The 57,671-nt window shown below is 59.3% G+C and carries 53 protein-coding genes and 1 pseudogene; 13 read left to right on the plus strand and 41 right to left on the minus strand.

Annotated features, from left to right (window positions below; translation table 11 throughout):
- From M3P88_RS09250 to M3P88_RS09265, 4 genes and pseudogenes are all read right to left on the minus strand, one after another.
- Window positions 1–138: pseudogene (locus M3P88_RS09250) on the minus strand (ornithine carbamoyltransferase); the annotation flags it as partial.
- Between the two features lie 126 nt (window positions 139–264).
- Window positions 265–1,497 carry an arginine deiminase gene (locus M3P88_RS09255; protein ID WP_283773162.1) on the minus strand — a complete coding sequence of 411 codons (1,233 nt, stop codon included), beginning with the start codon at window positions 1,495–1,497 and terminating at the stop codon, window positions 265–267.
- A 122-nt stretch (window positions 1,498–1,619) separates the two neighbouring features.
- Window positions 1,620–3,050 carry an arginine-ornithine antiporter gene (gene arcD / locus M3P88_RS09260; protein ID WP_249615768.1) on the minus strand — a complete coding sequence of 477 codons (1,431 nt, stop codon included), beginning with the start codon at window positions 3,048–3,050 and terminating at the stop codon, window positions 1,620–1,622.
- Window positions 3,051–3,767: 717 nt separating this feature from the next.
- Window positions 3,768–4,793 (minus strand): CDP-6-deoxy-delta-3,4-glucoseen reductase, encoded by a 1,026-nt coding sequence (locus tag M3P88_RS09265; protein WP_249615769.1) that lies wholly within the window; start codon window positions 4,791–4,793, stop codon window positions 3,768–3,770.
- A 37-nt stretch (window positions 4,794–4,830) separates the two neighbouring features.
- Here M3P88_RS09265 and M3P88_RS09270 point away from each other — a divergent pair, with 37 nt between their 5' ends.
- Window positions 4,831–5,724, plus strand: a complete 894-nt coding sequence (locus M3P88_RS09270) for an NAD(P)H-binding protein (protein ID WP_249615770.1) — start codon at window positions 4,831–4,833, stop codon at window positions 5,722–5,724.
- 69 nt (window positions 5,725–5,793) lie between these two features.
- Window positions 5,794–6,483: a tRNA (guanosine(46)-N7)-methyltransferase TrmB gene (gene trmB / locus M3P88_RS09275; protein WP_249615771.1), complete on the plus strand. Its 690-nt coding sequence runs from the start codon at window positions 5,794–5,796 to the stop codon at window positions 6,481–6,483.
- A gap of 71 nt (window positions 6,484–6,554) precedes the next feature.
- Here trmB and M3P88_RS09280 read toward each other — a convergent pair whose 3' ends face one another.
- Entirely contained in the window at window positions 6,555–7,052 is a 498-nt protein-coding gene (locus M3P88_RS09280) for a glutathione peroxidase (RefSeq protein WP_249615772.1), read from the minus strand.
- A gap of 51 nt (window positions 7,053–7,103) precedes the next feature.
- Here M3P88_RS09280 and M3P88_RS09285 point away from each other — a divergent pair, with 51 nt between their 5' ends.
- Window positions 7,104–7,580, plus strand: coding sequence for a DUF1841 family protein (locus M3P88_RS09285; protein WP_249615773.1), 477 nt, complete (start codon window positions 7,104–7,106; stop codon window positions 7,578–7,580).
- Between the two features lie 82 nt (window positions 7,581–7,662).
- Here M3P88_RS09285 and M3P88_RS09290 read toward each other — a convergent pair whose 3' ends face one another.
- Together M3P88_RS09290 and M3P88_RS09295 are read right to left on the minus strand one after the other, a co-directional pair.
- Entirely contained in the window at window positions 7,663–8,613 is a 951-nt protein-coding gene (locus tag M3P88_RS09290; RefSeq protein WP_249615774.1) for a D-2-hydroxyacid dehydrogenase, read from the minus strand.
- A complete protein-coding gene (locus M3P88_RS09295; RefSeq protein ID WP_249615775.1) occupies window positions 8,614–9,393 on the minus strand; it encodes a DUF2189 domain-containing protein in 780 nt (259 codons plus the stop codon).
- Between the two features lie 152 nt (window positions 9,394–9,545).
- Between M3P88_RS09295 and M3P88_RS09300 the strand changes: the two genes are divergently transcribed.
- Window positions 9,546–9,875: an FKBP-type peptidyl-prolyl cis-trans isomerase gene (locus M3P88_RS09300; RefSeq protein WP_124735157.1), complete on the plus strand. Its 330-nt coding sequence runs from the start codon at window positions 9,546–9,548 to the stop codon at window positions 9,873–9,875.
- Window positions 9,876–9,943: 68 nt separating this feature from the next.
- Here M3P88_RS09300 and M3P88_RS09305 read toward each other — a convergent pair whose 3' ends face one another.
- Window positions 9,944–10,549 carry a DedA family protein gene (locus tag M3P88_RS09305; RefSeq protein ID WP_249615776.1) on the minus strand — a complete coding sequence of 202 codons (606 nt, stop codon included), beginning with the start codon at window positions 10,547–10,549 and terminating at the stop codon, window positions 9,944–9,946.
- A gap of 116 nt (window positions 10,550–10,665) precedes the next feature.
- Between M3P88_RS09305 and alr the strand changes: the two genes are divergently transcribed.
- Window positions 10,666–11,742 (plus strand): alanine racemase, encoded by a 1,077-nt coding sequence (gene alr, locus M3P88_RS09310; protein WP_249615777.1) that lies wholly within the window; start codon window positions 10,666–10,668, stop codon window positions 11,740–11,742.
- 69 nt (window positions 11,743–11,811) lie between these two features.
- Here alr and glmM read toward each other — a convergent pair whose 3' ends face one another.
- The 4 genes from glmM to M3P88_RS09330 form a co-directional block, all read right to left on the minus strand.
- The gene (glmM, locus tag M3P88_RS09315) at window positions 11,812–13,146 is read right to left on the minus strand and encodes a phosphoglucosamine mutase (RefSeq protein WP_249615778.1); all 1,335 of its coding nucleotides are present in this window, start codon (window positions 13,144–13,146) and stop codon (window positions 11,812–11,814) included.
- Window positions 13,147–13,208: 62 nt separating this feature from the next.
- Entirely contained in the window at window positions 13,209–14,063 is an 855-nt protein-coding gene (gene folP / locus M3P88_RS09320) for a dihydropteroate synthase (protein WP_249615779.1), read from the minus strand.
- Window positions 14,064–14,145: 82 nt separating this feature from the next.
- Window positions 14,146–16,056, minus strand: a complete 1,911-nt coding sequence (gene ftsH / locus M3P88_RS09325) for an ATP-dependent zinc metalloprotease FtsH (RefSeq protein ID WP_349629052.1) — start codon at window positions 16,054–16,056, stop codon at window positions 14,146–14,148.
- A 75-nt stretch (window positions 16,057–16,131) separates the two neighbouring features.
- Window positions 16,132–16,749 carry an RlmE family RNA methyltransferase gene (locus M3P88_RS09330; protein ID WP_249615780.1) on the minus strand — a complete coding sequence of 206 codons (618 nt, stop codon included), beginning with the start codon at window positions 16,747–16,749 and terminating at the stop codon, window positions 16,132–16,134.
- A 147-nt stretch (window positions 16,750–16,896) separates the two neighbouring features.
- Between M3P88_RS09330 and M3P88_RS09335 the strand changes: the two genes are divergently transcribed.
- Complete coding sequence (locus M3P88_RS09335; protein ID WP_124735164.1) at window positions 16,897–17,223, plus strand: YhbY family RNA-binding protein; 327 nt, start codon at window positions 16,897–16,899, stop codon at window positions 17,221–17,223.
- Window positions 17,224–17,296: 73 nt separating this feature from the next.
- On the opposite strand, the gene M3P88_RS09340 is transcribed toward M3P88_RS09335, so the two are convergent.
- From M3P88_RS09340 to M3P88_RS09420, 17 genes are all read right to left on the minus strand, one after another.
- Window positions 17,297–17,728, minus strand: coding sequence for a DUF4149 domain-containing protein (locus M3P88_RS09340; RefSeq protein WP_249615781.1), 432 nt, complete (start codon window positions 17,726–17,728; stop codon window positions 17,297–17,299).
- A 59-nt stretch (window positions 17,729–17,787) separates the two neighbouring features.
- Entirely contained in the window at window positions 17,788–18,264 is a 477-nt protein-coding gene (gene greA, locus M3P88_RS09345) for a transcription elongation factor GreA (RefSeq protein ID WP_124735165.1), read from the minus strand.
- A 146-nt stretch (window positions 18,265–18,410) separates the two neighbouring features.
- Window positions 18,411–21,617 carry a carbamoyl-phosphate synthase large subunit gene (gene carB / locus M3P88_RS09350; protein WP_249615782.1) on the minus strand — a complete coding sequence of 1,069 codons (3,207 nt, stop codon included), beginning with the start codon at window positions 21,615–21,617 and terminating at the stop codon, window positions 18,411–18,413.
- Window positions 21,618–21,641: 24 nt separating this feature from the next.
- Entirely contained in the window at window positions 21,642–22,295 is a 654-nt protein-coding gene (gene leuE, locus M3P88_RS09355; RefSeq protein ID WP_249615783.1) for a leucine efflux protein LeuE, read from the minus strand.
- A 22-nt stretch (window positions 22,296–22,317) separates the two neighbouring features.
- Window positions 22,318–23,445: a glutamine-hydrolyzing carbamoyl-phosphate synthase small subunit gene (carA, locus tag M3P88_RS09360; RefSeq protein ID WP_249615784.1), complete on the minus strand. Its 1,128-nt coding sequence runs from the start codon at window positions 23,443–23,445 to the stop codon at window positions 22,318–22,320.
- 129 nt (window positions 23,446–23,574) lie between these two features.
- A complete protein-coding gene (locus tag M3P88_RS09365) occupies window positions 23,575–24,321 on the minus strand; it encodes a type II secretion system protein N (RefSeq protein WP_249615785.1) in 747 nt (248 codons plus the stop codon).
- Window positions 24,318–24,821, minus strand: coding sequence for a type II secretion system protein M (locus tag M3P88_RS09370; protein WP_249615786.1), 504 nt, complete (start codon window positions 24,819–24,821; stop codon window positions 24,318–24,320). The genes M3P88_RS09365 and M3P88_RS09370 overlap by 4 nt, the downstream gene beginning before the upstream one ends.
- 1 nt (window position 24,822) lies before the next feature.
- On the minus strand, window positions 24,823–25,980 hold the full coding sequence (gene gspL / locus M3P88_RS09375; RefSeq protein ID WP_249615787.1) for a type II secretion system protein GspL: 1,158 nt from the start codon (window positions 25,978–25,980) through the stop codon (window positions 24,823–24,825).
- Window positions 25,977–26,954, minus strand: coding sequence for a type II secretion system minor pseudopilin GspK (gene gspK / locus M3P88_RS09380; protein WP_249615788.1), 978 nt, complete (start codon window positions 26,952–26,954; stop codon window positions 25,977–25,979). The genes gspL and gspK overlap by 4 nt, the downstream gene beginning before the upstream one ends.
- Window positions 26,951–27,514, minus strand: a complete 564-nt coding sequence (locus tag M3P88_RS09385; RefSeq protein ID WP_249615789.1) for a PulJ/GspJ family protein — start codon at window positions 27,512–27,514, stop codon at window positions 26,951–26,953. Before M3P88_RS09385 ends, gspK begins: the two co-directional genes overlap by 4 nt.
- Window positions 27,514–27,888, minus strand: a complete 375-nt coding sequence (gspI, locus tag M3P88_RS09390) for a type II secretion system minor pseudopilin GspI (protein WP_249615790.1) — start codon at window positions 27,886–27,888, stop codon at window positions 27,514–27,516. The genes M3P88_RS09385 and gspI overlap by 1 nt, the downstream gene beginning before the upstream one ends.
- Entirely contained in the window at window positions 27,885–28,367 is a 483-nt protein-coding gene (locus M3P88_RS09395; protein WP_249615791.1) for a prepilin-type N-terminal cleavage/methylation domain-containing protein, read from the minus strand. Before M3P88_RS09395 ends, gspI begins: the two co-directional genes overlap by 4 nt.
- A 9-nt stretch (window positions 28,368–28,376) precedes the next feature.
- Entirely contained in the window at window positions 28,377–28,805 is a 429-nt protein-coding gene (gene gspG / locus M3P88_RS09400) for a type II secretion system major pseudopilin GspG (RefSeq protein WP_249615792.1), read from the minus strand.
- A 43-nt stretch (window positions 28,806–28,848) separates the two neighbouring features.
- Window positions 28,849–30,045, minus strand: coding sequence for a type II secretion system inner membrane protein GspF (gene gspF, locus M3P88_RS09405; protein WP_249615793.1), 1,197 nt, complete (start codon window positions 30,043–30,045; stop codon window positions 28,849–28,851).
- A 10-nt stretch (window positions 30,046–30,055) separates the two neighbouring features.
- Window positions 30,056–31,510, minus strand: coding sequence for a type II secretion system ATPase GspE (gene gspE / locus M3P88_RS09410; protein ID WP_249615794.1), 1,455 nt, complete (start codon window positions 31,508–31,510; stop codon window positions 30,056–30,058).
- Complete coding sequence (gspD, locus tag M3P88_RS09415) at window positions 31,507–33,603, minus strand: type II secretion system secretin GspD (protein ID WP_249615795.1); 2,097 nt, start codon at window positions 33,601–33,603, stop codon at window positions 31,507–31,509. Before gspD ends, gspE begins: the two co-directional genes overlap by 4 nt.
- A 9-nt stretch (window positions 33,604–33,612) precedes the next feature.
- The gene (locus M3P88_RS09420; protein ID WP_249615796.1) at window positions 33,613–34,281 is read right to left on the minus strand and encodes a type II secretion system protein N; all 669 of its coding nucleotides are present in this window, start codon (window positions 34,279–34,281) and stop codon (window positions 33,613–33,615) included.
- A gap of 235 nt (window positions 34,282–34,516) precedes the next feature.
- Here M3P88_RS09420 and M3P88_RS09425 point away from each other — a divergent pair, with 235 nt between their 5' ends.
- The 4 genes from M3P88_RS09425 (at window position 34,517) to M3P88_RS09440 (ending at window position 42,239) form a co-directional block, all read left to right on the plus strand.
- Window positions 34,517–36,328: a hypothetical protein gene (locus M3P88_RS09425; protein ID WP_249615797.1), complete on the plus strand. Its 1,812-nt coding sequence runs from the start codon at window positions 34,517–34,519 to the stop codon at window positions 36,326–36,328.
- Window positions 36,329–36,736: 408 nt separating this feature from the next.
- Window positions 36,737–38,725 carry a PhoX family protein gene (locus tag M3P88_RS09430; RefSeq protein WP_249615798.1) on the plus strand — a complete coding sequence of 663 codons (1,989 nt, stop codon included), beginning with the start codon at window positions 36,737–36,739 and terminating at the stop codon, window positions 38,723–38,725.
- A 272-nt stretch (window positions 38,726–38,997) separates the two neighbouring features.
- On the plus strand, window positions 38,998–41,049 hold the full coding sequence (locus tag M3P88_RS09435; RefSeq protein WP_249615799.1) for a hypothetical protein: 2,052 nt from the start codon (window positions 38,998–39,000) through the stop codon (window positions 41,047–41,049).
- 68 nt (window positions 41,050–41,117) lie between these two features.
- Window positions 41,118–42,239, plus strand: a complete 1,122-nt coding sequence (locus tag M3P88_RS09440) for a DUF5723 family protein (RefSeq protein WP_249615800.1) — start codon at window positions 41,118–41,120, stop codon at window positions 42,237–42,239.
- Window positions 42,240–42,303: 64 nt separating this feature from the next.
- Here M3P88_RS09440 and M3P88_RS09445 read toward each other — a convergent pair whose 3' ends face one another.
- The 3 genes from M3P88_RS09445 to M3P88_RS09455 form a co-directional block, all read right to left on the minus strand.
- On the minus strand, window positions 42,304–44,085 hold the full coding sequence (locus M3P88_RS09445) for an acyl-CoA dehydrogenase C-terminal domain-containing protein (protein ID WP_249615801.1): 1,782 nt from the start codon (window positions 44,083–44,085) through the stop codon (window positions 42,304–42,306).
- Between the two features lie 166 nt (window positions 44,086–44,251).
- Window positions 44,252–45,187: an electron transfer flavoprotein subunit alpha/FixB family protein gene (locus tag M3P88_RS09450; protein ID WP_249615802.1), complete on the minus strand. Its 936-nt coding sequence runs from the start codon at window positions 45,185–45,187 to the stop codon at window positions 44,252–44,254.
- Between the two features lie 3 nt (window positions 45,188–45,190).
- Entirely contained in the window at window positions 45,191–45,940 is a 750-nt protein-coding gene (locus M3P88_RS09455; RefSeq protein ID WP_124735185.1) for an electron transfer flavoprotein subunit beta/FixA family protein, read from the minus strand.
- 236 nt (window positions 45,941–46,176) lie between these two features.
- On the opposite strand from M3P88_RS09455, the gene M3P88_RS09460 reads away from it, so the two are divergent.
- A complete protein-coding gene (locus M3P88_RS09460) occupies window positions 46,177–46,596 on the plus strand; it encodes a MaoC family dehydratase (RefSeq protein ID WP_249615803.1) in 420 nt (139 codons plus the stop codon).
- An 89-nt stretch (window positions 46,597–46,685) separates the two neighbouring features.
- Here M3P88_RS09460 and queG read toward each other — a convergent pair whose 3' ends face one another.
- Window positions 46,686–47,750, minus strand: coding sequence for a tRNA epoxyqueuosine(34) reductase QueG (gene queG / locus M3P88_RS09465; RefSeq protein WP_249615804.1), 1,065 nt, complete (start codon window positions 47,748–47,750; stop codon window positions 46,686–46,688).
- Between the two features lie 19 nt (window positions 47,751–47,769).
- On the opposite strand from queG, the gene tsaE reads away from it, so the two are divergent.
- Both tsaE and M3P88_RS09475 read left to right on the plus strand, forming a co-directional pair.
- Complete coding sequence (gene tsaE / locus M3P88_RS09470) at window positions 47,770–48,240, plus strand: tRNA (adenosine(37)-N6)-threonylcarbamoyltransferase complex ATPase subunit type 1 TsaE (RefSeq protein ID WP_249615805.1); 471 nt, start codon at window positions 47,770–47,772, stop codon at window positions 48,238–48,240.
- A complete protein-coding gene (locus M3P88_RS09475) occupies window positions 48,216–49,454 on the plus strand; it encodes an N-acetylmuramoyl-L-alanine amidase (protein WP_249615806.1) in 1,239 nt (412 codons plus the stop codon). The genes tsaE and M3P88_RS09475 overlap by 25 nt, the downstream gene beginning before the upstream one ends.
- A gap of 39 nt (window positions 49,455–49,493) precedes the next feature.
- Here the strand turns inward: M3P88_RS09475 and yacG are convergent, their stop codons facing one another.
- From yacG to M3P88_RS09515, 8 genes are all read right to left on the minus strand, one after another.
- Window positions 49,494–49,682, minus strand: coding sequence for a DNA gyrase inhibitor YacG (gene yacG / locus M3P88_RS09480; RefSeq protein ID WP_249615807.1), 189 nt, complete (start codon window positions 49,680–49,682; stop codon window positions 49,494–49,496).
- 2 nt (window positions 49,683–49,684) lie between these two features.
- Entirely contained in the window at window positions 49,685–50,443 is a 759-nt protein-coding gene (gene zapD, locus M3P88_RS09485) for a cell division protein ZapD (protein ID WP_249615808.1), read from the minus strand.
- Window positions 50,436–51,098: a dephospho-CoA kinase gene (gene coaE, locus M3P88_RS09490; protein ID WP_249615809.1), complete on the minus strand. Its 663-nt coding sequence runs from the start codon at window positions 51,096–51,098 to the stop codon at window positions 50,436–50,438. Before coaE ends, zapD begins: the two co-directional genes overlap by 8 nt.
- The gene (locus M3P88_RS09495) at window positions 51,085–51,948 is read right to left on the minus strand and encodes a prepilin peptidase (protein WP_249615810.1); all 864 of its coding nucleotides are present in this window, start codon (window positions 51,946–51,948) and stop codon (window positions 51,085–51,087) included. The genes coaE and M3P88_RS09495 overlap by 14 nt, the downstream gene beginning before the upstream one ends.
- Entirely contained in the window at window positions 51,948–53,171 is a 1,224-nt protein-coding gene (locus M3P88_RS09500; RefSeq protein ID WP_249615811.1) for a type II secretion system F family protein, read from the minus strand. Before M3P88_RS09500 ends, M3P88_RS09495 begins: the two co-directional genes overlap by 1 nt.
- 55 nt (window positions 53,172–53,226) lie before the next feature.
- Window positions 53,227–54,933 carry a type IV-A pilus assembly ATPase PilB gene (gene pilB / locus M3P88_RS09505; RefSeq protein WP_249615812.1) on the minus strand — a complete coding sequence of 569 codons (1,707 nt, stop codon included), beginning with the start codon at window positions 54,931–54,933 and terminating at the stop codon, window positions 53,227–53,229.
- 60 nt (window positions 54,934–54,993) lie between these two features.
- A complete protein-coding gene (locus M3P88_RS09510) occupies window positions 54,994–56,247 on the minus strand; it encodes an HlyC/CorC family transporter (RefSeq protein WP_249615813.1) in 1,254 nt (417 codons plus the stop codon).
- Between the two features lie 142 nt (window positions 56,248–56,389).
- Window positions 56,390–57,424, minus strand: coding sequence for a porin (locus M3P88_RS09515; protein WP_249615814.1), 1,035 nt, complete (start codon window positions 57,422–57,424; stop codon window positions 56,390–56,392).
- Window positions 57,425–57,671 lie beyond the last annotated feature (247 nt).

The following is a 57,671-nucleotide window of genomic DNA, read 5'->3' on the forward strand; positions in this document are numbered from 1 at the left end:
GCCAACCAGACGCTGCTCTTCGTTACCGGCGTACTTAGCACGCTTCAGGTCACGGGACAGGTCCAGCAGGTAACGGATTTCACGTGGGGTGAAGTCCAGCAGACGCAGGTAATTACGGTTCTTCAGGTTGAAAGCCATGATGATTCCCTTATCAATTATTTAGCAGATAACCGTTTTATTATATTCAACGGCTAAACTGAAATACTTATTGGGCAGGCCGATCGAAAAACGATCAGCCTGCAACTTGCTTAAGCGATCAGCCGATTAGATTTTAACTTCGTCACGGATGATTGGGCAGGTCATGCAGTGACCACCGCCACGGCCGCGGCCGAGTTCGGATGCAGGGATCTCGATCACTTCAACACCCGCGTCGCGCATCAGCTTGTTGGTGTAGGTGTTGCGGTCGTAAGCAACAACAACACGACGGTCCAGGGCAACGACGTTATTACCATCATCCCACTGCTCACGCTCACGCTGGAATGCATCACCACCGGTGGTGATAACCTGGATGTCTTTCAGACCCAGTGCTTCTTTAACCACGTCAACCAGATGTACGCCATCGTGACGTTCGAAGCGAACTTCACCTTCTTTGTCGCCAGCGTAGATGCTGGTGCAAACGATTTCGTCTACAACATCCGGGAAGGACGACAGCAGGTCGATATCAAGGAAGGAGAATACGGTATCCAGGTGCATCGCAGCGCGCGACTTAGGCATCTGGCAAGCGATAACGCGAGTAGCGCCACCTTCTTTGCCCAGCACAGCCTTGGCAGTCTGAACAACAGCTTGTGGGCTGGTGCGCTCGCCCATACCGATCAGCACAACGCCGTTACCGATTGGCATTACGTCGCCACCTTCCAGCGTTGCTGGGCCGTGGTCTTTGTCGCTATCACCCCACCATACATTCACTTTACCAGCGAAGTATGGGTGGAACTGATAGATCGATTGCAGAATCAGGGTTTCCTGACGACGTGCTGGCCAGTACATTGGGTTCAGCGTTACGCCTTCATAGATCCAGCAAGATGGATCGCGCTGGAACAGGCTGTTCGGGATCGGTGGCAGGACGAAATCGGAGTTGTCCAGGTAGCCGCCAAACAGGCCTTTAGGGTCGAATGGCAGATCCAGCTTGGCGATACCGCCAATCAGGTGGTCAGCCAGTTGAGCCGATGGCATTTCATCCAGCCAGCTGCGCAGATCGCCCAGCATGCCGATGCCGACGTTGTCAGCCTTAACTTTACGGTCCAGGATCCAGCTACGGGCAGCCTTGTCATCCAGTACGGTACCCAGCGCTTCGTGCGTTTCGAGTACGTGGATGTTGCGGGCGCGCATTTGCTCAACCATGTAGTCGTGGTCTTTTTGAGCACGCTCAACCCAGATTACATCATCAAACAGCAGGCCGTGGCAGTTGTCCGGCGTCAGGCGCTTGTGCGCGAGACCAGGACGGCAAACCATAACACTGTGCAGCTTACCGCACTCGGAATGAACACCAAACTTCGACATCTTGAACTCCTTAAGATTAAGAGCAATCAGTAGGTTTGTTGCGACCCCCACCCGGAGGCCACATAGGTAAAACGGTGTACTCACGGTGGCTGCTGCACAGCAGCCACCTCAGGAAAATCTTGTTACAGCGACAGCGTACCAACGGACAGACCGTAGGCGGCGTAGATGCCCAGTACAACGATCAGAGCAGCCAGGATGGCTTCGCCACCATTGAAAGGCTTCTGACCCTGCTCTTTACGAGCCCATACATAGAACAGCATGCCTGGTGCGTACAGAACCATGGACAGCAGCAGGTATTGCAGGCCTGCCGCGTACAGCAGCCATACGCCGTACAGCGAAGCAATCACCGCAACCAGTACATCCTTGGCAGCCGATTCGCCGGCTTTGTAGCCTTCACCGCGCTGAGCAACCATCAGCGAATACAGTGCGCAGAACAGGTAAGGCAGCAGGATCATGGACGTGGCCAGGTAAACCAGGCTCAGGTACACGGAACCGTTAAAGTAGGTAATGATCAGGAACAACTGGATCAGTGCGTTGGTCAGCCACAGCGAAGCTGCTGGCGAGCCGTTGGCATTGGTCTTGCCGAACACCTTAGGCATCATGCCGTCTTGGGCAGCCAGATACGGGGTTTCACCGGACAACAGGGTCCAAGCCAGCAATGCACCACCTACCGAGATCACCAGACCGGCGTTCATGATGTTGGCGCCCATGGTACCGATCGCGGCTTCCAGCACATAAGCGGTAGACGGGTTCTTCAGTGCAGCCAGTTCAGGCTGAGTCAGCACGCCCAGCGACAGTACCGATACAGCAATCAGCAGCGCGATGGTCAGCAGGAAGCCGATCACGGTTGCCTTGCCCACATCGGACATATTCTGTGCACGGCCGGAGAACATCGACGCACCTTCAATACCGATAAACACCCAAACCGTCACCAGCATGGTGCTCTTAACCTGATCAACCACGCTGCCCAGATCGGCCGAACCCCAGAAGTCGAGATTGAAGGTATCGATCTTGAACGAGAACAGTACGATCGCGATAAACAGCGCCAGCGGCACCAGTTTAGCGATGGTGGTGATGGTGTTGATCATGGCAGCGCCATGCACGCCACGCAGTACCAGGAAGTGCAGTGCCCACAGCAGGGCGGAAGCGCAGATAATCGCGGCACCGGTATTGCCTTCGCCGAAAGCAGGGAACCAGAAAGACAGCGCGGAGAACATCACCACGAAGTAGGCAACGTTACCGATCCAGGCCGAGATCCAGTAGCCCCAGGCCGAGTTGAAGCCGACAAAGTCGCCGAAAGCAGCACGGGCGTAACCATATACGCCGCCGGTCACTTCAGGCTTACGGTTAGCCAGTTGCTGGAAAGCAAAAGCCAGCGCCAGCATACCGACAAAGGTAATCGCCCAGCCAATAATGATGGCACCGGCACCCGCGCCGGAAGCCATATTCTGTGGCAGCGAGAAAATACCGCCACCAATCATGGAACCTACAACCAGAGCAGTCAGGGCACCAAGCTTGAGCTTGGGTGTGCTGCTTTCAGTTTCCGCAGACATGTTTGTTCTCCGTGATTTTGTTAAATAGTAAAGAAACTAAAACTGTTGTTATATTATTAAATTCTGATGCCGCACATCATAACGCCGTCCTGATCACAGCGTCCAGACTAGACAAACCGTTTGTTTGACCTAGATCATTCCCCGCCAAAATCGAATTTTTTTGCGTGCACGTGACTAATTTTTAATCACTGCACTCATTTAAAAAATAAACTCTCTCTTCACGCCGGCCCCACCTGAAAAGACAAATTCCCATTAATAATCAGCCATCTACACAACCCAAAACCATTACCTCAAGTGCATCTATATGCGTACGGAAAACGTCTCGCCCCGGCATAAATGCATACAAGACAAGCATGTGCGTGATAAAAAAATTGACACTACAACACGCAAATCAACGTAAAAATATAAATAAACGTCTCATAAACATAATAAAAATGTCAGCTATCCAAGCCGAACGCCCGCAAAAAATAGGAATTTATTAGCCCTGTCCACCATCGAGCATGACTGCATGCCATGCTGCATAGCCAAACCATGTCGCCCCCACACATGCCAAGGCGATGAACTAATAAAATAAGCACCAATGAGCTTAAACAGAACCCTGCGATGACTGACGCCTCATATCGGCTAATAGCATGGCTAGTCGGCACATAAAAAATGCCATGTCCCCTCATTAGGGCGCACGGCATCTTAAGTAGGTAAATATATCTGACGTAATTACTAAGGCTTGGCACTATCCTTGGACAGGAAAAACGCATCCGAGAAAAAAGCGTCTTCTGGCAAGCTGCGCATATGGGTAAAGCCGGTATGGGCTGCCTCGACCATCACCGGTGCGCCACAGGCGTAGACTTGGTAACCAGAGAGATTGGCAAAATCGTCCAACACCGCCTGATGCACCAAACCCGTCCTCCCCTGCCAGTTGTCGCTGGCCAAAGGCTCGGACAAAACCGGTATAAAGGTGAAATTGGGGTGACGCGCCTGCCAGGAGCCGGCCAACTCGGCCATATACAGATCGGCCAGCGTGCGCGCCCCCCAGTAAAACACCATCGGGCGCAGACTGCCGTGATGCAGGGCGTGCTCGACCATGCCCTTGATCGGGGCAAAGCCGGTACCGCTGGCAAGCAGGATGATGGGTTTGTCCGAGTCTTCGCGCAGAAAGAATGAACCCAGCGGCCCCTTGAAGCGCATGATTTCGCGCGCCTTCATCTGCTTGAATACATAATCGGAAAAACTGCCACCGGCCTGATGGCGCACATGCAGTTCGATAAAGGCATCATCGTGCGGCGCATTGGCAATCGAGAAACTGCGCCTCTTGCCATCCTTCATCAGGATATCGATATACTGCCCGGCCTTGAACTGCAGACGCTCGGCGGCCGGCAACTTCAACTTCAATACCGCCACATCGTGGATTTTCTCTATGCTGTCCACGCGGCAAGGCAGCGTCTTGATCTGGACATCCCCAGCCCCGGCAACCTCGCGCACCTCGATACAGACATCTCCCTTGGGGCGGGCACAACAAAACAGCGCCATCCCCTGCTCGCGCTCGCTCGCAGGCAGAGCCTTTTCCTGATAACCGCCCTGCTCTACTTCGCCAGCGACGACCTTACCCTTGCAGGCACCACAAGCACCATCGCGGCAGCCGTAAGGCAGGGCCACACCCTCGCGCAAAGCGCCTTCGAGTATGGTTTCATGTGCTTCAACATTAAAGGTGTGTCCGGACGACATCACCTTGACCCGATTTGTCATTGCTTTCCTCGACTTCAATCCAGCTACAATATGCGCTATGCAAACACTGCTTATCATCGGCTTTGGCGACATCGCCCGCCGCGCAAGCCTCACCCTCCTCAAACACTGGCGCGTACTGGCCATGGTCAGAAGCCAGGAGGGTGTCGATGCGGCACACCACTTGGGGATCACGCCAGTGATGGCGGATCTGGATGATCGCGACTCGCTGACACGGCTTGCTTCACTGGCAGACAAGGTGCTTTATTGTGCACCGCCCGCCAACGAAGGGCATACCGATCAGCGCATGCGCCGCTTTTTATCTGCACTAGCTCAACCCAAAAGCATAACACAGCACCTGGTCTACATCAGCACCAGCGGCGTCTACGGGGATGCAGGGGGTGATTGGCTGGATGAAACTCATACGCCGGCACCCGGCTCTGATCGCAGCCGGCGGCGACTGAATGCCGAGCAACAATTACGCCGCTTTGCCATCCGCCAAGGCGCCAGCCTCACCATTTTGCGCACACCGGGCATTTACGCGGCAGATCGCCTGCCGCTGGCGCGCATTCTTAATGCCACGCCCGCCATAAGCCATGAGCAAGACAGCTGGAGCAATCACATCCATGCAGATGATCTGGCTCTGCTGTGTGCCGCAGCACTCAAGCGCCCACACGGAATACGCGTCTACAATGCCTGTGATACGCAGCCGACACGCATGGGAGACTGGTTTGATCTGCTGGCCGATGCACATGGTTTGGCACGCGTACCGCGCCTGCCACGCGCAGAAGTCAGGCAGCGTGTGTCGCCCCTGATGTGGTCATTTCTGGCCGAGTCACGCCGCCTGAGCAACCTGCGCATCCAGCGTGAACTGGGGGTTACCTTGCAATGGCCGGATGTCCAGCACTGGCTGACACACTACCGCGCGGCGCAGGACGGGGCCGATAAGCACTAAAGCGGCCTCGCCATCCTAGGCCGCTTTCGGTAACATCGCGTTTTTTCGCAGTTTTTGGCTCTGAGAATCATGGAAAATCCGGCTTACCAGCGACACATCCGCAGCTTTGTCCTGCGTCAGGGGCATTTGACCCAAGCGCAACAACGCGCCATGGACGAAGGCATGCCCAAGTGGGGCATCAACTACCAGAACGCTGTCCTCGATCTGGATCAAGCATTCGGTCGCAGCGCCCCGAAAATTCTGGAAATCGGTTTCGGCATGGGTACGGCTACGGCAGAAATTGCTGCCGGCAACCCTGACAAAGACTATCTGGCCGTGGAGGTTCACTCGCCCGGCGTGGGCAATCTGCTCAAACTGATCGATGAACAAGGCCTTGGCAACCTGCGCATCATCCGCCACGATGCCGTCGAAGTGATCGACCATATGCTGGCTGACGCCAGCCTTGACGGCATCCATATTTTCTTCCCCGACCCATGGCACAAGAAGCGCCATAACAAGCGCCGCCTGATCCAGAGCCCGCTGATTGCCAAGCTGGTCAAAAAACTCAAGCCGGGCGGCTATCTGCACGCCGCCACCGACTGGGAAGACTACGCGCTTCAAATCATGGAAGTATTCAGTGCGGACGGCGAGCTGGAAAATACGGCAGAGGCCTACGCGCCACGCCCCGACTACCGCCCACTGACCAAATTCGAAGCGCGCGGCATCCGTCTGGGTCATGGCGTGTGGGATGTGATCTTCCGTCGTCAAGCCACAAGCTAAACACACAGGCGACAGGCATGAAATAAAAGGCTGCCCCGGGCATTGGGTGCAGCCTTTTTTCGTCGAGCCGATCAGTTGGCCGATAAAGGGCGCGCAGCCAGCAAAGCCTCGATATCCGGCAACAACTCGTGCGGCGCCACTGCCGGCTCAAAACGCATCACCACCCTCCCCTGCCTGTCCAGCAGGAATTTGGTGAAATTCCACTTCACCGGATGCGGGTGCGACGTATCGGCTTGGGTGAGCCAGCGCCACAAAGGATGCGCATCCGGCCCGTTGACATCGACCTTGGCAAACAGCGGAAAACTGACGCCATAGCGGCTCTGGCAAAATGCCGCAATCACCGCCTCGGCATCCGGCTCCTGAGCGCCGAACTGATTGCAGGGAAAGCCCAGCACCACCAGACCCTGTTCGCCGAAATGGCGATAGAGCTCTTCCAGTCCTTCGTATTGACGGGTATAGCCGCACTCGCTGGCGGTATTAACGACCAGCACCACCTTGCCGGCCAGATCAGACAGGCAAAGCTCACGCCCATCAATCAGCCGTGCAGAGAAGTCTTTCAAGCTATGCATGGCGCTCACTCCTTCACGTATAATTTTCCGTCTACCACAGTGGACGACACCATGTTCAATCCTAGCCGTCAGGACGCCCGCCGCTTTTTCTTCGACACCTGGGCCAAGCATCAAACCGCTCTTGCGCTCTCCGATCTGGAGAAAATCGCCCTCGCCACCTTGCTGGCCCATCCCGAATACCATCACATCGTAGACAATCCGCAAGACTATCTGGAGCAGGAATGGACACCCGAAATGGGGGAAAGCAATCCTTTCATGCATCTGGGCCTGCATATGGCGATAGAAGAGCAGCGTACGATAGACCAGCCCTTCGGCATCCGCGCACTCTATGCCCAGCTCGCCCTGCGCCATGGCGATGAACACCGCGCTCAGCATGACATGATGGAATGCCTGGGTGAAATGGTCTGGCATGCCCAGCGCTATGGCGGCGGCCCTGATGTCAACCGCTACATCAGCTGCGTGCGCGGCAAGCTGGGCTTGGGAGAAGAAGAGGCGCCACGACTCAACCCCAACGAGATCACGCCCTAGCCCTCAAATCAGAACCGCCCTTTACCCAAGGCGGCGGCAAATCGATTAAAGCCGGCACCGGCACGTAGTGCCGGCAGCCCGATCAAACCACCCGGTTCTGCCTCCCCCCTGCCACGAATGAAGCCATATTGGCGACCAATTGGCTCGCCAGACGGCTCATCGCCTCTTGACTGGCCCAGCCCACATGCGGCGTGACAATCAGGTTGGGCAAGCGTGCGCGCAATAGCGGATTATCGCTGCGCCCGGGCTCCTCGCTTAACACATCAAAACCCGCCCCGCCTAATTGGCCGTACTTGAGCGCAGCCACCACCGAAGCTTCATCCACCAGACCGCCACGCGCGGTATTGATCAAAATGGCGCCCGGCTTGACCCGCATCAGCTCAGCCTCGCCCAGCATGCCGCGCGTATCATCCGTCAAGGGGCAATGCAGCGACAAGACATCCGATGTCGTCAGCACCGTATCGAAATCGGTATAACCATCACGCACGCTAGCCGCGCCACGACGCTCGGTGAAGACCACCTCCATACCGAAAGCACGGGCGCGCATGGCCATCGCCTGCCCGATACCACCATGACCGAATAATCCCAACCTTGCGCCGGCCACATCACGAACTGGCGAACCGAACAGGCAAAAGCTGGCGGACTTTTCCCACAAGCCGGCCGCCACATCACGCTGATAGGCAGGCAGATTGCGCCGCAGTGCCAGCATCAGCATAAAGGCGTGCTCGGCCACCGCATCATCGCCATAGTGCCGGATATTGGCGACCGCCACGCCTTGCGCCTGGCAGGCGGCAAGGTCGATATGATTAACCCCGGTCGCCGCCACGGCCACCATCTTGAGCCGGGGCAAAGACTGCAGAGCCGCCGCATCAAGGGGAACCTTGTTGCTAATCACGATATCGGCAGCAGAGGCGGCAGACAACAACTCGGAAGGAGAACAGGAAGGAAATTCTTGCCAAGTATGCGGGAAGTCAGGCTTAGGCACCGGGACAGGCAGGCTGCCCCGGTCAAGAAAAACAATGTGAGGAATCATTCAGCGCTCATAGGTAATGATGGAGCGATAGGCATGCCAGGTAGACAGGCCGATCAGCGGAATCAATACCATCAGGCCGATGAAGTAGGTGGCAAAACCTATCGCAGTCAGAATCACGATAATAGCGGCCCAGCACACCATCGTCATCAGGTTCTTGTGTACGGCTTGCACACTGACGGCCATGGCGGAGATCGTGTCGATTTCCTTGTCCAGCATCATCGGAATGGCAATCACGCTGACGGCAAACACCACCACGGCAAAGATCAGCCCGGCACCAAAGTAGGCAATCAGGAAGGCCAGATGTTCCGGCGACCATGCCTCAGCCACCAGCAACGCCAGCGTCGGTGCCGAGGTGTCGTAAAACAGGGCGAACATCAAAAGCGATACGCGAAACCAGCCGAACACCAGCACCGCCAGCAAGGCGGCATACAGGGTAAAACTGGGAATATTGGCTCGCCAGGCCAGCATGCTGTGAGCCAGATTGACACGCGTTCCCTTGAAGATCTCCAATTGGCGGGCGATATCATAAAGGCCGATCGCCAAAAACGGCCCGGCCAGCAAAAACAGCGCCGCCAGCGTAATCACGACTTCGGGGGCATCCTTGAAATAGAACACCAGCAAATAGCCCATGATGACAAAAACGGCACCGTAAAAAACGGCATCGGCCGGCGCTTTTTTCAGATCGCGCCAGCCGAGTTTGAGCCAGTTGAAAGTATCGGCAGGCGATACATGGTGCACGACCGGATGGTCGCGCGACGGCAGGTGGGTGATGTCCATCATGAGTCCCCTTTTTCAAGGCGTGGGTGAAGCGTCTAGCTTCGTTATATGCAAGGAAACTCAGACTGTCGGCATTTTTCTTTCCCTGACCCGACAGGCCTTCAGGCTTATGTGTAAAATCCTGTTTTTGAGCGATGCAAAAGGAAGAAAAGATCATGAGCCAGGAACTGATCATTGAAGACGTGGTATTGGGTGAAGGCGCAGAAGCCGTTGCCGGCCAGGATGTGACCGTACACTACAGCGGCTATCTGACCGACGGCAGCAAATTCGACTCCAGCCGCGACCGCTACCAGCCTTTTTCCTTCCCGCTGGGCGCAGGCCATGTGATCAAGGGCTGGGATCTGGGGGTACAGGGCATGAAGGTTGGCGGCCAGCGCAAGCTGACCATCCCGGCTGAACTTGGCTATGGCGCACGTGGTGCCGGCGGTGTGATTCCGCCCAACGCAACCCTGGTGTTTGACGTAGAACTGCTGTCGGTAGGCTGATACATTAGGCCTGACAAACAAAAAGCCACCACGCAAGCGTGATGGCTTTTTTACATTTTAAAAACAGCTCAGGCCTTGCGCTTGCGCCAATACCAAAGACCGCCAAGCACCAGACCCAGCAGTGCCAGCACCGCCAGAATGCCGTACTGGCCACGATGTACCCACACCATCAGCTGATCGATATTGGAAGCGCCAAAGTGTCCCAGATACACCCATACCGGCACCGAAATCAATGCGGCAAAACCATCCAGTAGCAAGAAGCGCCAATACGGAATACGCCGGGTCATGCCGGCGGTCAGAAAGATGGGAGAGCGCAAGCCCGGCAAAAAGCGCGCGACAAACAACACCCAGTTGCCGTATTTGGAAAACTTCTCCTGCACCGCCTCAAAGCGTTCCTTGGTCAGGATACGGGCAATAGGCCTAAATTGCAGTACGCGGTCACCGAACACCCGCCCTATGGTGAACATGATGCCATCCCCGATCAGCACCCCCGCCATACCAACGGCAAACATGGTATGCACATCGGTATAGCCAAGGCCGGAAATGATGCCGCCCGCGACCAGCGTCACATCCTCGGGGATGGGCAGGCCGAAACCGCACAATAACAGCACCAGAAAAACGGCCAGATAGCCATACGATGCAAATAGATCGAGTAAGACCTGAAGGATGTCCATGTCAGTAAAGTGCGCTCATGCCGTTAGCCGGAAGCATAAATGGGGTGCACAGCCAGCTTGCCCCCATCCATAAACAGCGGCTTATAATATCACACCTCCTCCGATGAAAAACCGACATGACACGCCCGATCCGGCTAGAGATCGATCTCGCAGCGATCCGCCACAACTATCAGCACTCCAGACAACAAGCACCTGGCGCACGCGCCTACGCCGTCATCAAGGCAGACGCCTATGGTCATGGTGCACTCGAGGTCGCGCAAGCACTGGCCGGCATCGCTGACGGTTTTGCCCTGTTAAACCTTGAGGACGCACTGCGCCTGCGCCGCGCCGGCATCCAGCAGCCAATGACGCTGCTGGAGGGGGCTTTCGATCTGGAAGACACGGTACGCATGGCGGAAAACCGCATCGCCGGTGCCGTACATAGCCCGCATCAGATCGCCTGGCTGGAACAACTGGAGTCCGATTTGCCATTCGAGGCCTGGCTCAAGGTCAATAGCGGCATGAACCGTCTGGGTTTCCAGCCGGAGGCCGCATCTGCCGCCATGGACAGGCTGCGCGCCCACCCTGCCATCAAACTCAGCACCATCATGACCCACTTCGCCACGGCAGACGATGCGCGCGGCGTGGCCGAGCAATGGGAAAAATTTGAGCCGCTCGCCCGCGCCTCAGGCCTGGCCATCAGCGCCGCCAACTCGGCCGCGACCTTCCGCCATGCACACACGCACGGCGATGCGGTCCGCCCCGGCATCACGCTTTATGGCTGCTCGCCGTTTGACGACGTTAACGGGCCAGAACTGGGACTCAAACCCGGCATGACGCTCTCGGCCGACATCATTGCCGTCCAGCACATCCAGCCTGGCGAAATCGTTGGCTATGGCGCGACATTCCAGGCTGAACGCCCCATGCGCATCGGCATCGTGGCCTGCGGCTATGCTGATGGCTATCCGCGCATCGTCCCCAGCGGTACGCCGGTACGAGTCGATGGCCAGCCCTCCGGCACGGTCGGCCGCGTATCCATGGACATGCTGGTCGTCGACCTAAGCGCCCTGCCCGAAGCGGACATAGGCAGCCGCGTCACATTGTGGGGCCAGGGTTTACCGATAGAAAACATCGCCCGTGCGGCAGGCACGCTAGGGTATGAGCTGATGTGCGCAATCTCGACCCGCGTACCACGCCACTATCTGCCGGCCTGAGCCCTCAGGCCGCAGCCAAGAAAAATCCCGCGATAATATCGCGGGATTTTTTGTGTAAAACCCTTAGCCTTAAGCCGCCGCTTCTATCGCCCCGGCAATCTGTTTGGCACAGCGTTCGGCCAGGCCCAGTTCATCCGCCTCCACCATCACCCGGACCACCGGCTCGGTGCCGGACGGGCGCAAGACCACGCGCCCGCGACCGGACAGCTCGCTCTCGGCTTCGGCCAGTGCTGCGGCCGAAGCCTGCTGCCAGTCCTGACCTTTCAAACGCACATTAATCATTTTTTGCGGGAAAGGCTGCCAGTCGCGGCAAATATCCAACAAATCCTTGTCCAGCTGCATCAGGCTGGCAAACACTTGCAGACAGGAAATAATGCCGTCGCCGGTTGTATGCTTGTCCAGACACAGAACATGGCCGGAAGCTTCGCCACCCAGCTGCCAGCCATTGGCGTGCAGCAGCTCCAGCACATAGCGGTCACCGACCTTGGCACGGGCAAACTCGATGCCGCGCTCTTTCAGCGCCAGCTCCATGCCCATATTGGTCATCACGGTGCCGACCACGCCACCCTTCAGTTCGCCGCGCGCGGCACGTGCCCGGGCAATCACATAGATCAGCTGGTCGCCGTCATACACCTGACCATGGCGATCGACCATGATCAGGCGGTCGCCGTCACCATCCAGCGCCACGCCATAATCGGCCTCATGCTGCAGCACCGCAGCCTGCAAGGTTTTGGGGTAAGTGGCCCCGACCTTGTCGTTGATGTTCATCCCGTCCGGATCACAGCCTATCGTAATGACTTCGGCACCCAGTTCATGAAAGACATTCGGCGCAATATGGTAGGTCGCGCCATGGGCGCAATCCACCACCAGCTTCATGCCCTTAAGATCCAGCTCGTTGGGGAAGCTGCTCTTGCAAAATTCGATATAACGCTCGGCTGCACCATCAATACGGCGTGCACGCCCCAGTTCGCGCGAAGGCTTGGTTTCCAGCGGCTGATCCAGCATGGCCTCGATTTCCAGCTCAAGCGCGTCATCCAGCTTATTGCCGCCTTCGGCAAAGAACTTGATTCCGTTATCCTGGAACGGATTATGCGAAGCCGAAATCACCACCCCGGCTTCCAGACGCAGGGCGCGGGTGAGGTAGGCAATACCCGGTGTCGGCAAAGGGCCGGTCAACAGTACATTGACGCCAGCGGCGGTAAAGCCGGCCTGCAGCGCCGCTTCCAGCATATAGCCCGAGATGCGCGTATCTTTGCCTATCAGCACCGAAGGGCGATGGCTGCCATCATGGTTTACCAAAACACGGCCGGCAGCATAGCCCAGCTTCATCACAAATTCAGGTGTAATCGGCGCCTTGCCGACTTCTCCGCGTACACCATCCGTCCCAAAATATTTGCGGCTCATTCTCTTGCCCTTCGCTTGCTAAGCCGGCATCAGCCCGGCTGGATAAATGACGGTCTATTTTCTCACGACACGGTAGATGACGTCATGCTATCTAGTGCCGCCCATACCTGCAAAGCCTGCTGTGTGGCCTTCACATCGTGTACGCGAATAATCTTGGCGCCGCGCCGCGCCGCCTCCATCGCGGCGGCCACACTGGCTCCAAGGCGCTGGGCAGGCTCGGCTTCGCCGGTAATGGCACCCAACATGGACTTGCGCGACAGACCCACCAATAAAGGCACGCCGGCACGCTGCTCGACCTGGGGCAGCTTGGCCAGCAAAGTCAGGTTATGCGCCAGCGTCTTGCCAAAGCCAAAACCCGGATCGGCCAGAATGCGCTCGCGCACCACGCCGGCCTGCAAACACAGCGCCACGCGACTGGCCAGATAGGCGCCCACTTCGGCCACCACATCTTCGTATTCAGGCTTTTGCTGCATGGTGCCGGGGTTGCCCTGCTTGTGCATCAAGCAAATGCCCACCGGTGCCTTGGCGACCAGAGGCAGCGCGCCCTCGTCTTCCAGCGCAGAGACGTCGTTGATCAGATCGACTAGGCCCGCATCCAGTGCCGCCTGCATCACCGATGCGCGCCGGGTGTCGAGCGAAACAGGCACGCCCAGTTCGCGCACCGCCTCCAGCACCGGAGCCACCCTCGCCCACTCATCCTCAGGCGACACATAAGGCGCGCCCGGACGGGTCGATTCGCCGCCGATATCGAGAATGCCGGCACCGTCGGCCAGCAGTTGCCGCGCATGCAGCAAGGCGGCATCGCTGCGATCAAAACGGCCGCCATCGGAAAACGAGTCCGGCGTGACATTCAAAATGCCCATGATCAAGGGGCGGGAAAGATCCAGGGCAAAGCGCCCGCACTGGAAAGTCGTCATTAGAGGATTCAAGCGGAAAACTTACATAAGAAAAGGCGGCAGTTTTCACTGCCGCCTTGATCAGAAACGGAACCTGCGTAGCTTACAGTCCCTGTGCCGGCATCACGCTAGGCGCAGGCGTCGGGTCACTGGGCTTGTCATCTTGCTTAGGCGTAAAGCTGGAGCCCGGCTTGGGTGGACGCGGCGAATTGCCATCCATGATGTCGTTGATCTGGTTGGCATCGATGGTTTCCCATTCCAAGAGCGCAGCCGTCATCGCCTCGACCTTGTCGCGATTGTCTTCCAGCAGCTTGCGCGCCAGCGCGTACTGCTCGTCGATGATGCGGCGAATCTCGGCATCCACCTGACGCATGGTCTCTTCCGACATATTCTTGTGCGTGGTCACCGAACGGCCGAGGAAAACCTCGCCCTCGTTTTCGCCATAGACCATAGGCCCCAGACGGTCCGACATGCCGTAGCGCGTCACCATATCACGCGCCATTTGCGTGGCACGCTCGAAGTCGTTGGAGGCACCGGTCGTCATCTGGTTCATGAACAGCTCTTCCGCGATGCGACCACCAAACAGAATGGCGATCCTGTCCATCAGATAACCGCGGTCATAGGAGAAGCGATCCTGTTCCGGCAGCTGCATGGTCACACCCAGCGCACGACCGCGCGGGATAATGGTGACCTTGTGCACAGGGTCAGACTTGGGCAGCAGCTTGGCCACCACCGCATGACCCGACTCGTGGTAGGCCGTGTTCTTCTTCTCTTCCTCGGTCATCACCATGGAGCGGCGCTCGGCGCCCATCATGATTTTGTCCTTGGCCGATTCGAGGTCTTCCATATCCACCAGACGCTTGTTGCGGCGCGCGGCAAATAGGGCAGCTTCGTTGATCAGGTTGGCAAGGTCGGCACCGGAGAAGCCCGGCGTACCACGCGCAATCACCTCGGCATTCACATCGGCAGCGATCGGTACTTTGCGCATATGCACGCTCAGAATCTGCTCGCGGCCACGAATATCCGGCAACGGCACCACTACCTGGCGGTCAAAACGCCCCGGACGCAATAGCGCAGGGTCAAGCACGTCCGGACGGTTGGTCGCGGCGACCACAATCACGGTGGAGTTGGTTTCAAAACCATCCATCTCGACCAGCAACTGGTTCAGCGTCTGTTCGCGTTCATCGTTACCGCCACCCACACCGGCGCCACGCTGGCGACCCACGGCATCGATTTCATCGATAAAGATGATGCATGGCGAGTTCTTCTTGGCCTGCTCGAACATGTCGCGCACACGCGCCGCACCCACGCCGACAAACATTTCGACAAAATCGGAACCGGAAATGCTGAAAAACGGCACTTTGGCTTCACCGGCGATGGCCTTGGCCAGCAAGGTCTTACCGGTACCCGGCGAGCCAGCCAGCAGGATGCCGCGTGGAATGCGGCCACCCAGGCTCTGGTAGCGGGTCGGATCCTTCAGGTAATCGACAACCTCTTTCACCTCTTCCTTGGCTTCGTCGCAACCGGCCACGTCCACGAAAGTGATGGTATTGGTTTCCTGATCCAGCATGCGCGCCTTGCTCTTGCCGAACGAGAAGGCACCACCCTTGCCACCGCCGCCCTGCATCTGGCGCATAAAGAAGATCCATACACCGATCAGCAGCAACATAGGGAACCAGCTGACAAAGATGCTCATCAGCATCGATGGCTGCTCTTCCGGCTTGGCACCGAAGCGCACATTGTTTTTGACCAGATCATCGACCAGGCGATAGTCAAATGGCGCAAAAGTACTGAAGGCCGTACCGTCGGTACGCTTACCCTTGAGCCATTGTCCGCGCAGCGGATCGCCTTCTATCGTCAGTGATTGCACCTTGCCCGACTCGACATCGCTGACGAACTGCGAATACTCGATCTGGTTCTGGGTTTCCTGACGCTTATTGAACTGGTTGAACACAGTCATCAGCACCAAACCGATGATGACCCAGATGGCGATATTCTTGCCTATGTTGTTCACGCGAGCCGACTCCTTTGTGCCCTGACGGTTATGCCTGAATAGCTGTTTTGATTGTAATCTGACCAGACGCCAATGTCAGCGCCGGCCTTTACCTAAAAGGTAAATTTCGGTAGATCTGTCACGCGATGCCTTGGGCTTGCGCGATACCACTTCGCTGAAAACCTCCCGCATCGCCTTGAGATAGGGCTGGAATTCGCTGCCCTGAAACACTTTGACCAAAAAATTACCGCCGGGACGCAATTGCTCGCGGGCAAATTCCAAGGCCAGTTCGCACAGATGGAAGCTTCTGGCCTGATCCATGACGCTCATGCCGGAGATATTGGGGGCCATATCCGAAATTACAAGATCCAATGCACGCCCATCCAGCAAGTCGACGAATTGATCCAGTACCTCGTCCTCGCGAAAATCACCCTGAATGAATGATACGTCAGCAATGGCATCCATAGGCAGGATATCCAGCGCGAACACCTTGCCCTTGTCGCCGACAATGCGCGAGGCTACCTGCGACCAGCTGCCCGGCGCCGACCCCAGATCGGCCAAGACGGTGCCGGGACGGATCAATTTGTCCTTGTCGTTGATCTCGATCAGCTTGTAGGCCGCGCGGGCGCGATAGCCATCCTGCTTGGCCTGATGTACCCAGTGATCATTGACATGTTCGGACAGCCATTGGTTACTACTCGTACTTCTCTTCATTTTTCAAACCTGTCATTACAAGCGGCGGTCACGGTAAAAAGCGGTCTGAAACGGCCAAGTGACTGTTTATCTGCCATTTTCAGCGTATTGTTCGGGCAAAAAGTGGAAGTTTTTAGTAGAATCCCGTTTTGCTTCGGAAGCACTACCATGAAAATCGAACTTTCCACCTTCGAGCGCACCTACCTTAAGGGTCTGGCGCACCAAATTTCTCCTGTTGTCATGATAGGCAACAGCGGGCTGACCGAATCGGTCATGCGCGAAATCGCTATCAGTCTGGACGCCCACGAGCTGATCAAGATCCGGGTACAAGGCGATGACCGCAATGCGCGCGTTGCACTGTACGAACAGATCTGCAATGACCTAGATGCCGCACCGGTACAACATATCGGCAAGCTGCTGGTTCTGTGGCGCCCGTCGGACAAAGAGCGCATTGTCTTGCCCAAGAGCAAAAAAGCACTCAAGGCCATGCCTTGATTGTTGCCCTGGCTCAAGGCTAAAGAAAAAAGCGGTGGCTTGCCACCGCTTTTTTCATAAGTACTGAAGCGGTCTAGCTGTCGCGCCTGAGCACATAAACCAAGGCTAACAGGCTTTGCACCAGATAGATCAGGCTGGAAATAGCGTGCCAAGTGGCGAAACCGCCACCAAACACCCCTTCGGCCGCCTGATTCACCGAAAGTTTCAAATCGGCAATAATAGGCGATACGGCAAAATGGTTGATCACGGTACACAAGAGCATGCCGAACAGCAGCCAGAATGTGCCCGCCTTCACGCCGCGCGCACCGATGCGCCACACATAATCGGCCAGCAGAAAGACGCCGCACACCAAGCCCACCCAGGCAAGATGGCTAAACAGCTTGCCCGCCACCATGCCGGCCGTCACCTTGTCCAGCATGGAAAACAGTACCGGCGTGACCAACAGGCCCAGTATCCATATCCCGCCAACCCAGAACGTCTTTGTTACCGCGCGCAAACCATCCATGCCCACCCCTTTATCCAGAATCGACAGCAAAACGCGCCCCAAAGAGCGCGCCGGTTTTTTTAGATATATTTGACGTCGAGTATCTCGTACTCGCGTATGCCGCCAGGCGCCATTACCTCGGCCACATCACCGGCTTCCTTGCCGATCAGTGCGCGGGCAATAGGCGAGTTGACCGAAACCTTGCCCACCTTGATATCCGCCTCGTCGTCACCCACGATCTGGTAGGTCACTTCGTCTTCGCTCTCAAGATCCATCAGCTCGACGGTCGCGGCAAACACCACACGGCCTTCGGCATCCAGCTCCTGCGGATTGATAATCTGGGCATTGGAGAGCTTCCCTTCCAGCTCGGCGATACGGCCTTCAACAAAAGCCTGACGCTCTTTGGCTGCATCGTATTCGGCGTTTTCCGACAGGTCACCGTGCGAACGTGCTTCGGCGATGGCCGCAATCACATCCGGACGCTCCACGCTTTTCAGGCGCTGCAGCTCTTCTTTCAGCAGCTCCGCACCGTACACAGTCAACGGGACTTTAATCATTCTTTTCTCCACTGGCGGCCCTGCCGCCCTCAACAAAAACACAAGCCGCCGTCCTCAGGACGGCGGCTTTGCGGATAGATTTTTCCGGATTGTACCGGCAAAACGCATACACAACCAAGCATTGCACGCGTTTTGCCGGCGGAAAATCAGCGTTTGATGCGGGCGTGCAATTCCTGCAGGCTGTAAATACCGAAATCATCCAGCTGCAGACCAACACACAAGGCCTGGGCACCGGCCAGTGTGGTCGACTGCGGGATACGCGCCTGCAAGGCCGAACGGCGGATGGAGTGGCTATCCTGAATCGCCTGACGCTTTTCGTCCACCGTATTGATCACCAGCGCGATCTCGCCGTTCTTGATCAAGTCAACGATGTGCGGACGCCCTTCGGCCACCTTGTTCACCACCTGCACGATCAGGCCGGCATCCGACAATACCTTGGCCGTGCCGCGTGTGGCGCAAACACCAAAACCCAGTCTTTGCAGCTCGCGCGCCACTTCGACACAGCCGTTTTTGTCACCGGCACGCACCGACATAAACACCTTGCCGGTACGCGGCAGCTTGTCGCCGGCCGCCAGCTGACTCTTGACGAAAGCTTCGGCAAAGCTGTTACCCACGCCCATCACTTCGCCGGTCGACTTCATTTCCGGCCCGAGAATGGTATCCACCCCCGGGAACTTGATAAACGGGAACACCGCCTCTTTGACCGCGTAGTAAGGCGGAATCACCTCGGCGGTAAAGCCCTGCTCCACCAGCGAGATGCCGGCCATGGCGCGTGCGGCAATCTTGGCCAGCGGCGCGCTGGTCACCTTGGAGACGAAAGGCACGGTACGACTGGCGCGCGGGTTCACTTCCAGCACATAAATGGTATCGCCCTGAATCGCGAACTGTACATTCATCAGGCCGACCACATTCAAGGCCCGCGCCATGGCGATGGTCTGGCGGCGAATCTCGTCCTGTACCGCTGGGAACAGGCTGTAAGGCGGCAAGGAGCACGCCGAGTCGCCCGAGTGAACACCAGCCTGCTCGATATGCTGCATGATGCCGCCGATGACTACATTCACGCCGTCGGACACACAGTCCACATCGACTTCGATCGCGTCGTTCAGGAAGCGGTCAAGCAAGACCGGGCTGTCGTTGGAAACCTTGACCGCCTCGCGCATATAGCGCTCGAGATCGGCCGGCTCGTGCACGATTTCCATCGCACGGCCACCCAGCACATAAGACGGGCGCACCACCAGCGGATAGCCGATCTCTTCGGCCAGACGCATGGCATCAGCCGGCGTACGCGCCGTGCGGTTCGGCGGCTGCTTAAGCGCCAACTCCTGCAACAGTTTCTGGAAACGCTCGCGGTCTTCGGCCGCATCAATCATGTCGGGGCTGGTGCCGATAATCGGCACACCGGCGGCTTCCAGCGCACGCGCCAGTTTCAGCGGCGTCTGGCCGCCATACTGCACAATCACGCCGAACGGCTTTTCGACATGGCAGACTTCCAGCACATCTTCCAGCGTCAAGGGTTCGAAATACAGGCGGTCCGAAGTGTCGTAATCGGTGGACACGGTTTCCGGGTTGCAGTTGACCATAATGGTCTCGAAACCGGATTCGCGCAGCGCCAGTGCCGCATGCACGCAGCAGTAGTCGAACTCGATGCCCTGACCGATGCGGTTAGGTCCGCCACCCAGCACCATCACCTTTTTATTATTGGTCGGGCGCGACTCGCACTCTTCCTCATAGGTCGAGTACATATACGCGGTATTGGTGGCGAATTCGGCCGCGCAGGTATCCACACGCTTATACACCGGACGGATGCCCAGCGCCCAGCGCTTGGCGCGTACCCCCGCCTGATCGGTGTCCAGCAGCAACGCCAGGCGCCGGTCGGAGAAGCCCTTGCGCTTGAGGCGGAACATCTCGCCATGCGCCAGATCCTCGATACGGCGGCCACGCAAGGCCTGCTCTTCGCCTACCAGATCTTCGATCTGGGCAAGGAACCACGGGTCGATCTTGCTGATGGCAAACACATCATCACGGCTCAGGCCGACACGGAAGGCGTCAGCCACATAGAGGATGCGGTCCGGCCCCGGCGTGCCCAGTTCGTGGCGTATGGTTTCTTCGCTGCTCGTTTGCTCGTCAAAACCGGACAGACCGGTCTCCAGACCGCGCAGCGCCTTTTGCAGCGATTCCTGCAAGGAGCGGCCCATCGCCATCACCTCGCCCACCGACTTCATCTGCGTGGTCAGCCTGTCGTCGGCCAGCGGAAACTTCTCGAAGGTAAAGCGCGGGATCTTGGTCACGACGTAGTCGATAGACGGCTCGAACGAGGCCGGAGTCGCGCCGCCGGTAATGTCGTTTTTCAACTCGTCCAGCGTGTAACCGACTGCCAGCTTGGCGGCGATCTTGGCGATCGGGAAACCGGTCGCCTTGGAGGCCAGCGCCGACGAACGCGACACACGCGGGTTCATCTCGATCACGATCATTTCACCGTTGTCCGGATTGATCGCGAACTGCACATTGGAGCCGCCGGTATCCACCCCGATCTCGCGCAATACCGCGATCGAGGCATTACGCATGATCTGGTATTCCTTGTCGGTCAGCGTCTGCGCCGGCGCGACGGTGATGGAGTCGCCGGTATGCACGCCCATCGGGTCGAAGTTCTCGATCGAGCAGATAATGATGCAGTTGTCGGCACGGTCACGCACCACCTCCATCTCGTACTCTTTCCAGCCCAGCACCGATTGCTCGATCAGCAACTCATTGGTCGGGGACGCCTCGAAACCGCGCTCGCAGATGGCGAGGAACTCTTCGCGGTTGTAGGCAATACCGCCACCAGAGCCACCCATGGTAAAGGATGGACGAATCAGCGTCGGGTAGCCGACCTTGGCTTGCGCCTCCAGCGACTCTTCCAGCGTATGGCAAATAAAGGACAACGGGCAGGACAGGCCAATCTTGGCCATCGCCTCTTTAAAGCGGCCGCGGTCTTCGGCCTTGTCGATCGCGTCTTCCGATGCGCCGATCAGTTCGACCTGGTATTTCTCCAGCACGCCGTGGCGCGACAGATCCAGCGCGCAATTCAGCGCAGTCTGCCCGCCCATGGTCGGCAGGATGGCATCAGGGCGCTCGCGCGCAATGATTTTTTCCACCACCTGCCACGAGATCGGCTCGACATAGGTGACGTCAGCCATCTCCGGGTCGGTCATGATGGTGGCCGGGTTGGAGTTGACCAGAATGACTTTGTAACCTTCTTCGCGCAGCGCCTTGCAAGCCTGTGCGCCGGAATAGTCGAATTCACACGCCTGCCCGATGACGATGGGGCCTGCGCCTATGATAAGAATGCTTTTAATGTCGTTACGCTTGGGCATAATGCTCTCTAATTATTCAGGTATTCAGTTGAGTCCCGCGCTTGCCAGCTTGGCGCCAAAGCCTAAGAACATGAGCCCCACGCCGCCACTGGCGGCACTGGCCAGCCGGCGCCGGGCCCGGAATGCTGCGGCCAGATGGTTACCGGCCATAATCAGTACGGCCAGATAGCTCATGCTGCACACTTGCAGGATCGCGCCCAGTGCGGCAAAGGTCAGCACCGGATAGGCATAGCCCGGGTCGACGAACTGCACAAAAAACGACAGAAAAAACAGGATGGCCTTGGGGTTCATCAGGCTAATGCTCAGCGCGCGCTTGAACGGATTTTTTGCGTCCGCGACCGCGGGGGCCAATTCGGCCTCGGGTGCAGGCGTGGGCTTGCGCCAGCCTTGCCACGCACCTTTGAGCATATTGAGCCCTATCCACGCCAGATAGGCGCCGCCGCTGTACTTGAGCAGCACAAACAGCATGGGGTTGGCCTTAAGCAGACTGGCCGCCCCGGTCGCTGCCGCCAGCATCAGGATCGCATCACCGACAAAGACCCCCAGCGCGCCCTGAAAGCCGGCACGCACCCCGCGCTGACCAGCGACCGACAACACATATAGCGAGTTGGGCCCCGGCAACAGGATGATGAAAATCGTCCCGATAAGGTAGGTCAGCGGATCGGTAATGCCCAGCATCTCGGCCTCCTGTCTCTGTCGCTTAGTCTTGTGCGTCCATCGCCGCGGTAAAGCGGTCGAACAGATAAGCCACGTCGTTCGGTCCCGGGCTCGCTTCCGGGTGCCCCTGGAAAGAGAAGGCCGGACGGTCGGTCAAGGCAATACCCTGTACCGTGCCATCGAACAGCGAACGGTGGGTCACGCGCACATTGGCCGGCAAGCTGGTTTCATCCACCTGGAAGCCGTGGTTCTGGCTGGTAATCATCACGCGGCCGGAGTCGAGATCCTGCACCGGATGGTTGGCGCCATGGTGACCGAACTTCATCTTGCTGGTCTTGCCGCCGGCAGCCAGCCCGAGGAGCTGATGGCCCAGACAAATGCCGAACACCGGTGTGCGCGTGGCCAGAATGTCGCGGATGGCGGCAATGGCATAATCGCAAGGCTCAGGGTCGCCCGGGCCATTCGAGAGGAACACGCCATGCGGGTTCAGTGCCAAGACTTCGGCAGCCGGCGTTTTGGCCGGCACCACGGTCAGGCGGCAGCCGCGCTCGGCCAGCATGCGCAGGATGTTGTGCTTGACGCCAAAATCGTAGGCCACCACGTGATAGCGCGCTTCGCCCTGCTCGCTATAGCCCTCGCCCAGACGCCATTCGCGTGTGCTCCATTTATACGGTGCGTCGCAGCTGACCACTTGCGCCAGATCCTGTCCGGCCATGGAGCCGAAACCGCGCGCCAGTTCGATGGCGCGTGCCTCATCGATTTCACCAGCCATGATACAGCCGGCCTGTGCACCGCCTTCGCGCAGGATACGGGTCAGGCGGCGGGTGTCGATGTCGGCGATGGCCACCGTCTGATTGGCCTTGAGGTAGTCCGACAACGAAGACTCGGCGCGGAAATTGCTGTGCAGCAAGGGCAGATCGCGGATGATCAGGCCGGATGCAAAAACGGCGCCGGATTCGGTATCTTCCGAATTGGCGCCGACATTGCCGATATGCGGGTAAGTCAGAGTGACAATTTGTTTGGTGTAGGACGGGTCGGTCAGAATTTCCTGATAACCGGTCATGGCGGTATTGAATACCACTTCGCCGACGGTATGACCGACAGCACCGATAGCTATACCCTTGAAGACGGTGCCGTCAGCGAGGGCAAGAATGGCGGGTACGGTAGACACAGGCTAGCTCCTGAATGATTGTTGCAGATTCTTTATCGTTTTTATGTAGTGAACGGGACGCAGCCTTAAGCTTGTCCCGTTTGGTTAAACCTGCCCATCATACCTATATTGCATTGCAATATGCAAGCATCAAACACCTGTTTGAACATTCCAGCTGACGCGATCCGGCCCGGAAGGCCGGCCCAGCATCAACATCAGCGGACGCAAAGCCAGATAAGCATCAGCGCTGCTACTGGCTGATCCGCCAAAATCAGGCAGTTTGCCCGGCTGCCATTGCCCTTGACCATCAATCTGCAAGGGTCCGGATAAAGTCTGCAGCTTCAGGCCCAAAGCCGGCCCTTGCCCATTCACCTGCAACTGGTAACTGCCAAAGGGGCGGATACGTGTCAAAGGCGATGCTGCGCCCAGCCAGCTAACGCGCGCACTACCGCTAAAACCATCACGGCCATGCGCCAGGCTTTGCAATTCCAGCTTAAGCAAGCCGCCCAGACGCGCGGCGCGCCAAGTGTCGGACAAACCGGCAATGGCGGCCACCGGCAGCGAGAGGCTGATATTGTCCAGCTGCCAGCTGCTTGGCGTCAGCCGTAGCGACCCTGTGCCGGCATCCGTGTGCAAGCGCCAGCCCAAAGCGCCTTTGAACAAGGCAAGCGGGTCGAACTGCCAGGCAAGGCGGCTCATTGCCAGCACCGAACCATCCTCGGCGACAAACACCGGCCGCCCCTGCCCCGACCATAGCGTGCCCTGCACCTCGCTCAACTGCCAGCGCGACTGGGTCAGATCACTTAGCGGCACGGATAGCCAAGAGGCCGGCAGTGCGGCCAGCGCGCCAAGCAGCAAGACCGGCACAGCCAGCAGCCAGCTCCAGCACCGCTTCATGCGCGCCCACCGCCATGCACCAGCACCGCATCCAGCTTAACCATGCCCGGCGCCGTCGATGCCGCCGTTTTCATGCGCAGCACGCGCACCTGCTGCAAAGCCAGTTGTCCGGCAAAGCCCAGCCAGGCATCAAAGGGCAACTCCCCGCTGATACGCACGCCCTGCTCGCCCTCGGCCGCCAGCGTCCAAGATCCGGGCAAGGGCTGCGCTTTGGCACTGCGCTCGATCAGCGTCTGCAAATCGGCGGCATTCAGTGTCGCGACCAGAGGCTGGCGTTTTAACGCATTAGCTTCGGCCATCAGCTTGCGGTCAAATACGAGCTCAGCCTCCAGACGCGCAACCTGACTACGGGTTTTTACGACATAACGGCTGGCCGGCTCCCATAACAGCAGATAAGCCATGGCCAATAGCAGCACAGCGCTCATCACCCCCAGCATGCGCTGCTCGCGCAATGTCAGCTGTCGCCAGCGGGCAAGCAGCGTTTTTTTCCACGCGTGCATTTTATGGCTCCCTCGTCAAAATCCACTCGCGCACCCCGCCTTCGCTGCGCCGGACATTCAGCAGCACGCCGCTGCCGGCCAACTGCTGGCGATAGCGCTCGAATGCCTCGTCCGGTAAGGCCGGTGCGCGCAGCTGTACCCGTCCGCCCTCCGTTTCCAGAGCACTCAGGCTTAGCGTATTACCGGCCACTTCACCCAGCCTGGCCATCAGATAAAGCGCATCATCCCGTACCGCCTGACCGCGCTCGGCGCGCAGATTATCCACTACGCGCATCAGCGGCAAAGCCGTCGCACCGGGCAGGGCCTGCGCCCCAAGCACAGGCTGGGTCAGGCTGCGAATCTCACTGCTCAGGCTGTGCTTGCGCCAAGCCAGCCAGCTAGCCTCCCCCAAGAGCAGGGCCAGTTGGCCGGCAAACAGCAGCGCCAGAATCACGCCACTTTTTTTCAGGGCCGGCGCCCATGCCCGCCACAGGCGGCTGGAGGCCAGCTCACCCTGAGCAAAATCATAAGGTGAAGCCATGCGCCCCTGCTGCCAGCCGGCCGCCGCTTCGCGCACCAGCGCGACCTCAGCTAAGGCGGCCACCTCACCACACAGGCGCTGCAGCTCGGGAGCCCCCTCGCCAAGCAGACGTGCCGCCAGCGCATCGCCCACGGCACCCTGCGGCAAGACGCAAGCCTGAGTATGCGAGCGGCGCACGATGCGCCCACTGGCACAGTTTGCCAACAACCACTGCCCCGGCAAGGGTTCGGGCAGACACATCTCCTCCGGGACAATACGGTCAGGCGCGCGCCCTAACTGCTTGAGCATGGCTACCGCCCGGCGCAAGGCAAATGCTTCGACCACCGCCACGGCACTGAGCCCTTCCTCCATGCCGCCGATGGCATAGAGATTGGCCGCAGGGTCGCTGGCCAGCTGCTCTTCCAGCGCAAAACCGGCGGCGGCAAGCTGGCGCTCGCGACTTGCCTGCGGCAGTTTGACCCGGGTAAACAGCGTCAGGCCCGCAGGCAGAATCAATTCGGTGCTATTGCTTGCAGGCCAGTGCGCAGGCGAATCATCCCCCATGCCAAGGCATTCACCGCTGGCGGCAATCAGTGCCCAAGCCAGGCCCGGTTCACTATCCGGCCAGCTTGGGCGCAACATCAGTCTAAGAACAGTCATGGTGTTTCTGTCGGTGAAGGGGGACTACCGTCCAAAGCACGCGAGCCGGCAAGTAGCCGTCCATCCTCGCGCCACACCAGCCGGGCAGTCAATTCGTTACGAAAAATCAGCGCGGCCACACTTAAACGCACGGCCGCCTGACGCACCTCGCTTTGCAGCAGGAAATAACGACTGCGCGTCGCCAGTGCAATCCCTTCCGGCAACTGGGCCCGCGCCGGCAAACGGGCGCGAAAATCCGCCTCGTCGATAAAATGGTTGTCGATGCGCTGATTGATCAGGCCTTGCAGTTCGCCGGCGTTCACGCCCTGCACCAGCGCACGCATCAACTCGGGGCTGGCCGTGTTGACATTGATCGCTGTCGCGGCGCGTTCCGGCAGCGCTACCACATGTGGGCTCAAGCGTGCCAGCACCTCGGGGCGATAGCCTTGCACCCAGGCCAATTGCCCGGCACGCGCAAGCGGTGCATTGGGCGCGCGATAAGCCGGACGCAGCGCCAGATAGTCGCCCGACTCGGCGCCGCCCTCCCGCTTGTCATCATCCGCATCCAGATAATCGGCCAGACTGTCGGCAAGCTCGGGCGGCAGTTTGAGCTCGGCGAGCAGACGCCGGTACAGCGCAAGTTGCGGCTCTGAAACCACGCCGCCCTGCACCAGATTATTCAGGTTGAAGCGTCCCTGCGCATCGCCAAGCGTGCCGCGCACATCCACGCCCTGCGCATCGGTTTTGGGCAGCGGCTGGGCCCATAGTTCGGACAAGCTATCCACCGACGAGGTCTCCCCGTCGTAACGCAGGATCTCCACCGCCCAAGCCAGGCCGCCATCGGCCACCAACCGGGTCTGCGCGCGCGCGCGATCGTTATCGACCTGGCGCAACCACAAGCCCTGCTGCCACAACACCAGCGCCGAAACGGTGGTCGCCAGCGCCACAATCAACAGCGCCATCACCACCGCCATCCCCTCCTCGCCCCGCCTCATGGCAAGCTCCAGACACGGCGCACACGCTGGCCGCCAGATAGCGTCACCGTCATCACCAGCGCTCGCGCGTCCAGAGCGCCGCCATCGGCCAGCGGCCAGACTTCGCTCTCGTTCCCGTCCGCCAGCATCACGCTAAAGCGGGTGCGGCTGCCCGCATCCAGCAGGCGCAACGGCAGGATTTCCTTATCCAGTCCGCCAAGCGTAGCGCTCCACAGCAAGCCGCTATCGTCGGCCTGATAGTGGCGCAGCTCGCGCCCCTCGGGGCTTTTGCTGCTATAGCCCGCCAGTTGCAAATGCTGCTTGCCGTTTTCGCTTTGCAGCTGCAAAGCCGGACTCGCAGAATCCTTACCCGCATTTTCACGCGTCAGGCGACCGACATCGGACTCAACCCGCCGCATCACCCGCGCGAGGCCGACCCATTCATCCGACAGGCTGACCAGATGCTCGCGCGCAAGCAAAAGCGATGAGAAAGCCTTGTAACCCAGCACCGATAAAATGGCCATCAGGCTCATCGCCACCAGAATCTCGATCAGGGTCATGCCGCGCTCGCGTAGGGCCATCAGCGCGGCCTCTGCACGAAGCCGGTCAGCTCGGCCAGGGTGTAGTTTGCCCCGTCAGCCGGCAGAATGCGGATCACCACCCGGCGGAAATTGGGGTTAGGCGTGCCGCTGACATCGCGCTGCCAGCGCAATGCCGCTTGCCCGGCTTCCGGCTTGATCTGGCCTGAGCTGCCGCCCACCTCGGGCCATTCGCGCAAGGCCTTGATGGTTTCCAGGCGGTTTTGCGCCTCCCAAGTCGCCAGCATGCGGGTGCGTAGCGCCTCGCTATTGTCGGCAGCCAAACCCGCCGAGCGCAGCAGGGCTGTCAGTGCGATGGCCAAGATGGCCAGCGCGACCAGCACTTCAAACAGGGTAAACCCGCGCGCCGGCTTCATGGTGAAGCCTCGGCACCTGCGTCTTCCACCCGGGCAAAACCCAGCGGCGACAGCCACACTTCCAAACGCCGGCCACCCGCTAGCAACGGCAACACCAGCTCGCTGGCACGCCCGTCCTGCCACAGCGGCAGCACCTCGCCGGGCTTGGCATCCTCGCCGTCTATGCGCGCGCGGCCCGATTCTATGCCCTGCGGCCAGCGCCGCTCGGCAAAGAAGTCCTCGCCGGTCTCGACAAAACGCCCGTCATCGGTCTGGCGGCGAAAGCCATAGCCCTCGCGCGTCCACACCAGCACCAGCGGGTCACCCATTTCGGCGGCATCGGCCGCCTGCTCGACCACCCGCGACAGGCGCAGCGCCTCGTCCCCCATCACCCGGTGCGTGTCCGGCGCCAGCGACAAGGTCACCATGGTCGCCAGTATGCCGACGATGACCAGCACCACCATGACTTCGATCAGGGTGAAGCCGCGTACACGCTGCATGCCCAAGTCTTACTGCTGCCAGTTGCCGATATCGCCGTCTACCCCCTCGCCACCGGGCTCGCCATCGGCACCCAGACTCCAGATATCGATCTCGCCATGCGTGCCGGGGCTGGCGTACTGGTAAGGGTTGCCCCACGGATCCATAGGCAGGCGCTCCAGATAGCCGCCGGGCTTCCAGTTTTTCGGCAATGGCGCAATAGTGGGCTTTTCGCTTAACGCCTTCAGCCCTTGCTCGGTGCTCGGGTAGCGGGTGTTATCCAGCCGGTACAGCTTGAGCGCCTGATTCATGGCATTGATATCCTGCTTGGCGGCCACCGCGCGCGCTTCGTCCGGCCGGCTCATCACCTTGGGCACAACCAATGCAGCCAGAATGCCGAGAATCACGATCACCACCATGATTTCGATCAGGGTGAAACCGCCTTGCGTACGTCTTTGCATATTATTTCCTTAGGTCTTGAATTCGTTGCGACCATGGCGCAGCTCAGCGCACCATCTGGTTCATGTCGATAATCGGCAGCATAATGGCCAGCACGATAATCAGCACCATGCCCCCCATCAGCAGAATCAGCAATGGCTCCATCAGCGTGGTAAAGGTCGACACGCGCCGCTCGACCTCTTGTTGCTGCTGCTCGGCCGCACGCTCCAGCATGGCGGCCAGCGTACCACTGGCTTCACCACTGGCAATCAGATGGATCAGCACCGGCGGAAACTGGCGGCTGGCCGCCAGCGCCCGCGACAAGGGCACACCCTCGCGCACCCGCGCCGTCGCTTCGCTTAAGGCCTCCTGCATCGGCATCAACCCGACCAGACCGCGCGCAGTTTCCAGCGCCGTCAAGAGCGGCACGCCGCTGCCGGCCAGAATCGCCAGCGTGCTGGCCATACGCGCCGTATTAATGGCACGCAACATGCGCCCGATCAATGGCAGCGAAAGCAGGCGCTGATGCACCCTGCGCCGGAAGGCATCCTGCCGGAGCGCCCGCCACCAAGCAAAGCCGGCCAAGGCCAAGGCCAGCAATAATGCCCAGCCCCAGTGACGCAAAAAGTCGCTGCTGGCCACCAGCATGCGGGTCAGTAGCGGCAGCGTCTGCTTGGTCTGGATAAAAACCGTCACCACCTGCGGCACCACATAAGTCATCAGCCCGGCCACCACCAGCATCGCCACCACGGTGACTACGGCCGGGTAAGCCAGCGCCAGCGTCACCTTTTGCTGCAAGGCCTGGCGCTTGACCAGATAGTCGGCCAGACGCGCCATCACCGTATCCAGATGGCCGCTTTGCTCGCCGGCCTTAACCAGGCTGATATAAAGCGGGCCGAATACTGCCGGCAAACGCGCAAGCGCCTGTCCCAGACTCTGGCCTTCCATAATATCGCCGCGCAAGGCCGACACCACGGCGCGGGTACGGGCGTGTTCGCTTTGCTCGGCCGCCGCCATCAACGCCTTTTCCAGCGGCAACCCGGCCATCAGCAAGGTAGAGAGCTGCTGGGTAAACAGCGCAAGTTCGGCATTGGGCAGGCGCTTGTGTACCGTCCCCGTTTTGCCGTTCTCGGCTTCGATCTGCAACAAGGTCAGCCCGCGCTCACGCAAGAGCGCGCGCGCCGAGCGCGCCGACTCGGCCTCGATCATGCCCTTTTCTTCGCCGCCCTTATCCGACAGGGCCAGATAGCGAAATGCTGCCATTGTCTAAGCCCTAGCCATTTTTGGTGATGCGCACGACTTCTTCCAGCGAGGTTTCGCCGGCGCGCACCCAGCGCATGCCATCCTCGCGCAAGGAACGCATGCCCGTCTGCAGGGCATGCTCGCGGATAGCCTGCTCGGATGCGCCCTGATGCACCATGCGCTGCAATTGATCGTCTACCGTCAGCAACTCGTAAATCCCCAGACGCCCGCGATAACCGCTCATCGCACAGGCCGGGCAACCGACCGGACGGTAATGCACCACATCCGGCTCGCCCTTAAGCGGCAAGGCATGCTGCGCCTTGCATGCCGGACACAGGCGGCGTACCAGACGCTGCGCCATCACCCCCAGAAGGGAAGACGCCAGCAAGAAGGGTTCGGTTCCCATATCCACCAGCCGCGTCACCGCGCTGGCCGCATCATTGGTATGCAGCGTAGCCAGCACCAGATGGCCAGTCAGCGAAGCCTGCACCGCGATCTGCGCCGTTTCCAGATCGCGGATCTCGCCTATCATCACCACGTCCGGGTCCTGGCGCAAAATGGCGCGCAGCGCCTTGGCAAAACTCATATCGATCTTGGGGTTGACCTGAGTCTGGCCGACGCCATCGAGCTGGTACTCGACCGGGTCTTCCACCGTCATGATATTGCTGTGGCGGGCATCCAGCCTTGAGAGTGCGGCATACAAGGTCGTGGTCTTGCCCGAGCCGGTCGGCCCGGTCACCAGCACGATGCCGTGCGGCTGACGAATCAGCCTGTCTACGGCTGACAACGTATCCGGCGCCATGCCCAGCGTTTCCAGATCGAGGCGGGTCGCATCCTTGTCCAGCAGACGCATCACCACGCGCTCGCCATAGCTGGTCGGCAGCGTCGACACCCGCACATCCACCGGCCGGCCGGCCAGGCGCAAGGAGATGCGGCCATCCTGCGGAATGCGTTTTTCGGCGATATCCATCTGCGCCATGATCTTGATGCGCGACACCAGCGCCGCATGCAGCGCACGGTGCGGGCTGGCCACATCGCGCAAGCTGCCGTCCATACGAAAACGCACCAGCGAGCGCTCTTCGAATGCTTCGATATGAATGTCGGAAGCCTGCTCGCGTAAAGCCTGGGTCAAGAGCGCATTAATCATGCGGATAATCGGCGCATCGTCCTCCGCTTCCAGCAGGTCTTCCACCGCAGGCAGCGAATCTATCATCTGCGACAAGTCGATATCCTGGCCAATATCGTCCACCGCATCCACGCTGCGCCCGTCGGCATAAAGCGCAGCCAGGCGCCGGTCAAATTCGGCACGCGCCAGTGTTTCCAGCGCATCGACGTCGCCATACTGGCGCAATACCTCGGCCCAAGCCGCATCCCTGGCCTCGGGCGCCAACAGCAGGCGCCGCCCGCCCTCGCTTTCAATCAACAGCACGCCATTGGCGCGGGCAAAGGCATAAGGCAGCAGCGGGGTCTCGTGCAATGCGCTCATGGCTTAAGCAACGGGACTTGTTGCTGCGACTCGACCCAGCGGTCCAGCTCGCTTTTCAGGCTGCCGGCAGGCACCGCCTGCAAGGCGGTTTGCGGGTCAAACGACAGTTTTTCCGTTGCCGTCCTGCGGCTCTCCACCTGCAGGAAATCATAACGGTCACCCGCCACCGCACGCGCACGCGCGTCGTCGCGGATAATGGTCGGCTTGAGGAACACCATCAGATTGCTCTTCTTACGCAACTGGCTCTTGTATTTGAACAGATGGCCGATAAACGGGATATCGCCCAATAGCGGCACCTGATCGGCACTATCGGACACGGTCTCCTGAATCAGCCCGCCCAGCGCGATGATATTGCCGTCCTGCACCGACACCATGGTCTCGATCGAACGGGTATTGGTAATCAGGCCCGAGCTGCTGGTCACCGAATTCGGGTCGATAGACGAGGCTTCCTGATAGATTTTCATCCGTACCATGCCGCCTTCGGACACCTGCGGCGTGATCTTCAGCGTCAGCCCCACATCCTTGCGCTCGAAAGTCTGAAACGGATTAGCCGCGCCATTACTGGCGCCAGTGCTGGAGTATTGCCCGGTCAGGAACGGCACATTCTGGCCGATCACGATCTTGGCTTCCTCGTTATCCATCGTCATCAGATTCGGTGTGGACAACACATTCCCCTTGGCCTGCGTTTCCAGCGCGCGCGCCAATACCCCCAGATTCAGGATTTCGCCAATACCCGGAATATTCACCGTGCCATCGATCAAGCCGATATTCAAACCACCCGAAGCGGCCAGCTTGCCCAGGGCGCTATCCTTGCTTGCGGCATCCAGCGAAGGCGACAGTGAGGTGCCCAGAATGCTGTTGCCGGAGTTAGGGAAGTTGGTGCCGACAAAACCGCTCTTACCCGCGGCCTGCCACTGCACGCCGACTTCCAGCTTGCGGTCGGCAGCAACCTCGATAATCAGCGCCTCGACAAAGACCTGCGCACGGCGCTTGTCCAGGAGGTCGATCACCCCGCGCAGATTCTGGTACATGGTGTCCGGCACATTCAGAATCAGCGCATTATTGGCCGGATCGGCCTGCACCATGGCACCGGTGCCGGACACGGTATCGTCCTGCACCGCACTGCGCGCCCCCGAAGCCTGCGATGGCGCAGCAGAAGCGGCATAGCCGCCGCTGCCGCTGCTATTGCCCGCGAGCGCGCTTGGCGTATTGGCACCACCCGAGCTACCCGCCGACAGGCCACCGCCTTCGCCGGTCAGCAGGGTACGCAGCACCTTGGCCACCTGCACCGCCTCGGCATTTTTCAGATACACCACGCGCACATTACCGCCGGCTTGCGATGGCTTATCCAGCAACTTGAGCAGACTCTTAACCTTGCCCATGGCGCCAGGGGTATCGGCACGCACCATAATCACATTGGCACGCGCATCCGGAATCAGCGTCACCTTGCCGGCGCCCTCACCCTGCGCCTGCAACAGCTTGCCCAGCATGCCGGACAGCTCGATGGCCGAGCCGAATGCCACCGGCAGCACCGCCACATCGCCCGACGCCGCACTTTCCACCGATTCGATAATCGACTCGATGCGGCGGATATTGTCGGCGTAATCGGTCACCACCACCGCATTGCTTTGCGGCATGGCGGTGACGGTATTGTTGGGGGAAATAATCGGACGCAGCACCGGCACCAACTGGTTGGCGTTGGCGTTTTTCAGGGTAAACACCTTGGTGATCAGCCGGTCCACATCGGTACGGCGCGGCTGGCCGGCGCGCGCATGCAGCTTGGCATCAGCCTCGGGCACAATCTTCACCACCCCGCCCGCCCCCTCTACCGCAGCGAAACCCTGCATGCGCAGGCTGGACAGCAAAATCTGGTAAGACAGCTCGCGCGGCACCGGCTTGGCCGACACGATATTGATCGTACCCTTGACCCGAGGGTCGAGCACAAAGGTCTTGCCGGTGATCTCGCCTATGGCCTGCACCACCACCGGAATCTCGGCCCCGACAAAATTAAGCATCACCGGGTCGGACGGCGCAGCCTGAGCCGAACAATGGAAAGCCAACGCCACGATGGCAGCAAAACGGGCAAGTCGCATAGGAAAACTCTAGTTGGGGTTGGCGTCGATTACAGCAGCACGGCGGCCGCCAGACAGAGTACCCGGCTCGGCCTCTTTGGGCACCGCCTCCGGCACAGCAGACATACTATTTACTCCCGCTGCTGCCGCATCAGGCATAGGTGCAGGAGTAGGCGCAGAAAAATCAGGGGTCACCGGCGCAGGCGGCACAGGGGTCGGTGCCATCGTGAGCGCACCGGCCGCAGCACTCGGGCGGGCCAGCTCGATCCGGCGCTCGTTACCGTTTTGGCCGATACGGATGGCAAAAGGTAAAACTTCCAGCAAAGTCCAGCCACCGGTTTGCTGGCCGACACGCAACGGCGCCACCTTGTCGCCCTCGCCCACCAGCGCAAAATCGGTCTGTGCATTACCCGACGCATACACCCCAACCAGCGTCAGCGGCCCAGTACCTTGCGCGGCAGTCAACTCGGGGCTGACCGTCTCACCAAACCAGTGCAAAGCCGCCACCCGCCCGGCGTCCGCCGTCGGTTCGGGCAAGGACAAGGCGCGCACCTGCCTGGATGCAGGTGCCAGCCAGACAGACAGCACCGCCCCTAACCAGAATAAGGCCAGCGCCAAGGCAAGATAAGGCAGCAGACGCGGCACCCGCGCCAAAGAGCGGGAAAGATCGCCGAAACGCCAGATTTTACGTGAACGCATCAGGCTCTATTCATACCAAATAAATAATAAGATTAGACAATTCACGCTACCGGCACAAGCTGCATACCTATTACCGCTTTACACCGCATGGCAAACCAGCGCCCAGACACCGCGCGGCAGGCTACCACTAACGCGACACGCGTGCATCCGTATTTCTACGGATTGCGCAATATGCATTATTAAATAAAAATAGATAGCACTTGTGATTTAATTTAAACCACTAAAGGCGAACAGCATGAGTTTGGGTAAATTGTCGGTTACGACCGCAGCAGTCGCAGCAGCATTGGCACTCTCAGCTTGCGGAGGCGGCGGTGGGGGCTCCTCTTCCGGCCCGGTAGCGCCGCCAAGCGGTAGCAGCATTTCGGGCAAGGCCATCGATGGCTATCTGAAGAATGCCAAGGTGTGCGTAGATCGCAACGCAGATGGTGCTTGTGATGACGGCGAGCCCTCCGCCACAACCGGCGCCGGCGGCAACTACACCCTGAGCGGCGCCACAAAGGACGATATCGGCAAGAACCTGCTGGTACTGATCGGCACGGACACCATTGATGAGGCTCGCCCCGCAGATTTTAAGTTTGCCGCTCCTGTCACACTGGTGCGCCAACTCGATACCTTGCAAGGACAAATTCACATCTCGCCGCTGACCACCATGGTCGCCGCCGAAGTGGCCAAGGGTCTGGCGTTACCCGAGGCTGAGGCGAAGATTGAAAAAACCGTTCTGAACGGCAGCTCACCTTACATGGACTTCGCCGACCCTGAAAAACCAAATAAGGATGCGGGAAACAAAGCACAAGCCTTGGTCGATGCGATGGTCAGCGTATCCAAGGCCAGTGGCCCATCGTTTGACCTGACTAGTGTCCTAGCGGCAGCATCCTTGTTCACCCAGGCAAAGGGTGTCGCCAGCGACATCAACAAGGACACGGTCGAGGCAGAGAAAGACAAGATCGGCAGCCAATTACCCGCCGACGCGCTTGCCCTGCTGAAAGCAGGCGTATACGAGTACGGGGACAGTCATCGTGGCGACTCGTACGGCTATGACGATGTGTACCCTACCAAATGGCTGGAAGATGACGGCTCTGCCAAAGGGTACCGGATGTCCTTCAAGCTCAGCGAGGACGGCAAGAAGTTCACATGGCGGGATGAAGTCTTTGACAGCAGCAAATGGGTCGTCGACACACGGGACCAGCATGGCTACAAGGGAAGCTGGAAAATCCTGCAGGATGGCAGCTGGGGGCCGTTCCGCGAGGCTGGCTACGAATCCAACCAGACGTATGACGTCACGGAAATCGGCAAGGATTCCATTACGATCAAGAGCGAAGACGGGGTCCTTACCCAACTCGCCGGACTACGGGTCAAGCCGCAACAAGGTACAGCGCTGAAAGATGCCTTGCTATACGGCCGTTACACGCCCATTGCAGCCGAACTCAAACAATATATCAACGGCTCGCTTGACCAGAATGCGCTGAAAGTCTTCACCCGTGCGGTCATGCTGAACACCGACCTGGACGTTTCGGCTTGGACGTGCGGGGAAGGCAGTACTCCGGTCAAACAGCAGGGCATCGAACATTGCAACTACTTCGGCAAGCCCGATGTTGCCTATACGAGCGTGCGAGATGCCATGCACTTGCAGGACACCCAGCCGGGCGCCTACCCGGTCTGGATGTATGGAGGCCAATTCAAGTTCGAGGGCGACCGTGTAAATGGACAAGAAGGTCCGGTGACCTTCATCTACTGGGTGGACGTAGGAGATGACGCGATAAAGCCAGTGCAAGATAAGTACAGCGTCCGCTGGAAACTACGCACGATCCGTGGCCACGAACTGATCACCTTCGACATCAATGAAAGCACTTTTCCCGGCAACTACGATGATGCCGGCAGCGATGAAGTCAAGGTCATCATGCTCAACGACGGCATCCTGCAAACCGGCTTCCTCTCCGAAGAAGGATTGTTCGAAGAGATCACCGCCATCAACCACTCATACTTTGAGCAGCTGATGAAAGGCTACGACCAGATGCTGGACTACCTGCGCAACAAGCTGCGGGTTTAATTACTGGCCAGCCAGCAAAAAACGCCACGGCAAGCCGTGGCGTTTTTCATTGCACTCGAACAACGCTCAGAACAGGTGTTCCGGCCTCTCCAGCACGCTGCCGGCACCCTCAAGAATCGCGGCGGCGAGGCCTGAGACCTGCAGTAGCAGATAGTTGCCGTAACAGCATGCACTGATGATATAGGCCGACAGAAAATCAGGATCGGCACCCCTTCGGCAAGCTGCCCCTCTGCGATCAGCGCGGCGCAGCCCATTTATCTGCCACCGAGCACGCCCTTGTTTTAGGTTTTCACTCTGACTACCCGGCACCACAAAACCAAGCTGTCATTTAACCTTCATTTGCCTGACATCAGCTACGGGAATAATCCGCAGAATCCGCTTCACGACAGCCCAACGGAGTCTTCCCTGATGCAAACCTTTCATCCTGATCGCCGCCGCCTGCTACAACTACTCGCCAGCGGCCCCCTGCTTCCGCTGTCTGTCGGCGTGGGCAGCAGTGCGCTGCTCGCCGGTTGCCTGGGCGGCGGCGGTGATAGTGGCAGTACGCTGCCACCAACGACGCCGGCACCTACGCTGTCAAAAGTCCGTTTCACACCGATGGCTGCCCCCACACTGGCCGAACCGGCCCGTATGGCTTCCACCGACGTCGCCAGCGCGATGACCGTGCAGTTCAGCGATGGCAGCCAGCTGGTTCACATGCTCGCCTACCAGCCCTTCTTCGTCACCGGCGATCAGGTGCCGGATGGCAAGGGGGGCAAGCTGCTTGCTGGCGGCTATTACGACATCAGGAACCAGCCCATCCTCGACAACACACTGCCGGCTCAACCGCGACAGTTTTTCTCCGACGCGCCGGATGGCACTTCGCTGCTGACGGTGCCTGGTGCCCGCGTTGCGGGTGTGCGCGGCAACCCGGTGTTCGCCGTGGTGCAGTTCGAGTACACCACGTGGGCGCAAGACGGCAAGAGCGATATGTATGGCAAGTTGCCATCGCCCATCGCGGTACTGACGCTGGATCAAGACCCGAACACCGGAAAACTCACGCTGGTGCAATACCACAATGTGGACACCCGTCCCGCGCAAGGCTTATGGATTACCTGTGGCGCCAGCCTGTCGCCATGGGGCACCCATTTATCGAGCGAGGAGTACGAACCGGACGCATTCGGCGCCGCCTCCAGCAGCCAGTTCAAGGCATTCTCCAAGAACCTGTACGGCAACGAAACAGAAGCCAAGCCCTATCACTACGGCCATATGCCGGAAGTGACCGTCAACCCCGATGGCACCGGCAGTATCAAGAAGCATTACTGCATGGGCCGCATCTCGCATGAACTGGTACAGGTCATGCCGGACCAGCGCACCGCACTGATGGGAGATGATGCGACCAACGGCGGCCTGTTCTGCTTTGTCGCCGACAAGGAAAAAGACCTGTCCGCCGGCACGCTGTACGTGGCGAAGATCGAAGGCAGCGGGCTGAGCGCGCTGGACCCGCAAGCGCCTGCATTCAAGCTCGTCTGGATCAAGCTGGGCCGCGCCAGCAGCGCCGAAATCAAGACGCTGGCCGACACACTGCAAGCGACCGATATCTTCGAGCGCGTCACCACCGACCCGAACGATGCGACCTTCCGCAAGGTGTTTGTCAGCGGCAAAGCCGAGTGGCTGCGACTGAAGCCGGGCATGGAAAAGGCGGCCGCCTTCCTGGAAACCCACCGCTACGCAGCTTACGCTGGCGGCAGTCTTGGGTTCAGCAAAATGGAGGGCACCACCGTCAACGCCAAGGACAAGCTGGCGTACTCGGCGCTGCAGAACTGCCAGGATTCGATGGTGGTCGGCAACAGCAAGGGCTACCAGACGGGTATCGGCATCAATCTGCCGGCTCAGCTCAAGGCCGGCGCGATCCTACAACACCAACTCACTGGCGGACTGAAAGACAGCGACGGCACAGCGATCAACAGTGAATGGATGCCGGCAAACAGCAAGGTGTTGCTCGCTGGCGAAGACCTGGCAGTAGCTGACGCGCTGGGCAACACCGCCAACCCGGACAAAATCGCCAACCCGGATAACCTCAAGTTCTCCGAGAAAATGCGCACGCTGTTTATCGGCGAGGACAGCGGCCAGCATGTGAACAACTTCCTGTGGGCGTACAACATCGACAGCAAGGCGTTGTCACGGCTGATGTCGATACCGGCCGGCGGCGAATCGACCGGGCTGCATGCGGTCGACGAGCTCAACGGCTGGACCTACATCATGAGCAACTTCCAGCATGCCGGCGACTGGGGTGCCATCCACAACACGGTAAAGGCCACGCTAGACCCGCTGATCAACAGCAACTACAAAAACAAGTTTGGTGCGGCGGTCGGCTATCTCACCGGAGAGGTAACGCAAATCAAACTGGCCAAATAAGGCATAGGCCAGAAGATAAAAACGCCACGGCAAGCCGTGGCGTTTTTTGCAGCGGAACCCAGCAGGGGCAGAGCTACTGTTCCGGCATCATCCCAAATAGCAGCCACTGTCTATACCTGGCAGGCAGGCATCATGTTTGCTGCATGTTTTCTGCATTTTTACCACACATCAAGCCCTACCCAGCAAGGACTTCCAGATTTGCTTCAACTTTGCAAACGTCACCCCATAAAATCCAATGGCATTTTTAAATCAAGATTTTGGAGATCATGACAATGGCACAACTGAAGACGATTTCGCTGGCGGTCGCAGCAGCATTGGCGCTGGCTGCGTGTGGTGGCGGTGGCGGTGGCGGTGGTGGTGGTGGCAGTAGCGGTTCGGCGGCAGCACAAGACAACGCGGTACAGGGCGTCGCCATAAAGGGCCTGCTTGAAGGTGCCGAAGTCTACGCATTCAAGGTGAATGCCGACGGCACGGTCGACAGCAAGGCGATCAACGATGGCAAGCCCGCCATCACCAATGCAAAGGGCGAATACTCCCTCAAGCTGGGTAGCTACAGCGGCGCGCTGCTGATCAAGGTCAAGGCGGTGGCCGGCGCCAAGATGCAGGACGAACTGCAGGGCGCCATCACCCTGGCGGCAAACCAGGCATTTGAACTGGACGCACTGCTGGAGCAGGTCGGTAGCGGCAGCAACAAGGCCAACGTCACCCCGATCTCGCAACTGGCCGCCGCCAAACTGCTTGTCAGCGGCAAGCTGGCCGACCTCAACGGCGATGGCAAGGTCGACGCCACCGACATCAAGAATATCGACGTCGTCAACAACGCGATCATGCAGGCGCTGACCGGCAATACCACCGACCCGCTGCAGTACGACTTCAACCCGAGCGACACCAGCGACAAGGCGACCGCAATCCTGCAGCAGGCGTCGCTGATATTTAACAAGCCAGAAACCGTTGCTGGGTGTACAGACAAGGGACTGGACTGCGCGCTGGGTGAACAAGCCAAAGCGCTAGGCACGCTGAAGATTGCTGACGGCAAGATCACCAGCGAAGGTCTGGCCTATGACAAATTGCTGGCCATTGCGAGTGCAGCCAAAACCGCATTTGGCGACAAAGCGGCCACAGCGACCGTTCCGGACAGCATCACCGGCAACGTAGAAGAACTGCAAAACGCCACTACCCTCGCCACCCAGATCACCCAGTCCAAGCTGCTGGTCAACAGCCTGCGCAACAGCCTGCTGGAAGGCGAACAGACCCTGAAGACCCGCGGCGACGAGATCGGCCCGGCGGTCGAGCAAATGGCCGACCACGCTGACGTGGCAATGGCGCTGTCCGACGCGGTGGAGCGCTACGACGAGGCCGAAGCGGAAGAAAACGACGCTGGCTGGGATCACTTCGGTGGCAATGGCTACCACTGTCAGGAACAAAACGGCAGCAGCATCTACCAGTGCTGGCTGTGGGTTGGCCAAGCCGCTGGAGAAACCTTACTGGAGAATGGGCGTTACGCTCAGTTCACCCTGAAAGCGAACGGCGACAAAGTTGAGTGGGCCTTCGCCAGCAAGGACACTACCGCAGCCCTAACCGGCACAGCCAACTACACAGCCAACGGCTACACGCTGTCGGGCAAGGTACCGGTCAATGGAGTAACCGCAGACCTCACGTTCAGCTCTAGCTACAGCCAGACAACGGACACCTTTACCGGCAGCATCAAGAGCGCCAAGGCTGAAGTCGTGCTCAGTAACGGCCAGACCAATTGGACGAGCGAAGGGATGCCGACCGGCCTCAGCATCGCATTGAAAGGCAGCAGCAACGGCTACGCGTTCAACGGCAGCCTCGCATCCTCTGAGCAGATTGACGCCCCGGCCACCGCCGCTACGCCAGCCTTCAAGATGGACAGCAAGCTGACCCTCAAGGGCGTGCTCAGCAAGGCAGGGGCAACCTGGTTTGACGGCACCGTCGTGCTGAAGGCGGATAAGCCGTACAGCCCGGACACCAGCGCAGGCACCCTGAGCATCATCGGCCTGCTGCCGGTCGACGCCAGCCGCACCATCAAGCTCGACAGCGCACTGGCTCTGAAGGCGGACAAAACCGCATCGCTTGACGTCAACTACACCGACAACGGCGTCAGCGCCAGCGTCAAGGTGAGCGGCAAGCAGGATGCGCTCGGCAAATTGCTGCCTGAGTCGTTGGTCGCTACCAGCCGCAACCTGAAAGTTGCACTGAAGGCAGACCGCACCGGCACCGTTTACGCCGACGACAAGGAAATCGGCCGCGTGAGCGGCAAGGTCATCTCGTTCAAAGATGGCAGCAAGGTCAGCCTCGGCTGATCCACGTACCACTCACCCTCGCCGGCGGCTGCGGTCGCCGGCTTTTTGCATTTTCCCTTGTCGAAACCATGCAACGCCTCAGCCTTTTACTTGCCCTCCCCCTGCCCGCACTGGCCTCGCCACTCGTGCTGAACAATCCGGCAGCCATCCCGCAAACCCTCACCCTATCAAGCAGCGCGGCCGCGTTCGCCGCCAACGACGCCTTACCACTCAAACAACTGGACGGCGACTGGACGGTGTCCCCGCGCACCCGAGATGGCGTTGCCAAGGCAGTCGGCACCGCGCGCGCCGAACTTGCCGTCGCCCACCATGGCTGGCAAGTCTCCGCTTTCTACCGCGCCGAAGCATGGGCCAGTGCCAGCGAGGATGCGCTGGACCTGGTGTATCAGGACAAGAATGACCTCAAGCCCACCCCTGGCCGGCGCTACGACGCCGACTACCGGCTGGAAACCTTCAGCGCGCGCGGAGTCGGACTGGCCCGCAGTTTCGAGCTGCCTGCCCTCGGCGCGTGGCGCTGGCAGGCCGGCGTCGGTGTCAGCCTGCTGGACGGGCTGGCCATGCGCGAAGACAAAGTCGCCGGCAGTGCGCTCGCCCTGAGCGAGCAGCAGTACCAGTTACAAGCCACACGCACCCTGCGTTACACCGGACTGGATACCTCCAGCGGCTTCAACCCTTACCTAGGCGACGCCTCGCCGTCAGCCCGTGGCTACGCGCTCGATCTGGCGCTAGCCTGGCAATGGCAGGATGCGTGGCAAGGCCGCCTGTTGATCAACGACGCACTGGGAGAACTGCGCTGGCGCGACCTGCCGACCAGCACGCTGCAGGCAGACAGCGACGTCGCGCTAGACGCCAACGGCAACCGCCAGCCGCTGGCCAGCGGCCAGGATAGCCGTGCCGACTACACGCAGAAACTGCACAGCAAGACCGAACTGGCCGCCAGCTACCGGCAGCAGGCGTGGGAAACCGAAGCGTCGCTGACCCGTTACCGCGACGTCACCCTGCCGCAGCTGCGCGTCCGCTACCACGGCGTCGCCAACTGGCAGTTCGGGCTCGCTTACGAGAGCCGCTTCAAGACCGCCGGCGTCGAAATACGCCACCGTTATTTCAGGCTTGGCGTACACAGCGACGGCCGTTCGCCGTCGAACAGCCGGGCGACGGGGGTGCATGCCGGCCTGTTTTTGCCACTGTAACTGTGCCCCACCAGCCAAAACGCCACGGCAAGCCGTGGCGTTTTTCATGCAGAGCCGGTCAGGATCAGAACAGATTTTCCGGCATTTCCAGCACGCTGCCGGCGCCCTCGAGGATCGCGGCGGCGAGGCCTGAGACCTGTGGCAACAGATGGTCGCCGTAGAAGCGTGCGCTGATGATTTTGGCCGACAGGAAGTCGGTATCGGCGCCCTCTTCAGCCAGCTTGCCCTCTGCGATCAGCGCCGCGCGGCCCATTTGCCAGCCGCCCAGCACGATCCCCATCAGCTTGAGGAAAGGCACCGAGCCGGCTGCCGCCAGTTGCGGCTGCGCCTTGAAGGTTTCCAGAATAAAGGCCACGCAACGCTCGGCTTCGCGGGCCGCGGCGGTCAGATTGGCCGACAGCTTAGGCTGGCTTGGCGCGAGCTTGGCAGCTACCAGACGGGTTTCTTCCAGCAGCGCCAGCGCGGTAGCGCCGCCTTCGCTAAAGGTCTTGCGCCCGATCAGATCCAGGCCGTGAATGCCGGTGGTGCCTTCATAAATCGAGGTAATGCGCGCATCACGGTAGTACTGGGCAACACCGGTTTCTTCGATAAAGCCCATGCCGCCATGCACCTGCACCGCCAGACTGGTGATTTCGTTGGCCTGTTCGGTATTCCAGCCCTTGACGATAGGGATCAGGAAGTTCACCAGTGACTGGTTTTTTGCCGCTTCGGCCGCTACCGGATGCTGGGCAGCGCGATCCATCGCTGCGGCGGCTACGCAAGCCAGTGCACGCTGCGCTTCGATCTGAACGCGCATGGTCATCAGCATGCGGCGTACATCCGGGTGCTGGATAATGGCCACGCCAGCCGGATCGGGCGAACCGATGGCACGGCTTTGCACGCGGTCACGCGCGTATTCAACCGCCTTCTGGTAGGCGCGCTCGGACACAGCCATGCCCTCGACGCCCACGCCCAGACGTGCGTGATTCATCATGGTGAACATATAGGCAAGGCCCTTATTGGCTTCGCCAACCAGGAAACCCACCGCGCCGCCTTCGTCGCCAAAGCTCATCACTGCAGTCGGGCTGCCGTGGATGCCCAGCTTGTGCTCAAGCGAGACGCAGCGCACATCGTTGCGCGCGCCCAGGCTGCCATCGGCATTCACCAGATACTTGGGCACCACAAACAGCGAGATCCCCTTCACCCCGGCCGGTGCATCCGGCAAACGCGCCAGCACCAGGTGGATGATGTTATCCGCCATATCGTGCTCGCCCCAGGTGATGAAGATTTTCTGGCCACTGACCAGATAGCTGCCATCCGCTGCCGGCACGGCCTTGCTGCGTACCTGAGCGAGGTCGGAGCCGGCGCCCGGTTCGGTCAGGTTCATGGTACCGGTCCACTCGCCGGTTGCCATCTTGGGCAGATAAACGGCCTTGAGTTCGTCACCGGCGTGGTGATGCAGTGCTTCAACTGCGCCCAGCGTCAGCAATGGGGCCAGCGAGAAGGCGAGGTTGGCCGAGCACCACATTTCTTCGGTTGCCAGCGCAACCAGTGCCGGCATGCCCTGACCGCCAAACTCGGTCGGGGTGCGCAGGCCGGCCCAGCCGGATTCGACATATTGCTGCCAAGCGTCCTTAAAGCCGGGGGCGGAGGTCACGCTGTAGTCGGTGCTCCACTTAGCGCCTTGGTCGCCAGCCTTATTGATCGGGGCCAGCACGCCCTCGGCGAACTTGGCGGCTTCTTCCAGAATGGCGTCGACCAGATCGACCGAGCAGTCCTCATAGCCGGGCAGGCTGCAGATGGACGGCAGTTCGGCCAGCTCGTTCAGGGCAAAGCGGATTTCCTTGACCGGTGCGTTGTAGATCATCGATCTCTCCTTTGATGTGGGTGCAATGTTTCAAGTACAAAAAAACCGGCCGCGCATTCACCTGAAGCCTGCCTTTACGACAGGGTAGTCTCCGGGGTGAACCGTCGGGCCGGTTCTGTTTTTTGTTGCGGGCAGGCATCAAGGCCTGCCTCGTTCCGGCTGTCGATTACTTGGACAGCTCGGCCATCAGTTCCGGCACAACGGTGAACAAGTCACCAACGATACCGTAATCAGCCACCTGGAAAATCGGCGCTTCTTCATCCTTGTTGATCGCAACGATCACCTTGGAATCCTTCATGCCGGCCAGGTGCTGGATGGCACCGGAAATGCCGACGGCGAAGTAAAGCTGCGGTGCCACAACCTTGCCGGTCTGGCCGACCTGGTAGTCGTTTGGTGCATAGCCGGCATCCACGGCGGCGCGCGAAGCGCCTACTGCGGCACCCAGCTTGTCAGCCAGCGGCTCGATCACCGCCTTGAACTGTGCATCCGAACCCAGCGCACGGCCACCGGAAACGATAATCTTGGCCGCGCCCAGTTCCGGACGGTCGGACTTGGTCAGCTCGGCGCCGACAAAGGTCGACAGCTGCGCATCCGCACCTGCGGCAATATTTTCCAGCGCCGCTGCGCCGCCGCCTGCCGCCGCTTCAAACGCGGTGGTACGCACGGTGATCACCTTGATCGCATCGGACGACTGCACTGTCGCCAGTACGTTGCCGGCGTAAACCGGACGCACGAAGGTGTCGGCCGACTCGATAGCCGAGATTTCGGAAATCTGCGCCACATCCAGCAAGGCCGCCACGCGTGGCAGCAGGTTCTTGCCGAAGCTGGAAGCGGGTGCCAATACATGGCTGTAAGCCTTGGCTAGATCAACGACCAGCGGGGCCAGATTCTCGGCCAGGCCGTGCGCGTATTGCGCGGCATCAGCCACCAGCACCTTGGCAACGCCGGCCACCGATTTGGCAGCATCGGCGGCGGCAGCGCAAGCGGCGCCGGCAACCAGTACATGCACGTCGCCACCGAGCTTGGTCGCGGCGGTAATGGTGTTCAGAGTGCCTGCTTTCAGGCTCTGGTTGTCGTGTTCAGCGATAACGAGAATAGCCATGGCTTACAGCACCTTTGCTTCGTTCTTGAGTTTGGCCACCAGCTCGGCAGCGGAGGCCACCTTGATGCCGGCGGAACGCTTGGCAGGCTCGGCCACTTTGAGGGTGGTCAGGCGCGGGGTCACATCGACACCCAGATCAGCCGGGGAAACTTTTTCCAGCGGCTTTTTCTTGGCCGCCATAATATTAGGCAGCTTGACGTAGCGCGGTTCGTTCAGGCGCAAGTCGGTGGTCACCACGGCCGGCAATGCCAGCTTGACGGTTTCGAGGCCGCCATCAATTTCGCGGGTGACATTGACGGTTTCAGCCGCCAGATCCACCTTGGACGCGAACGTGCCCTGACCCCAACCCAAGAGCGCAGCCACCATCTGGCCAGTCTGGTTGGCATCATCGTCGATCGCCTGCTTGCCCAGAATCATCAGCTGCGGTGCTTCCTTGGCGGCGATTTCCTTAAGCAGCTTGGCCACGGCCAAAGGCTGCAACTCGGTCTCGGTTTCCACCAGAATGGCACGGTCCGCACCCATGGCCAGCGCCGTACGCAGCGTTTCTTCACACTGCTTGACCCCCATGGATACCACGATGATTTCCGACGCCTTGCCGGCTTCTTTCAGGCGCACAGCCTCTTCTACGGCGATCTCGTCAAACGGGTTCATCGACATCTTGACGTTGGCGATATCCACACCGCTACCGTCAGCCTTGACCCTCACCTTCACGTTGTAATCAACAACGCGTTTCACAGCGACTAGAACTTTCATATTCCTCCAGCGTATGCTTCGGACTGGTTGATCGATCATTGACGCATGCAGCCGTAGCCTAACGTGATGCGCTGCCGCGCCCTAGCATTCAAACAATCGTTTGAAGAAAGCGCAAGCCCCACATGCACAAAATCTGGCCTCTCCGCTTTTTGCGCCCTTAACACGCAATTTGCCTGTCACGACTTGCGTGTACAATGCACTGCAACATTTCATCATCATAATACGGGAGTACCCTCATGACCGTCTACTTCGAAGACCTGAAAATCGGTGATTTCGCCGAGTACGCCAAAACCATTACCGAAGCGGACATCCTGATGTTTGCTGCAGTCTCGGGCGACGATAACCCGGTTCACATCAATCAGGAATACGCCGAACAGACCATGTTCGGTGGCCGCATCGCCCACGGCATGCTGACCGCCAGCCTGATCTCCACCGTAGTCGGCACCCGTCTGCCCGGCCCTGGTACCATCTATTTGTCGCAGTCCACCCGCTTCAAGGCTCCGGTCAAAATCGGCCAGACTGTGACCGCACGCGCAACAGTGACCGAACTGGATCCTGCTAAAAAACGAGTGAAATTCGCCACCCAGTGTTTTGTCGCCGGCAATGTGATTCTGGAAGGCGAATCGCTGGTTATCGCGCCGTCGCGTCCGGAATAAGGCTCGGGACTCGGGACTTGGGAGTGGGGAGTGGGTGTTAAGACCAGTCACGCTCGTGTCAACAGAGCAGATCCCCGGCTCCCCGATCCCTACTCCCCACTCCCATGCTGCGCCAGCGCCCAGGCCACATGCTCGCGCACCAGCGCCGAGTCGTGACTGCGCCGGGCTTGCAGCGCTGCCATCACCGCAGGGCTCGCCGGCGCATTACCCAGGCCTACCGCCAGATTGCGCAGCCAGCGCTCGTAACCGATGCGGTAGATCGGGCTGCCGGCCATGCGCTGATTGAATTCGTCTTCACTCCAGCCAAACAGTTCGACCAGAGACACATCGTCCAGACCATGGCGCACGGCAAAGTCCGCCTCGCCGCTTGCCACGGCAAAACGGTTCCATGGACACACCAGCTGGCAGTCATCACAGCCGTATACCCGGTTGCCGATCAAGGGGCGCAGCGCCTCGGGAATGGCACCAGCCAGTTCGATGGTGAGATAAGAGATGCAGCGCCGCGCATCCAGCTGATAAGGCGCAATAATGGCCTGCGTCGGGCAAACCGTGATGCAGCGCGTACAACTGCCGCAGTGCGCCGGCTCCTCATGGTCTTCGGGCAGCGGCAGGTCGGTGACGATCTCGCCCAAAAAAAACAGCGACCCCTGCTCGCGATTGAGCAGCAAGGTGTGCTTGCCGCGCCAGCCCAGGCCGGACTGCGCCGCCAGTGCCACCTCGGCAATAGGGGCACTATCGGTAAACACCCGCGCCCCCAGGGTCTCGGCTACCGTCCGCACGCGCTCGCTCAGCGCCTGCAGGCGTTTACGCAAGACCTTGTGATAATCGCGCCCCAGCGCGTAACGCGACAGATACGCCGCCTGCGGGTCGCCAAGTACCGCCTCGGCCGCCCTGGCCTCGCCCGGCCAGTAATTCATGCGCAGCGAAATCACGCTCAGGGCGCCGGGCACCAGCTCGGCCGGGCGTACCCGCATCAGGCCATGGCGCGCCATATAATCCATTTCACCGTGGAGCCCGGCATCCAGCCAGGCCTGCAGGCGCGCTGCGGCCTCGGGCGGCAGCGCGGCACGGGTGATACGCACGCCATCAAAGCCCAGTTCTTGCGCCCATGCTTTGATTTGTGCCGCCAATTCGGGATAATCCACGTTTTGCATTTTACTCTCGGTCATGGCTATGGATGATACCAGCACCCGCAGCGGCTACCTGCCGGATGAAGCGGCCACACTCGCCCTAGGCGCCAGCCTGGCACAGGCCATCGTCCCGGGCACGGTGATTTTTCTGGAAGGAGACCTTGGCGCCGGCAAAACCACGCTCACCCGCGGCCTGCTACAGGGGCTGGGCCATCAGGGACGGGTCAAGAGCCCGACCTATACGCTGGTCGAGACCTACCCGCTGGCGAGTCTGACCGCGCACCATTTCGACCTGTACCGCTTCAATGATCCGGAAGAGTGGGAAGACGCCGGCTTTCGCGAACTATTCGGCCACGATACCCTGTGTCTGGTCGAATGGCCGGAAAAGGCACAAGGCCTGTTGCCGCAGCCTCATCTCACCCTCGAGCTGGCAGTAGCCGATGATGGCCGCAGCTACCGCATCCACGCCCATGACGCACAAGGGATTCAATGTCTGAGCCGACTTTCGATCTAAGCCGCCGCCATCTGGTCGGCGCCGCTGCCGCAACCTGGCTGCTGTCCGTCAGCCGCATCGGTTTTGCCGCCGTGCCGCAAATCGTGGCGCTGCGCATCTGGCCCTCCTCCACCTATACCCGCATTACGCTGGAGTCCAGCGAAACACTGCGCTACAAGCAGTTCAATCTGAGTAATCCGGCGCGGCTGGTGGTCGATCTGGAGGGGGTGACACTCAACGCGCTGTTGACTGGCATCAATAGCCAGATCACCGATGCCGACCCCTATATCAAGAGCGCCCGCGCCGGCCAGTTCACCCCGGATACCGTACGCTTGGTGCTGGAACTGAAGACCGATGTCGCCCCGCAAGTGTTTACCCTGAACCCGGTTGCCGGCTTTCGCGACCGGCTGGTGGTCGACTTGTATCCGGCTAAGGCGCAGGAAGACCCGCTGCTGGCGCTCTTGCAGGACTACAACAAGGGCAAGCTGGACGAGCAGCCGCAACTGAAGCCGCAGCCGGGCAAGGCCGGCATCGACCGGCCGGTGACCATCGTGCTCGACCCCGGCCATGGCGGTGAAGACCCCGGCGCCGTCGGGCCTTCCGGTGTGCGGGAAAAAGATGTGGTGCTGAAAATTGCGCGCGAGCTGCAGAAGATGATCAACAGCCAGCGCAATATGCGCGCGCATCTGACGCGCGATGAAGACGTTTTCATTCCGCTGGGGGTGCGCGTGGCCAAGGCACGCAAGCTGGGAGCGGACCTCTTTATCTCCATCCATGCCGACGCCTTTACCACGCCGACGGCGCGCGGCTCTTCGGTGTTTGCCCTGTCGGAAAAAGGCGCAACCTCGACCGCGGCACGCTTTCTGGCCAAAACCCAGAACGATGCCGACTTGATAGGCGGGGTGAAAATAGGCGGCAAAGACAAGTATCTGGCGCATACCCTGCTCGACTTAACCCAAACGGCCACCATCAATGACAGCCTGAAGCTGGGCAAGGCGGTACTGGGACGCATGGGCAACCTGAATACCCTGCACAAATCGCGGGTGGAACAGGCGGGCTTTGCCGTACTCAAGGCGCCGGACATTCCATCGATTCTGGTCGAAACGGCGTTTATCAGTAATCCGGAAGAAGAAAGAAAGCTGGTGGACCCGGCCTTCCAGCGCCAGATGGCGGAGGCGCTGCTAGCCGGAGTGAAGGGCTACTTCTCGCAAAGTACCTTGTTCGCCAGAACTTAAAATAGGGAGTAGGGAAGAGAGAGTGGGGAGTAACACTCCCTACTCCCCAATCTCATCCGGCGGGGAGGTCGGGACGCGATAGCTTTCATCGGCCCACTGCCCCAGATCGATCAGCTTGCAGCGCTCGCTGCAAAACGGACGGTAGCGGCTTTCCGGTGTCCACGGCACGGATGCGCCGCAAGTCGGGCAGGAAACGGTTTTAATCGGGGTATTGCTCTGGCTGGTCATGGTTAAAACTTGCAATAGGTCATGGAAAAGTCGATATCCTGCTCGCTCTGGCGCGCACGCGCTTCACCGGTTCCCGTCTGGACAAAGCGCAGATTGATCGCGTATTTATTGGCCGACAATTCTGGTAGCACATCCAGCCCCTCGGGGTAATCGACACGGATCAGCTGCACCACGCGCCCGCCCGACATTTGCTGGAAAGCCCCGCGCCGCGCTTGGTACGCATGTGTCTTGCCGCTGTCGCGCAGCAGGCGCAGCAAAATATCGGCCGCCTCGGAAGTCGGCATCATCGGCTCGGCCCAGCGCTGGATATCGGCACGACGCTCGTCGGCGCTCTTGCTCTGCCACAGGGCATAAGACGGCAAATCAAACGAGCAGGTCCCGCCCGGAATCACCGCCCGCTGCTTGATCGACATCAGCCATTCATTCTCGCGCAAATGCTGGCCAAACTTGCTGGTCAACTGCAACAGGCGGCCGGCGACATGATCGATCTTGTCCAGCTCGGCATCCAGTGCCGCCGCATCGATGGCCGGGTTGCTATGCAAACCTTCCAGTACCTGCCTTTGCCGCTCCAGTTCCTGCAGCAAATCAGACTTAAGCTCGGCGCGTGAGGCCACCTCCAGAATCTCGAACAGAACCAGAAGGGCGGAATGGTGCTCAAACGGATGTTCCCGCGCGATGAAAAAATTCAGCCGCAGGTAAAGCTGCTCCAGGCGGAGCAGTGCGCGCGTACGTTCGGTAACAGGGAACTCAAAACTAATCACTACGCGAATCCGTATGGTCTGTGGATGAGGGCGGACAGGCCGCACCGGTAAAACTGGCTAGATAATAACGATGTTTAAGCGCAACTTGAAGATCAAGCGCAGTTAAATCGCCACTATTATCGATTACATCGTCACTTCTGGCCTTGCGCTCGCTACGCGACAGCTGCGCCGCCATGATGGCACGCACCTGCTCTTCTGTCAGTCGGCTTCTTTGCATCACCCGCGACAACTGCATATCTTCCGGGCAATCGATGGCCAGCGTGCGCGACAACAAGCCAAGATAAGTACCGGTTTCAAACAACAAAGGCACCACCAGCATCGCATACGGTCCCTGCCCGAGCGACAGCCGGCGCAGGCTTTCGGCATGGATCATCGGATGCAAAATACCCTCCAGCTGCGCCCGCCTGGCCGGATCGGCAAACACCAGCGTCCGCATCGCGGCCCGGTCCATACTGCCATCGGCCGCGATGACGCCTGCGCCAAACGCGGCGGCAATCGCCGGCATGGCCGCGCCAGCGGAAGCAGTCAGAGCATGCGCGATCTCGTCGGTGTCGACCACATCGACCCCGAGCGCGGCAAAACGCTGTGCCACCGCACTCTTGCCCGAACCGATGCCGCCGGTCAGCCCGATGATCGCCCGCTTACAAGCCGCCAAGATACCACCCCACGATAGCGGGCCCCCATATCAGCGCGATCAAGCCTGCCGCCGCCAGATAAGGACCGAACGGCAAAGGCTGGCCACGCCCCATACGCGCGGCGGCCAGCATGGCGATGCCCCACAATGCACCGACCAGACTGGAAAGCAGGATAATCAGCGGCAACATCTGCCAGCCTAGCCATGCACCCAGCGCCGCCAGCAGCTTGAAGTCGCCATAGCCCATGCCTTCCTTGCCGGTGACCAGCTTGAACGCCCAATACACCGACCACAAGGACAGATAACCCGCCATCGCCCCCACCACCACATCGGATAGCGGCAAGGTGTCAGTCAGTAAATGGAACAACAGGCCGGCCCACATCAAGGGCAGGGTGATATCGTCCGGCAGCAATTGGGTATCGGCATCGATAAAGGTCAGCGCAATGAGCGCGCCAACCAGCAGCAAGCTGCCGGCCAGCATCAGCGATGGCCCGAAGCGCCAGGCCAGCACGGCAAACAGCATGCCGGTAATCAGCTCGACCAGCGGATAGCGTGCGGAAATCGGCGCCTGACAATCGGCACAGCGCCCGCGCAAAGACAGCCAGCCCAAAAGCGGAATATTGTGCCAGGGGCGGATAGCCGCACCGCACTGCGGGCAGCGCGAACGCGGCAGCATCAGATTAAAGGGCGCGCCTTCGGCGATCTCTTCGCCACGCAGTTCGGCACACTCGGCAGCCCAGCGCCGCTCAAGCATCACCGGCAGCCGTGCAATCACCACATTAAGAAAACTGCCCACAAACAAGCCAAACAGCGCGACCAGCAAAATAAAAGCCACGGGCGGTAAAGCCAGCATCAAATCAAATAAAGCCATCAGCCCACCACCTGACCCATCTTGAAGATAGGCATATACATGGCAATCACCAGGCCGCCAATCAGCACACCCAGCACCACCATAATCACCGGCTCCATCAGGCTGGACAGCGCAGCCACCGCGTTATCCACCTCTTCTTCGTAAAAGTCGGCCACCTTCTCCAGCATGGAGTCGAGCGAGCCCGACTCTTCGCCAATGGCGGTCATCTGCATCACCATATTGGGAAACAGATCGCTTTTTTGCATGGCGTAAGTCAGGCTGGAGCCGGTGCTGACCTCGGTACGGATCTGGCTGGTGGCATCGGCATACACCTGGTTGCCCGAAGCCCCCCCCACCGAATCCAGCGCCTCGACCAGCGGCACACCGGCGGTAAACAGCGTGGCCAGCGTGCGCGTCCAGCGCGCAATGGTCGCTTTTTTAACGATGTCGCCGATTACCGGCAGCTTAAGCACGATGCGGTCGGCTATCTTGTGCGCCTTGGGCGAACGCTTAAAGGCAAAGATGCCGCCGAAGATCGCACCGAACAGGCCGCCGAAAATCAGCCACCACCACTCGACAAAGAAGTCGGACAGCCAGATCACAAACATGGTCGGCGCCGGCAAATCGGCACCGAAGCTGGAGAACAAGTCTTTAAACGCCGGAATCACATAAATCATGATCACCGCGGTAATGATAAAGGCGGTGCCGATAATCGCCGTCGGGTAGATCATGGCCGACTTGATCTTGGCCTTGATCGCCAGCGTTTTTTCCTTATAGGTCGCCAGCTTGTCCAGCAGCGAATCCAGCACACCGCCGGTTTCACCCGCCGCGATCATATTGCAGAACAAGGCATCGAACTGCAGCGGATGCTTGCGGAAAGACTCGGACAGCGAGCTGCCGTTTTCCACCTCGGCACGGATATCCAGCAGCAGCTTGGTCATACGCGGGTTGCTGTGGCCGCGCGCGGTGATGTCGAAAGCCTGCAATAGCGGCACGCCGGCACGCATCATGGTCGACAGCTGGCGGGTAAACAGTGCCACATCCTTTTCGGTGATACTGCTGCCCAGCTTTTGCCGCTTGCGCTTGATCTTGAGCACATTGATGCCCTGACGGCGCAGCATCATGCGGGCTACGGCCTCGGTCTCGGCGCGAATCTCGTTGCGCACCACCTTGCCGCCCTTATCTTTCCCCTCCCACTCCCAGGCATATTGGGCGGGCTTTTTCACGCTTGCAGCTTTAGCCATAGTGCGATCCGTTATTGTTATTCATGTCCTGCCACGCTGCTACCGGCGGCGTGCATCAATCGTTGGTCAAGGCCAGCACTTCCGTTAGCGAAGTTACGCCTTGCTTCACCTTGAGCAAGCCGGCGTGGCGCAGGTCTATCATGCCTTCCTCGCGCGCCAGATCCGCGATATCGCTGGCATTGGCGTCGCGCAGAATCAGGCGGATCATCGCATCGGTCATCGGCATCAGCTCATACAGGCCGGTACGCCCCTTGTAACCGCTGCCACGACACGTATCACAGCCGACCGGGCCATACGGCTGCCAGCTGCCATCCAGATCCGTCTCGCTAAACCCCGCCTGCAATAGCGCCTCGCGCGGCAATTCCACCGGCGCCTTGCATTCCTTGCACAAGCGCCGCGCCAGACGCTGCGCCATGATCAGCAACACCGAGCTGGCCACGTTAAACGGCGCCACGCCCATATTCAGCAAACGGGTCAGCGTCGCCGGCGCATTATTGGTATGCAGCGTAGAGAACACCATATGACCGGTCTGCGCAGCCTTGATCGAAATATCTGCCGTTTCAAAGTCGCGAATCTCGCCCACCATGATGATGTCCGGGTCCTGGCGCAAGAAGGCGCGCAAGGCGGCGGCAAAGGTGAGCCCGGCCTTTTCATTGACGTTGACCTGATTAATCCCCGGCAGGTTGATTTCCACCGGGTCTTCCGCGGTGGAAATATTGGTATCGGTCTTGTTCAGGATATTGAGGCAGGAATACAGCGACACCGTCTTGCCCGAGCCGGTCGGCCCGGTCACCAGCACCATGCCATAGGGACGCTCAATCGCATCCAGCAACAACTTTTTCTGCGCGGGCTCGAAGCCCAGTTGCTCCACATCCAGCGACGCGGCCGAGGCGTCCAGAATACGCATCACAATCTTTTCGCCATACAGCGTGGGCAAGGTGCTGACCCGGAAATCGATCGCCTTATGCTTGGAGATCATCAGTTTGAGACGGCCATCCTGCGGCACGCGCTTTTCCGAAATATCCAGCCGCGAAATCACCTTGATGCGCGAAGCCAGCTTGTCCTTGATTGCCAGAGGCGGACGGGCAATTTCCTTGAGCTCGCCATCCACCCGGTAACGGATGCGATAGTATTTTTCATACGGCTCGAAATGAATGTCCGATGCGCCGCCATTGACCGCATCCAGCAGCACCTTATGCAGGAACTTCACCACCGGCGCGTCTTCCACATCCGGCAGTTTATCGCCCATGGGCGCATCCGGGTCGACCAGTTCCATATCGCCCAGATCTTCGCCAACCAGTGCGCTCAGCGCTTGCCCGGCTTCGCTTTCGCCATAACGGCCAATCAGACGCCCCAGCTTGTCGTCCTCGACCACCACCACATCAACCGTCAGCCCGGTCTTGAAGGTAATGGCATGCAGGGTCTGGGTCATGGTCGGGTCGGATGCGCCAACAAACAGCTTGCTGCCGCGCTTGAACAGCGGCACTAGCCGGCGCTGCAGCACCAAGTCTTCGTCCAGTACGCCGCGCGGCATATCGTCCGGATCCATGGCCGACAAATCGAACAGGGGAAAGCCGAAAGCCTGTGCGGCAAAAGTGGCCAGCTCCAGCGGCGTCATGCGCTTGCCGGCCAATAACTGCTCGACAAAACTGCAGTTGGCCGTTTTCGCCTGCCGGTCTATTACATCGGCGTCATGCTGCGATAATTTGCCGCGCTGCACCAACGCCCGCCCCAAGCCGGAAAAACCCGCCGCATTATCCATAAGCCTGCTGTCCCCTATTTTTTTAACCCCGTACCCGGCACTCCGCCGCGCAAGGAAAAATCATGCCTTGCTCAGGCGTACGCGTCGTATCGCGCGCTCGCCAATCTGTAAAATTTCAAATACGCAGCCATAACGCTTGCAGCAAGTACCGACGTCGGGAATATCCCCGTAATGCTCGATCAACAAACCGTTCAGCGTCTTGGGGCCGGACAGCGGCAAGGCCAGCGTAAACTGGCGATTCAAGTCGCGCAGCGCCATGCTGGCATCCACCAGGAGCGAACCGTCGCGCTCACGCGTCACCAAGGTAGCCTGTTCCGGCGACTGGGTCGTGAACTCGCCGACCACCACCTCGAGGATGTCTTCCATCGTCACCAGCCCCATCAGCTCGCCATACTCGTCGACCACCACGCCGATGCGGCGGCGGTTTTCCTGAAAGTTCTGCAACTGGGTAAACAGCGGCGTGCTGGCCGGAACGAAATACGGCTCGCGCGCCACCTCGCGCAGACTCTCGCGCGTCAGGCCTTCGCGCATCATATGTAGCACTTTACGCACATGCAAAATGCCAATCAAATTTTCAAGCCCGTTTTCGCATACCAGAATACGCGAATGATGACAGGTCTGCAGCTTGACCAGCGTTTCCTCCAGCGGTTCGGCCAGATCCACCGCCTCGATGTGGCGTCTTGGCACCATCACATCCTCGGCAGTGAAGCCTTCCAGCTCGAACAGATTGACCAGCATCGAGCGATGCTTGCTCTGGGTAAAGCGCGTCGACTCCAGCGCCAGCAGGCGTAGCTCGTCGGCCGAAATCTGACCGCTATCATGACTGACATTGACCCGCAGCAGTTTGAGTACGCCCTGCACAAACAGATTGACGAACCACACCAGCGGATACAACAGCTTAAGCAGCAAGGCCAGTGGCCCGCTCACCGCGGATGCGACCTTGAGCGCATGCGCGGCGGCCAGAATCTTGGGGGTGGCTTCGGAAAACACCAGAATGGCAAATGTCACCGCCAGCGTCGCCAGACCCAGTGCCAACTCGTTCTGCCCGACCAGACGGAACACAATCACCGTCGACAGCGAAGCGGCGGCCGAATTGACAAAGTTATTGCCCAGCAGAATCACGCCCAGCAATTTGTCGGTCTGTTCCAGCAGGCTCAAGGCACGGCGCGCGCCCTTATTGCCGGCGGCAGCCAGTGATTTCAAGCGAAAGCGGTTGGCCGCCATCATGCCGGTTTCGGACATGGAGAAAAACGCGGAAATCGCCAGCAGGATCACCAGCGTTAAAAACAGGATGGATAAGGGGATGTCGTTCAAGGGGATGGAATACGAAAAAGAGACAGCTTCAAATTATATGGGATGGATGGCAACCGGTACAGAAGCCGTGGCCTTGAGCAGGCCAAATGAAAAAACCCGGCAGCGAGGCTGCCGGGTTGATTTCAAGCTTGCAAAGACAAGCTTAGAAGTTGTGCTTCACGCCAACGTTAAACGTCGTACCCTTATCACCACTGGCAATAATTTTCTTGTCAGTATTTTTAACATCTTGTTGTTCGTTGTACTTGATCTGGCCGTACTGGGCGAACAGCGTAGTACGCTTGCTAGCTGCGTAATCAACACCCAGTGCAAACTCTTTGGAGCCGTTTTTCGCATCTGAGTTTTTGTCATTGCTCAGCCAAGAGTAGGTCGCCTTAGGCGTGAACTGACCGATGGTGTAAGCAGCCGACAGAGCATAAGCATTTTGCTTAATTTCTTCATTGCTATCGTCGTAGAAACGCTCTTGCTGGGCAGTAAAGCCTACAAACAGACCATTAGCGTCGTAACCCACTTCACCGCGCAGGGTCTTGTCATCCTTATCGGATGCGAGATTGGTGTTGGTATTCACCTGATAAGCCAGAGCAGCCAGGAATGCGCCATCAGCAAAACCGATACGGGTACCGTAGGTATGCTTGGCATCCACGTTTACACCATTGTTGTTGATATTGGCTTCGTTGGTGCCCCAGATGGCGCTAACGTCAAAACCACCAAACGACGGGCTGTTGTACTTGATCGAGTTCTTGACGGTGTCGTCAGCGCGCTCGTAGTTAGGGAACATTTCAGCACCAGCATTGCGTGGCCCGATCCACATGTCGGTCAACTCGGTGTCGGTCAGCATATCATCCAGATAACCCAGACGGATCTTACCGAAATCACCTTCCAGACCAACAAAGGATTCGCGGTTAGCGAAGGTGCCGGAGCTGGAGCCGCTACCGGTAGTACCATCTACGCGCAGGCCGTTTTCTACCTTCCAGATCGCCTTCAGACCATTACCCAGATCTTCGTTGCCCTTGAAGCCGATACGGCTGGAGAAATCTTCAACACCATTGGTACGTTCAAAGTTGGTTTTAATACCATTAGTGCTTGCAACACCAGCACGGATCGAACCGTAAACGGTCACATCCGCCATAGCGGCAGCAGGCAACAGGGCAACTGCCAGTGCAATGATTTTCTTGTTCATGAGTCTTTCCTTTTTCGAGGTCGGTTAACTTGCCTGATCCCGTTAGCGGGTCGGGCATATTGTTTGCCATTGCTGTACCGCACTGGTCATGCGCATATACTAAGTGCGCCGTTGCTAAAAAACAAAAACACACCATCAATGCGGCCAAAATAGAGACAATCAAACCCAATAAAAACAGGCAAACACAAGCAAATCAAGCCATTAGCCAATGTATCTATTTTGCAACATAGATAAAACGCTATATAAG

This window comes from Craterilacuibacter sp. RT1T (assembly GCF_023502145.1).
Lineage (GTDB): Bacteria > Pseudomonadota > Gammaproteobacteria > Burkholderiales > Chromobacteriaceae > Craterilacuibacter.

What these genes read in the sequence shown, in the direction of transcription:
- alr (WP_249615777.1), top strand. Translation starts at nt 10,666, where the DNA reads ATGACACGCCCGATCCGGCTAGAGATCGATCTCGCAGCGATCCGCCAC.
- M3P88_RS09440 (WP_249615800.1), top strand. Translation starts at nt 41,118, where the DNA reads ATGCAACGCCTCAGCCTTTTACTTGCCCTCCCCCTGCCCGCACTGGCC.
- M3P88_RS09285 (WP_249615773.1), top strand. Translation starts at nt 7,104, where the DNA reads ATGTTCAATCCTAGCCGTCAGGACGCCCGCCGCTTTTTCTTCGACACC.
- M3P88_RS09385 (WP_249615789.1), bottom strand. Translation starts at nt 27,514, where the DNA reads ATGGCCCTACGCGAGCGCGGCATGACCCTGATCGAGATTCTGGTGGCG.
- folP (WP_249615779.1), bottom strand. Translation starts at nt 14,063, where the DNA reads ATGACGACTTTCCAGTGCGGGCGCTTTGCCCTGGATCTTTCCCGCCCC.
- M3P88_RS09450 (WP_249615802.1), bottom strand. Translation starts at nt 45,187, where the DNA reads ATGGCTATTCTCGTTATCGCTGAACACGACAACCAGAGCCTGAAAGCA.
- M3P88_RS09395 (WP_249615791.1), bottom strand. Translation starts at nt 28,367, where the DNA reads ATGCAGCGTGTACGCGGCTTCACCCTGATCGAAGTCATGGTGGTGCTG.
- M3P88_RS09280 (WP_249615772.1), bottom strand. Translation starts at nt 7,052, where the DNA reads ATGCATAGCTTGAAAGACTTCTCTGCACGGCTGATTGATGGGCGTGAG.
- yacG (WP_249615807.1), bottom strand. Translation starts at nt 49,682, where the DNA reads ATGACCAGCCAGAGCAATACCCCGATTAAAACCGTTTCCTGCCCGACT.
- tsaE (WP_249615805.1), top strand. Translation starts at nt 47,770, where the DNA reads ATGGATGATACCAGCACCCGCAGCGGCTACCTGCCGGATGAAGCGGCC.
- M3P88_RS09295 (WP_249615775.1), bottom strand. Translation starts at nt 9,393, where the DNA reads ATGATGGACATCACCCACCTGCCGTCGCGCGACCATCCGGTCGTGCAC.
- M3P88_RS09420 (WP_249615796.1), bottom strand. Translation starts at nt 34,281, where the DNA reads ATGCGTTCACGTAAAATCTGGCGTTTCGGCGATCTTTCCCGCTCTTTG.
- M3P88_RS09335 (WP_124735164.1), top strand. Translation starts at nt 16,897, where the DNA reads ATGAAAATCGAACTTTCCACCTTCGAGCGCACCTACCTTAAGGGTCTG.
- M3P88_RS09340 (WP_249615781.1), bottom strand. Translation starts at nt 17,728, where the DNA reads ATGGATGGTTTGCGCGCGGTAACAAAGACGTTCTGGGTTGGCGGGATA.
- M3P88_RS09460 (WP_249615803.1), top strand. Translation starts at nt 46,177, where the DNA reads ATGACCGTCTACTTCGAAGACCTGAAAATCGGTGATTTCGCCGAGTAC.
- M3P88_RS09290 (WP_249615774.1), bottom strand. Translation starts at nt 8,613, where the DNA reads ATGATTCCTCACATTGTTTTTCTTGACCGGGGCAGCCTGCCTGTCCCG.
- M3P88_RS09445 (WP_249615801.1), bottom strand. Translation starts at nt 44,085, where the DNA reads ATGATCTACAACGCACCGGTCAAGGAAATCCGCTTTGCCCTGAACGAG.
- gspF (WP_249615793.1), bottom strand. Translation starts at nt 30,045, where the DNA reads ATGGCAGCATTTCGCTATCTGGCCCTGTCGGATAAGGGCGGCGAAGAA.
- M3P88_RS09330 (WP_249615780.1), bottom strand. Translation starts at nt 16,749, where the DNA reads ATGAAGAGAAGTACGAGTAGTAACCAATGGCTGTCCGAACATGTCAAT.
- arcD (WP_249615768.1), bottom strand. Translation starts at nt 3,050, where the DNA reads ATGTCTGCGGAAACTGAAAGCAGCACACCCAAGCTCAAGCTTGGTGCC.
- leuE (WP_249615783.1), bottom strand. Translation starts at nt 22,295, where the DNA reads ATGCTGGGCATTACCGATCCGCTGACCTACCTTATCGGGACGATTTTC.
- greA (WP_124735165.1), bottom strand. Translation starts at nt 18,264, where the DNA reads ATGATTAAAGTCCCGTTGACTGTGTACGGTGCGGAGCTGCTGAAAGAA.
- M3P88_RS09265 (WP_249615769.1), bottom strand. Translation starts at nt 4,793, where the DNA reads ATGACAAATCGGGTCAAGGTGATGTCGTCCGGACACACCTTTAATGTT.
- gspI (WP_249615790.1), bottom strand. Translation starts at nt 27,888, where the DNA reads ATGAAGCCGGCGCGCGGGTTTACCCTGTTTGAAGTGCTGGTCGCGCTG.
- M3P88_RS09475 (WP_249615806.1), top strand. Translation starts at nt 48,216, where the DNA reads ATGTCTGAGCCGACTTTCGATCTAAGCCGCCGCCATCTGGTCGGCGCC.
- M3P88_RS09455 (WP_124735185.1), bottom strand. Translation starts at nt 45,940, where the DNA reads ATGAAAGTTCTAGTCGCTGTGAAACGCGTTGTTGATTACAACGTGAAG.
- M3P88_RS09515 (WP_249615814.1), bottom strand. Translation starts at nt 57,424, where the DNA reads ATGAACAAGAAAATCATTGCACTGGCAGTTGCCCTGTTGCCTGCTGCC.
- M3P88_RS09425 (WP_249615797.1), top strand. Translation starts at nt 34,517, where the DNA reads ATGAGTTTGGGTAAATTGTCGGTTACGACCGCAGCAGTCGCAGCAGCA.
- queG (WP_249615804.1), bottom strand. Translation starts at nt 47,750, where the DNA reads ATGCAAAACGTGGATTATCCCGAATTGGCGGCACAAATCAAAGCATGG.
- glmM (WP_249615778.1), bottom strand. Translation starts at nt 13,146, where the DNA reads ATGAGCCGCAAATATTTTGGGACGGATGGTGTACGCGGAGAAGTCGGC.
- carB (WP_249615782.1), bottom strand. Translation starts at nt 21,617, where the DNA reads ATGCCCAAGCGTAACGACATTAAAAGCATTCTTATCATAGGCGCAGGC.
- M3P88_RS09495 (WP_249615810.1), bottom strand. Translation starts at nt 51,948, where the DNA reads ATGGCTTTATTTGATTTGATGCTGGCTTTACCGCCCGTGGCTTTTATT.
- gspE (WP_249615794.1), bottom strand. Translation starts at nt 31,510, where the DNA reads ATGAGCGCATTGCACGAGACCCCGCTGCTGCCTTATGCCTTTGCCCGC.
- gspL (WP_249615787.1), bottom strand. Translation starts at nt 25,980, where the DNA reads ATGACTGTTCTTAGACTGATGTTGCGCCCAAGCTGGCCGGATAGTGAA.
- gspD (WP_249615795.1), bottom strand. Translation starts at nt 33,603, where the DNA reads ATGCGACTTGCCCGTTTTGCTGCCATCGTGGCGTTGGCTTTCCATTGT.
- M3P88_RS09270 (WP_249615770.1), top strand. Translation starts at nt 4,831, where the DNA reads ATGCAAACACTGCTTATCATCGGCTTTGGCGACATCGCCCGCCGCGCA.
- M3P88_RS09430 (WP_249615798.1), top strand. Translation starts at nt 36,737, where the DNA reads ATGCAAACCTTTCATCCTGATCGCCGCCGCCTGCTACAACTACTCGCC.
- trmB (WP_249615771.1), top strand. Translation starts at nt 5,794, where the DNA reads ATGGAAAATCCGGCTTACCAGCGACACATCCGCAGCTTTGTCCTGCGT.
- M3P88_RS09365 (WP_249615785.1), bottom strand. Translation starts at nt 24,321, where the DNA reads ATGAAGCGGTGCTGGAGCTGGCTGCTGGCTGTGCCGGTCTTGCTGCTT.
- gspG (WP_249615792.1), bottom strand. Translation starts at nt 28,805, where the DNA reads ATGCAAAGACGTACGCAAGGCGGTTTCACCCTGATCGAAATCATGGTG.
- M3P88_RS09435 (WP_249615799.1), top strand. Translation starts at nt 38,998, where the DNA reads ATGGCACAACTGAAGACGATTTCGCTGGCGGTCGCAGCAGCATTGGCG.
- pilB (WP_249615812.1), bottom strand. Translation starts at nt 54,933, where the DNA reads ATGGATAATGCGGCGGGTTTTTCCGGCTTGGGGCGGGCGTTGGTGCAG.
- M3P88_RS09500 (WP_249615811.1), bottom strand. Translation starts at nt 53,171, where the DNA reads ATGGCTAAAGCTGCAAGCGTGAAAAAGCCCGCCCAATATGCCTGGGAG.
- M3P88_RS09255 (WP_283773162.1), bottom strand. Translation starts at nt 1,497, where the DNA reads ATGTCGAAGTTTGGTGTTCATTCCGAGTGCGGTAAGCTGCACAGTGTT.
- gspK (WP_249615788.1), bottom strand. Translation starts at nt 26,954, where the DNA reads ATGAGGCGGGGCGAGGAGGGGATGGCGGTGGTGATGGCGCTGTTGATT.
- M3P88_RS09305 (WP_249615776.1), bottom strand. Translation starts at nt 10,549, where the DNA reads ATGGACATCCTTCAGGTCTTACTCGATCTATTTGCATCGTATGGCTAT.
- M3P88_RS09300 (WP_124735157.1), top strand. Translation starts at nt 9,546, where the DNA reads ATGAGCCAGGAACTGATCATTGAAGACGTGGTATTGGGTGAAGGCGCA.
- M3P88_RS09370 (WP_249615786.1), bottom strand. Translation starts at nt 24,821, where the DNA reads ATGCACGCGTGGAAAAAAACGCTGCTTGCCCGCTGGCGACAGCTGACA.